The organism is Sphingobacterium sp., assembly GCF_032065005.1.
In the GTDB taxonomy this organism is placed as follows: domain Bacteria; phylum Bacteroidota; class Bacteroidia; order Sphingobacteriales; family Sphingobacteriaceae; genus Sphingobacterium.
Genome location: NZ_DAMBMM010000002.1, coordinates 1 through 57,671, shown reverse-complemented (window position 1 = coordinate 57,671; position 57,671 = coordinate 1). Strand labels below are relative to the sequence as shown.

56 protein-coding genes are annotated in these 57,671 nt (G+C 41.6%); 23 read left to right on the top strand and 33 right to left on the bottom strand.

Features of this window, described 5'->3' with window-relative positions; translation table 11 throughout:
- Nucleotides 1-32: 32 nt before the first annotated feature.
- From RT138_RS03030 to RT138_RS03020, 3 genes are all read right to left on the bottom strand, one after another.
- Nucleotides 33-680, bottom strand: a complete 648-nt coding sequence (locus RT138_RS03030; protein ID WP_313189472.1) for a carbonic anhydrase — start codon at nucleotides 678-680, stop codon at nucleotides 33-35.
- A 72-nt stretch (nucleotides 681-752) separates the two neighbouring features.
- Nucleotides 753-2,333: a SulP family inorganic anion transporter gene (locus RT138_RS03025; RefSeq protein WP_313189471.1), complete on the bottom strand. Its 1,581-nt coding sequence runs from the start codon at nucleotides 2,331-2,333 to the stop codon at nucleotides 753-755.
- A gap of 109 nt (nucleotides 2,334-2,442) precedes the next feature.
- A complete protein-coding gene (locus RT138_RS03020) occupies nucleotides 2,443-2,787 on the bottom strand; it encodes a hypothetical protein (protein WP_237219504.1) in 345 nt (114 codons plus the stop codon).
- Nucleotides 2,788-2,994: 207 nt separating this feature from the next.
- On the opposite strand from RT138_RS03020, the gene RT138_RS03015 reads away from it, so the two are divergent.
- The 3 genes from RT138_RS03015 to RT138_RS03005 all read left to right on the top strand — a co-directional run bounded on the left by RT138_RS03015 (nucleotide 2,995) and on the right by RT138_RS03005 (nucleotide 6,287).
- Nucleotides 2,995-4,542: a helicase HerA-like domain-containing protein gene (locus RT138_RS03015; RefSeq protein ID WP_313189470.1), complete on the top strand. Its 1,548-nt coding sequence runs from the start codon at nucleotides 2,995-2,997 to the stop codon at nucleotides 4,540-4,542.
- 56 nt (nucleotides 4,543-4,598) lie between these two features.
- Complete coding sequence (locus RT138_RS03010; protein ID WP_313189469.1) at nucleotides 4,599-5,510, top strand: sugar phosphate nucleotidyltransferase; 912 nt, start codon at nucleotides 4,599-4,601, stop codon at nucleotides 5,508-5,510.
- Between the two features lie 90 nt (nucleotides 5,511-5,600).
- Nucleotides 5,601-6,287: a TIGR02117 family protein gene (locus tag RT138_RS03005; protein ID WP_313189468.1), complete on the top strand. Its 687-nt coding sequence runs from the start codon at nucleotides 5,601-5,603 to the stop codon at nucleotides 6,285-6,287.
- A 52-nt stretch (nucleotides 6,288-6,339) separates the two neighbouring features.
- Here RT138_RS03005 and RT138_RS03000 read toward each other — a convergent pair whose 3' ends face one another.
- Nucleotides 6,340-6,897: a thioredoxin family protein gene (locus tag RT138_RS03000; RefSeq protein ID WP_313189467.1), complete on the bottom strand. Its 558-nt coding sequence runs from the start codon at nucleotides 6,895-6,897 to the stop codon at nucleotides 6,340-6,342.
- Between the two features lie 192 nt (nucleotides 6,898-7,089).
- Here RT138_RS03000 and dnaK point away from each other — a divergent pair, with 192 nt between their 5' ends.
- Both dnaK and RT138_RS02990 read left to right on the top strand, forming a co-directional pair.
- Nucleotides 7,090-9,009, top strand: coding sequence for a molecular chaperone DnaK (dnaK, locus tag RT138_RS02995; protein WP_313189466.1), 1,920 nt, complete (start codon nucleotides 7,090-7,092; stop codon nucleotides 9,007-9,009).
- 175 nt (nucleotides 9,010-9,184) lie between these two features.
- Complete coding sequence (locus RT138_RS02990) at nucleotides 9,185-9,541, top strand: MmcQ/YjbR family DNA-binding protein (protein WP_254529058.1); 357 nt, start codon at nucleotides 9,185-9,187, stop codon at nucleotides 9,539-9,541.
- An 8-nt stretch (nucleotides 9,542-9,549) separates the two neighbouring features.
- Here RT138_RS02990 and RT138_RS02985 read toward each other — a convergent pair whose 3' ends face one another.
- Genes RT138_RS02985 through RT138_RS02975 form a run of 3 tightly spaced genes read right to left on the bottom strand, consistent with a single transcriptional unit; the run spans nucleotide 9,550 to nucleotide 11,574 of the window.
- On the bottom strand, nucleotides 9,550-10,233 hold the full coding sequence (locus tag RT138_RS02985) for a LytTR family DNA-binding domain-containing protein (RefSeq protein WP_313189465.1): 684 nt from the start codon (nucleotides 10,231-10,233) through the stop codon (nucleotides 9,550-9,552).
- Nucleotides 10,226-11,296 carry a sensor histidine kinase gene (locus tag RT138_RS02980; RefSeq protein WP_313189464.1) on the bottom strand — a complete coding sequence of 357 codons (1,071 nt, stop codon included), beginning with the start codon at nucleotides 11,294-11,296 and terminating at the stop codon, nucleotides 10,226-10,228. The genes RT138_RS02985 and RT138_RS02980 overlap by 8 nt, the downstream gene beginning before the upstream one ends.
- A gap of 35 nt (nucleotides 11,297-11,331) precedes the next feature.
- Nucleotides 11,332-11,574, bottom strand: coding sequence for a hypothetical protein (locus RT138_RS02975; RefSeq protein WP_313189463.1), 243 nt, complete (start codon nucleotides 11,572-11,574; stop codon nucleotides 11,332-11,334).
- A gap of 240 nt (nucleotides 11,575-11,814) precedes the next feature.
- Here RT138_RS02975 and RT138_RS02970 point away from each other — a divergent pair, with 240 nt between their 5' ends.
- Nucleotides 11,815-12,945, top strand: coding sequence for a PCMD domain-containing protein (locus tag RT138_RS02970; RefSeq protein WP_313189462.1), 1,131 nt, complete (start codon nucleotides 11,815-11,817; stop codon nucleotides 12,943-12,945).
- Nucleotides 12,945-13,712: a porin family protein gene (locus tag RT138_RS02965; protein WP_313189461.1), complete on the top strand. Its 768-nt coding sequence runs from the start codon at nucleotides 12,945-12,947 to the stop codon at nucleotides 13,710-13,712. The genes RT138_RS02970 and RT138_RS02965 overlap by 1 nt, the downstream gene beginning before the upstream one ends.
- Nucleotides 13,713-13,826: 114 nt before the next feature.
- Here the strand turns inward: RT138_RS02965 and RT138_RS02960 are convergent, their stop codons facing one another.
- Nucleotides 13,827-14,789, bottom strand: a complete 963-nt coding sequence (locus RT138_RS02960) for a 2-oxoglutarate and iron-dependent oxygenase domain-containing protein (protein ID WP_313189460.1) — start codon at nucleotides 14,787-14,789, stop codon at nucleotides 13,827-13,829.
- Between the two features lie 268 nt (nucleotides 14,790-15,057).
- Here RT138_RS02960 and RT138_RS02955 point away from each other — a divergent pair, with 268 nt between their 5' ends.
- The 10 genes from RT138_RS02955 to RT138_RS02910 all read left to right on the top strand — a co-directional run bounded on the left by RT138_RS02955 (nucleotide 15,058) and on the right by RT138_RS02910 (nucleotide 26,543).
- Nucleotides 15,058-15,504, top strand: a complete 447-nt coding sequence (locus tag RT138_RS02955; protein ID WP_185213959.1) for a MarR family winged helix-turn-helix transcriptional regulator — start codon at nucleotides 15,058-15,060, stop codon at nucleotides 15,502-15,504.
- Between the two features lie 22 nt (nucleotides 15,505-15,526).
- Nucleotides 15,527-17,953: a 3-hydroxyacyl-CoA dehydrogenase NAD-binding domain-containing protein gene (locus RT138_RS02950; RefSeq protein ID WP_313189459.1), complete on the top strand. Its 2,427-nt coding sequence runs from the start codon at nucleotides 15,527-15,529 to the stop codon at nucleotides 17,951-17,953.
- A gap of 56 nt (nucleotides 17,954-18,009) precedes the next feature.
- Nucleotides 18,010-18,366, top strand: coding sequence for a four helix bundle protein (locus tag RT138_RS02945; RefSeq protein ID WP_313189458.1), 357 nt, complete (start codon nucleotides 18,010-18,012; stop codon nucleotides 18,364-18,366).
- A gap of 101 nt (nucleotides 18,367-18,467) precedes the next feature.
- The gene (locus RT138_RS02940; RefSeq protein ID WP_313189457.1) at nucleotides 18,468-19,640 is read left to right on the top strand and encodes an acetyl-CoA C-acyltransferase; all 1,173 of its coding nucleotides are present in this window, start codon (nucleotides 18,468-18,470) and stop codon (nucleotides 19,638-19,640) included.
- A 71-nt stretch (nucleotides 19,641-19,711) separates the two neighbouring features.
- A complete protein-coding gene (locus tag RT138_RS02935) occupies nucleotides 19,712-21,505 on the top strand; it encodes an acyl-CoA dehydrogenase family protein (protein ID WP_254529066.1) in 1,794 nt (597 codons plus the stop codon).
- Between the two features lie 115 nt (nucleotides 21,506-21,620).
- Entirely contained in the window at nucleotides 21,621-23,054 is a 1,434-nt protein-coding gene (locus tag RT138_RS02930; RefSeq protein WP_313189456.1) for an NAD(P)/FAD-dependent oxidoreductase, read from the top strand.
- Between the two features lie 2 nt (nucleotides 23,055-23,056).
- A complete protein-coding gene (locus tag RT138_RS02925; protein ID WP_313189455.1) occupies nucleotides 23,057-23,977 on the top strand; it encodes a TIGR01777 family oxidoreductase in 921 nt (306 codons plus the stop codon).
- 7 nt (nucleotides 23,978-23,984) lie between these two features.
- Nucleotides 23,985-25,238 (top strand): putative sulfate exporter family transporter, encoded by a 1,254-nt coding sequence (locus RT138_RS02920; protein WP_313189454.1) that lies wholly within the window; start codon nucleotides 23,985-23,987, stop codon nucleotides 25,236-25,238.
- A 136-nt stretch (nucleotides 25,239-25,374) separates the two neighbouring features.
- Complete coding sequence (locus RT138_RS02915; RefSeq protein ID WP_185217320.1) at nucleotides 25,375-25,911, top strand: RNA polymerase sigma factor; 537 nt, start codon at nucleotides 25,375-25,377, stop codon at nucleotides 25,909-25,911.
- Nucleotides 25,912-25,961: 50 nt separating this feature from the next.
- Complete coding sequence (locus tag RT138_RS02910; protein ID WP_313189453.1) at nucleotides 25,962-26,543, top strand: hypothetical protein; 582 nt, start codon at nucleotides 25,962-25,964, stop codon at nucleotides 26,541-26,543.
- Between the two features lie 57 nt (nucleotides 26,544-26,600).
- Here RT138_RS02910 and RT138_RS02905 read toward each other — a convergent pair whose 3' ends face one another.
- The 9 genes from RT138_RS02905 to RT138_RS02865 all read right to left on the bottom strand — a co-directional run bounded on the left by RT138_RS02905 (nucleotide 26,601) and on the right by RT138_RS02865 (nucleotide 34,357).
- Nucleotides 26,601-27,167 (bottom strand): nitroreductase, encoded by a 567-nt coding sequence (locus RT138_RS02905; protein ID WP_185213969.1) that lies wholly within the window; start codon nucleotides 27,165-27,167, stop codon nucleotides 26,601-26,603.
- 30 nt (nucleotides 27,168-27,197) lie between these two features.
- The gene (gene pepT, locus RT138_RS02900) at nucleotides 27,198-28,451 is read right to left on the bottom strand and encodes a peptidase T (protein ID WP_313189452.1); all 1,254 of its coding nucleotides are present in this window, start codon (nucleotides 28,449-28,451) and stop codon (nucleotides 27,198-27,200) included.
- A gap of 229 nt (nucleotides 28,452-28,680) precedes the next feature.
- Entirely contained in the window at nucleotides 28,681-28,839 is a 159-nt protein-coding gene (locus RT138_RS02895; RefSeq protein ID WP_313189451.1) for a hypothetical protein, read from the bottom strand.
- A 198-nt stretch (nucleotides 28,840-29,037) separates the two neighbouring features.
- Entirely contained in the window at nucleotides 29,038-29,826 is a 789-nt protein-coding gene (locus tag RT138_RS02890) for a DUF4197 domain-containing protein (RefSeq protein ID WP_313189450.1), read from the bottom strand.
- A 193-nt stretch (nucleotides 29,827-30,019) separates the two neighbouring features.
- Nucleotides 30,020-30,856: an endonuclease/exonuclease/phosphatase family protein gene (locus RT138_RS02885; RefSeq protein WP_313189449.1), complete on the bottom strand. Its 837-nt coding sequence runs from the start codon at nucleotides 30,854-30,856 to the stop codon at nucleotides 30,020-30,022.
- Nucleotide 30,857: 1 nt separating this feature from the next.
- On the bottom strand, nucleotides 30,858-31,619 hold the full coding sequence (locus RT138_RS02880; protein ID WP_313189448.1) for a glycerophosphodiester phosphodiesterase family protein: 762 nt from the start codon (nucleotides 31,617-31,619) through the stop codon (nucleotides 30,858-30,860).
- Between the two features lie 16 nt (nucleotides 31,620-31,635).
- The gene (locus RT138_RS02875) at nucleotides 31,636-32,481 is read right to left on the bottom strand and encodes a phosphodiester glycosidase family protein (RefSeq protein WP_313189447.1); all 846 of its coding nucleotides are present in this window, start codon (nucleotides 32,479-32,481) and stop codon (nucleotides 31,636-31,638) included.
- A 63-nt stretch (nucleotides 32,482-32,544) separates the two neighbouring features.
- Nucleotides 32,545-33,213 (bottom strand): HD domain-containing protein, encoded by a 669-nt coding sequence (locus RT138_RS02870; protein WP_313189446.1) that lies wholly within the window; start codon nucleotides 33,211-33,213, stop codon nucleotides 32,545-32,547.
- Nucleotides 33,194-34,357, bottom strand: a complete 1,164-nt coding sequence (locus RT138_RS02865; protein ID WP_185213976.1) for a class I SAM-dependent RNA methyltransferase — start codon at nucleotides 34,355-34,357, stop codon at nucleotides 33,194-33,196. The genes RT138_RS02870 and RT138_RS02865 overlap by 20 nt, the downstream gene beginning before the upstream one ends.
- A gap of 65 nt (nucleotides 34,358-34,422) precedes the next feature.
- Here RT138_RS02865 and RT138_RS02860 point away from each other — a divergent pair, with 65 nt between their 5' ends.
- Entirely contained in the window at nucleotides 34,423-34,797 is a 375-nt protein-coding gene (locus RT138_RS02860; protein ID WP_093101488.1) for a DUF3127 domain-containing protein, read from the top strand.
- 227 nt (nucleotides 34,798-35,024) lie between these two features.
- Here RT138_RS02860 and RT138_RS02855 read toward each other — a convergent pair whose 3' ends face one another.
- From RT138_RS02855 to yiaA, 4 genes are all read right to left on the bottom strand, one after another.
- On the bottom strand, nucleotides 35,025-35,510 hold the full coding sequence (locus RT138_RS02855) for a GDYXXLXY domain-containing protein (RefSeq protein ID WP_313189445.1): 486 nt from the start codon (nucleotides 35,508-35,510) through the stop codon (nucleotides 35,025-35,027).
- Nucleotides 35,497-36,567: a DUF4401 domain-containing protein gene (locus RT138_RS02850; RefSeq protein WP_313189444.1), complete on the bottom strand. Its 1,071-nt coding sequence runs from the start codon at nucleotides 36,565-36,567 to the stop codon at nucleotides 35,497-35,499. The genes RT138_RS02855 and RT138_RS02850 overlap by 14 nt, the downstream gene beginning before the upstream one ends.
- On the bottom strand, nucleotides 36,557-37,507 hold the full coding sequence (locus tag RT138_RS02845; RefSeq protein ID WP_313189443.1) for a DUF2157 domain-containing protein: 951 nt from the start codon (nucleotides 37,505-37,507) through the stop codon (nucleotides 36,557-36,559). The genes RT138_RS02850 and RT138_RS02845 overlap by 11 nt, the downstream gene beginning before the upstream one ends.
- 89 nt (nucleotides 37,508-37,596) lie before the next feature.
- Nucleotides 37,597-38,064, bottom strand: a complete 468-nt coding sequence (yiaA, locus tag RT138_RS02840; RefSeq protein WP_185213980.1) for an inner membrane protein YiaA — start codon at nucleotides 38,062-38,064, stop codon at nucleotides 37,597-37,599.
- A 130-nt stretch (nucleotides 38,065-38,194) separates the two neighbouring features.
- Here yiaA and RT138_RS02835 point away from each other — a divergent pair, with 130 nt between their 5' ends.
- The 3 genes from RT138_RS02835 (at nucleotide 38,195) to RT138_RS02825 (ending at nucleotide 41,705) form a co-directional block, all read left to right on the top strand.
- Nucleotides 38,195-39,712 carry a hypothetical protein gene (locus tag RT138_RS02835; RefSeq protein ID WP_313189442.1) on the top strand — a complete coding sequence of 506 codons (1,518 nt, stop codon included), beginning with the start codon at nucleotides 38,195-38,197 and terminating at the stop codon, nucleotides 39,710-39,712.
- 99 nt (nucleotides 39,713-39,811) lie between these two features.
- Nucleotides 39,812-40,597: a hypothetical protein gene (locus tag RT138_RS02830; RefSeq protein ID WP_185217309.1), complete on the top strand. Its 786-nt coding sequence runs from the start codon at nucleotides 39,812-39,814 to the stop codon at nucleotides 40,595-40,597.
- Nucleotide 40,598: 1 nt separating this feature from the next.
- The gene (locus RT138_RS02825; protein ID WP_313189441.1) at nucleotides 40,599-41,705 is read left to right on the top strand and encodes a toxic anion resistance protein; all 1,107 of its coding nucleotides are present in this window, start codon (nucleotides 40,599-40,601) and stop codon (nucleotides 41,703-41,705) included.
- A 52-nt stretch (nucleotides 41,706-41,757) separates the two neighbouring features.
- On the opposite strand, the gene RT138_RS02820 is transcribed toward RT138_RS02825, so the two are convergent.
- The 3 genes from RT138_RS02820 to RT138_RS02810 all read right to left on the bottom strand — a co-directional run bounded on the left by RT138_RS02820 (nucleotide 41,758) and on the right by RT138_RS02810 (nucleotide 44,338).
- Nucleotides 41,758-42,192: a fumarate hydratase gene (locus RT138_RS02820; protein ID WP_313189440.1), complete on the bottom strand. Its 435-nt coding sequence runs from the start codon at nucleotides 42,190-42,192 to the stop codon at nucleotides 41,758-41,760.
- 103 nt (nucleotides 42,193-42,295) lie between these two features.
- Nucleotides 42,296-43,693: a class II fumarate hydratase gene (gene fumC / locus RT138_RS02815; RefSeq protein ID WP_185213984.1), complete on the bottom strand. Its 1,398-nt coding sequence runs from the start codon at nucleotides 43,691-43,693 to the stop codon at nucleotides 42,296-42,298.
- Between the two features lie 78 nt (nucleotides 43,694-43,771).
- Nucleotides 43,772-44,338, bottom strand: a complete 567-nt coding sequence (locus RT138_RS02810; RefSeq protein WP_313189439.1) for a hypothetical protein — start codon at nucleotides 44,336-44,338, stop codon at nucleotides 43,772-43,774.
- A gap of 137 nt (nucleotides 44,339-44,475) precedes the next feature.
- Here RT138_RS02810 and RT138_RS02805 point away from each other — a divergent pair, with 137 nt between their 5' ends.
- Nucleotides 44,476-46,080, top strand: coding sequence for a S41 family peptidase (locus RT138_RS02805; RefSeq protein WP_313189438.1), 1,605 nt, complete (start codon nucleotides 44,476-44,478; stop codon nucleotides 46,078-46,080).
- Here RT138_RS02805 and RT138_RS02800 read toward each other — a convergent pair.
- The 7 genes from RT138_RS02800 to RT138_RS02770 form a co-directional block, all read right to left on the bottom strand.
- Nucleotides 46,077-47,177: an endonuclease/exonuclease/phosphatase family protein gene (locus RT138_RS02800; protein WP_185213987.1), complete on the bottom strand. Its 1,101-nt coding sequence runs from the start codon at nucleotides 47,175-47,177 to the stop codon at nucleotides 46,077-46,079. The genes RT138_RS02805 and RT138_RS02800 overlap by 4 nt on opposite strands.
- Entirely contained in the window at nucleotides 47,177-48,052 is an 876-nt protein-coding gene (locus tag RT138_RS02795) for a rhomboid family intramembrane serine protease (RefSeq protein ID WP_313189437.1), read from the bottom strand. The genes RT138_RS02800 and RT138_RS02795 overlap by 1 nt, the downstream gene beginning before the upstream one ends.
- A 16-nt stretch (nucleotides 48,053-48,068) precedes the next feature.
- Nucleotides 48,069-48,785 carry a rhomboid family intramembrane serine protease gene (locus tag RT138_RS02790; protein ID WP_313189436.1) on the bottom strand — a complete coding sequence of 239 codons (717 nt, stop codon included), beginning with the start codon at nucleotides 48,783-48,785 and terminating at the stop codon, nucleotides 48,069-48,071.
- 15 nt (nucleotides 48,786-48,800) lie between these two features.
- Nucleotides 48,801-50,666 (bottom strand): DNA mismatch repair endonuclease MutL, encoded by a 1,866-nt coding sequence (mutL, locus tag RT138_RS02785; protein WP_185217305.1) that lies wholly within the window; start codon nucleotides 50,664-50,666, stop codon nucleotides 48,801-48,803.
- Nucleotides 50,667-50,762: 96 nt separating this feature from the next.
- Nucleotides 50,763-51,077 (bottom strand): hypothetical protein, encoded by a 315-nt coding sequence (locus RT138_RS02780; protein WP_313189435.1) that lies wholly within the window; start codon nucleotides 51,075-51,077, stop codon nucleotides 50,763-50,765.
- A 396-nt stretch (nucleotides 51,078-51,473) separates the two neighbouring features.
- Entirely contained in the window at nucleotides 51,474-52,766 is a 1,293-nt protein-coding gene (gene lat, locus RT138_RS02775; protein WP_313189434.1) for an L-lysine 6-transaminase, read from the bottom strand.
- 20 nt (nucleotides 52,767-52,786) lie between these two features.
- Entirely contained in the window at nucleotides 52,787-54,316 is a 1,530-nt protein-coding gene (locus RT138_RS02770; RefSeq protein ID WP_313189433.1) for an aldehyde dehydrogenase family protein, read from the bottom strand.
- 281 nt (nucleotides 54,317-54,597) lie between these two features.
- On the opposite strand from RT138_RS02770, the gene RT138_RS02765 reads away from it, so the two are divergent.
- Complete coding sequence (locus RT138_RS02765) at nucleotides 54,598-55,749, top strand: acyl-CoA dehydrogenase family protein (RefSeq protein ID WP_313189432.1); 1,152 nt, start codon at nucleotides 54,598-54,600, stop codon at nucleotides 55,747-55,749.
- Here RT138_RS02765 and RT138_RS02760 read toward each other — a convergent pair whose 3' ends face one another.
- Both RT138_RS02760 and RT138_RS02755 read right to left on the bottom strand, forming a co-directional pair.
- Nucleotides 55,750-57,027: a hypothetical protein gene (locus tag RT138_RS02760; RefSeq protein WP_313189431.1), complete on the bottom strand. Its 1,278-nt coding sequence runs from the start codon at nucleotides 57,025-57,027 to the stop codon at nucleotides 55,750-55,752.
- A gap of 275 nt (nucleotides 57,028-57,302) precedes the next feature.
- A partial coding sequence (locus RT138_RS02755) for a hypothetical protein (RefSeq protein ID WP_313189430.1) occupies nucleotides 57,303-57,671 on the bottom strand: 369 nt, incomplete at its 5' end.

Below are 57,671 nucleotides of genomic sequence, written 5' to 3'. Positions count from 1 at the left end.
TTCTAATCTATGGTAATAGTCCTAGGGGCATTTTATACATATGCGAAAACAGTTCCCATACCCTCATTATTGGTAAAGGTCGTGTTCAGGTCAATCAATTGACCGGTTCCGATATTGATCACCATGCCATGGATGGCTAAGTCAGCACCATTCTTCCATGCATTTTGCACGATAGAGGTAGAGGTCAAGTTGAATACTTGTTCCTTTACGTTCAATTCTACCAGTTTGTTTGCTTTTTCTTCCTGATCTTCAATAGAATCAATCTCTGCAGCGTGCAAACGGTAAACATCTTTGATATGGCACAACCAGTTGTCGATAATACCGTATTGTTGAGAACTCAATGAAGCGGCAACACCACCACAGCCATAATGGCCAGCAACGATGATATGTTTTACTTTTAATACATTGACCGCATAGTCTAATACAGCTAACATGCTCATGTCTGAATGGACACACATATTGGCGATATTACGGTGTACAAATACTTCACCGGGCTTCTTTCCCGTCAATTCATTCGCAGGAACACGACTATCAGCGCATCCAATCCATAAGATTTCTGGACTTTGGCCTTTAGAAAGTTGTTGAAATCTGCCTGATGAATCCTTCGCTACGAAGTCCATCCAGTCTTTGTTTCCTTCTAAAATCTGAGTAAATCCTGTTTCTAATTCTTTTTGTCCCATTATTATGTGATTTTATTTATTTGTAAGGTCTAATGAAAGACCTTACAAGTTTCTGCAATTATTTTAAATTATTTAAACTACTTTTTTAAGTTTTTGTTTTTTGGCGATGCCGTTTCTTTTATACGTAACATCGTTCAACTCAATTTCCAGGCCTTTGCTAATGGCATTTTGCTCGAAATCCTTAATGACATCAATGACATCCTTGTCAATAAACTTACTTTTCTGACCATCAATGATGATTGATTTTACACTCTTAGGAAGATTGTAAAGTTTTTGTTGAATCGGTGCTTTGTTCAAGAAAGTTACCTCTTCTGCCAAAGTGATGACAGCGGTTTCGTTTTCTGAATGATCGGTAGATTTGATGTTCAGGTGGTATGCATTGTGCATGTTTGCACGTAGGATATAGAAAGTCGCCACCAAGATACCAATTCCTACACCGGTCAATAGATCGGTAAACACAACAGCAACAACCGTAACTACGAAAGGAATAAATTGATCCAAACCTTTTATCAACATTTGCTTGAACAAGGCTGGTTTTGCCAGTTTATAACCTGTATGCAATAGAATTGCTGCCAAACCTGCCAAAGGAATCAAGTTGATCATACTAGGGATGGCCAATAAAGCTAGCAATAACCAAACACCATGCAAGATTGACGATTGTCTGGTCTTACCACCTGCATTCGCATTTGCTGATGAACGTACGATTACTGAAGTCATCGGTAGACCACCCAAGAAACCACTTGTAATATTACCAATACCTTGAGCGATCAGCTCGCGGTTCGTTGGTGAATTACGTTTCAATGGGTCCAGTTTATCTACGGCCTCAATACTCAACAAGGTTTCCAAACTTGCGATGATCGCAATGGTAAAGGCTACAATCCAAACTTCTTTATTGAAGATCTGGGTGAAATCCGGGAAAATGAAAAGTCCTTGGAATTCAGCAAATGAAGATACCACTGGGATATTCACAAAATGTCCTTGGCTCAATGCGAAGGAGGTACCTTGGAAGGCAAAACCTAAGCCTACACCTAATAAAACGACGATAAGCGGTGCAGGGACTTTGTTCAACTTCTTGATATTAGGCCAAAAGATCAATACGGCCAATGAAAGGAAACAAATAATGGTGGCTCCCCAATTGACATTTGAGATCACTGTGTTTGTAAAGGCAGTAATTCCGCCACCATTTTCAAAATCGAATGCATTAGTTTCCGATAATCCAAATGCTAAAGGGATCTGTTTCAATATAATGGTGATACCGATTGCGGCCAACATGCCCAAGATGACAGAAGATGGAAAGTAGTTTCCTATCATTCCTGCCTTAATGATCCCGAGGATCAATTGGATGGCACCTGCAATAAGTACGGCCAAAATAAAGGTTTCATAAGCGCCCAATTTTTCAATGGCACCTAATACAATAACAGTTAATCCTGCTGCTGGACCACTCACAGACAAGGGTGATCCTGAAATCGATGCTACAACAATACCACCGATGATACCGGTCAATATACCGGCAAATAGAGGCGCTCCAGACGCCATTGCAATTCCCAGACATAATGGCAAAGCCACTAAAAATACTACAATACTAGCTGGGAAGTCATATTTTAAGTCCCTTTTTGATAATTTCAAAAAAGCGGACGTACGTGTACCAAACATAAACCTACGTTTTAAATTTTTAATTCAATAAATGATAATTTGATTCAGTATACCTATTAAGACGTCGATCTAATGAGGTCAGAACAGGGTATACCCTTAGGATATTGAATTAACAATTAGGAGGTGGGGTGGGTACGGAGGCATGGTAGGCACAGATACTCTTCTCGTTTTTCAGGTAGTGTTTAATACCAGCGCTATTTTCTACGGTTGGGTTGAAAAGCATGAAGTCGATATCACCAGGTCTAAAGATCTTGATGCCTGTTTCGTGCAGGTCTTCATTGTTGCTGTTAGTTCCTTTTGCGGTGTTTTCAATCTCAAGCTGCATGACTACTTGTAAGACAGTACCTTTATCCAGTACATCCACAAACATAGGGGTAATAGAAATCAGCATCTTCGTGAAGAAGATAAAGAAGCAAAGTTTTGCTGCCAATATTCTATATGCCTTTGTAAACATGTGGGTCTTAATAATCATTTCTGCAACAAAAATAAAATTAAATTTTAAAATAGTTTCTTTTTTGAAATTTTATTATGAAAAAATTACAAAAGTCACCTCTTTAATCTGAATTCTTAATATTGTGTTAACATAATTTTGTTTAAAATCTTAATTTGAATAATTATATCTTTATTTATTAATTCAATTAGCATATTAAGGCTATAACTTATGAAAGAACAATTTATTGAAAAGATAACCGCCTCTTATAATCCCAAGGGGCCATTTATACAATTAGGTTCTGGTATCCTTGATGGGGAGATTGTAACAGCAGCTAAGGTAAACCTCGCTTTAAAGATGATGAACCGACATGGTCTGATTGCAGGAGCGACCGGAACAGGTAAGACCCGGACCCTGCAGTTGACTGCAGAACAACTATCGGATGCCGGTGTGCCGGTTTTCATGTTGGATGTAAAAGGGGATTTATCGGGATTAGCGGAACCTGGAAAAACCAATGATGCCCTGATAGAACGTGGAAATGCAGTTGGAATTCCTTTTGAACCCGCAAGTTTCCCTATAGAATTGTTCTCTCTTTCCGGAAAATTAGGAGCACCAATGCGCGTTACGGTCGAGGATTTTGGTCCGGTGCTACTGGCCCGTATCTTGGACCTAAACGATACCCAGGCCGGTGTATTGAGTGCAATTTTTAAATATGCAGATGATACGCAGTTGCCTATCGTCGATTTTCCGGATCTCAAAAAGTTGCTGAGTTACCTATCTGATGGGCCCGGCGCTGAGGAAATCAAGAATGATTATGGTAAGATCTCGACAGCAAGTGCCAATACGATCTTAAGGAAAATTGTCGCCATCGAACAACAGGGCCTTGCCCATATCTTTGGTGAAAAAGAATTTGATATACAGGACCTGTTTGGAAAAGTGGATGGAAAAGGGGTGATCACCTTGTTGAACATTTCCGATATCCAAGACCAACCCTTATTATTTTCCACATTTTTATTGAGCCTTTTGGCCCAATTATTCAAGAAATTGCCCGAAGTTGGCGATTTAGATAAACCTAAATTGGTGTTTTTCTTTGATGAGGCACACTTATTGTTTAATGGAGCATCGAAGGCTTTCCTGACGCAGATCGAGCAAATCGTTCGATTGATCCGTTCAAAAGGAGTAGGGGTATTTTTCTGTACACAGGCGGCAACGGATATTCCTGAATCTGTATTAGGACAATTGGGAAATAGGGTCCAACATGCTTTGAGAGCATTTACCCCGAACGATGCCGACAACCTCAGGAAAACAGTGAAGACCTATCCTACATCGGAGTTTTACGAAATCGATAAGGTTTTGACATCCTTAGGAACTGGTCAGGCCTTAGTGACGGTCTTGAATGATAAGGGTATTCCCACAGAAGTGGTAGCCACGCATTTAGTGCCTGCAAGAGCCGTAATGGGGCCATGTAGCCCTCAGTTGTATGAGGAATTGGTTCAGAATTCGGATTACCGTTCGAAATATCAGGAACGAGTGGAAAGACAGACTGCATCGGAAATCATTGAGGAGCGCATGAAGTCTTTTGAAGCAAAGAAAGAGGCCGAAGCGGCACAGAAAGAGGTAGAGAAAGCAGCAGGAAAAACGAGGTCCTCTGGATCTAGGAGACAGACGCCTTTGGAGGCGGCGCAGACGCAGGCGAGCCGGACTTTGGCGAGAGAGGGCGCGAAATTATTAGGGAAGATTGCCAATGGCATTCTTAACTCTATCTTCAAAAAGAGATAATATATAAAACATTATATTTGCAAACGAAAATCGAGTACTAAACAAAAAATTACATTATGGGAAAACCAACTTTGGTGGTTCTAGCAGCGGGAATGGCTAGCCGTTATGGTTCATTAAAACAAGTGGATGGATTTGGTCCACATGGGGAAACAATTATTGATTATTCCATTTTTGATGCGATCCGTGCCGGTTTTGGAAAAGTAGTTTTCATTATCCGTGAAGAATTTGAAGCAGTAATGCGTGAGAAATTTGACGCCAAGCTTGCAGGTAAGATCGAGGTAGCTTATGCTTTCCAAGATTTTAACTTGAGAAAATTCGGAATCGATAAAGATATTGAACGTGCTAAACCTTGGGGTACAGCTCATGCTGTGATGAGTGCGAAGGATGAAGTTGATGGACCTTTCTGTGTAATCAATGCTGATGATTTTTATGGTTTTGATGCCTTTAAGAAAATGGCTGATTTCCTAAGCAATGAAGCGGATGATAAGCACATGTCTTTGATGGGATTTGCATTGGGCAATACCATGTCCGACTATGGCTATGTTTCTCGTGGTGTATGTGAGGTGACTCCTGAAGGTCATATGGCTTCCGTTACGGAAAGAACAAACATCTATTATGATAAAACTGAAGGCGACAAGAAAATCGTCTTTGAAGAGAACGGTGTAAAAAATGAATTACCAGCAGATGCACGCGTATCGATGAACTTCTGGGGCTTTACTCCTAAAATCTTTGAAGTAGCGATGGAGATGTTCCCTAAGTTTGTTGAAGAAAATGGTGATAATCCTAAATCAGAATTCTTTATCCCTTCTGTTCCTGATTACATGGTAAAAAAAGGACAGGCTGACTTTAAAGTGATCCCAACTTCTTCGAAATGGTTTGGTGTTACCTATATGGAAGATAAACCAATCGTACAGGAAAGTATCTCAAAATTGGTAGCTGATGGTGAATACCCCCAGAAATTATTTTAATACCAAGATTTAAAAATATATCGAATGGCAGGCTTAGTCCTGCCATTTGTTTTTCCACAATATTGATATCTTTATTTCTTTAATCGATCTATGATGAAGAAAGTTATGATGGTCCTTCTCTATGTGTTTATTGGATTAATCGTGTTTGCAGGTCTATACTTTGCTGCAGATTCTGTCCTGTCTAGGATTTCTGCCGATAAGCATGATAAAGAAGGCATGCCTAAAAATATCACGGTTTATGTGCTGTCCAATGATGTACATACCGATATCGTGCTTCCCATTCGGAATGAATTACAGGACTGGACGGAGGTTTTTCCCATTGAAAACAATAAGGGAAAGGATTTGAATCAGCAATATGTTTCTATTGGTTGGGGTGATAAGGGCTTTTACCTGAATACCCCTGAGTGGAAGGACCTGACCTTAAAGACTGCTTTGGTTGCTGGGTTGGGTATTGGTGAAACTGCCCTGCATGTCACTTATTATAAGCAGATGGAAGAAAATGACCTTTGTTATAAGGTTCAGATCGATAGCAATCAATATAATGTCCTGAAAAGCTATATCCTGAATTCCTTAGATATGGATAAGGAAGGTAAACCAATATTGATTGAGACGAATGCGCAATATGGTCCTGATGATGCATTCTATGAGGCGAAGGGTGCTTACAGTTTGTTTTATTCCTGTAATACTTGGTCTAACGCCGCTTTGAAAAAGGCTAATATGCCATCTGGAGTTTGGACGGTTTTTGATAAGGGGATTTTAAGGCATTATAGGGATTAAGGTTATTTTGGAATATATCTGAATAAAAAAAAGCTGCAATCGCAGCTTTTTTTTATTCAGATAATAATTTTGTCAATTCTTTTTGGATTTCGGCTCCTTTATCTTCGTTATACCACCTTTGGATGTTTTCTTTGATTTCCTCCATTGGTTTTCCTTCCGCTCTTTCAGTTTCGAAGATTTGCTGTAGTGCATCTGGACGTGGTCCCCATACCACTTTATCATGTCCTACATCGTTACGGATGATCAATTTCGGGATTGATTTTCCGCCATTGGTCAAGTAATCGTCGATTAAAAAAGGTTCAGTGTCGCGAAGTTGAATATCAAGATCGATAAAAGGATTGTCCTTTACGATTTTATAGATCTGAGCAACGGAGTGCCCTGCATCCCCACACCAAGGTTCTGTGATTAAGATCCAGTGTTGCGGATCTTTGATGTTTTCAATGCATACTTTCATTTCTGCTGATGGTTCAAATTTTTTCAACCATCTGTTCATTCTGGACCAATTGAGTTTAGCGTAACTTAAATAGTCAGGGTTTGATGAGTATGCTTCGTGTTTTTCGGTATTGTTTAAGATATCCTCGAAGTAACTCTGGTATTCGTCAAAAGTCATGTTGGATTAATTTTTCCAAAAATACATATTATTCCAATATTTGAGAAAAAATGACAGAATGTCACGCTCAAATGACAATTCCTTGCAGATTTTTCCGACTTTGGAATGACAAAGTCAGATAAAACTGTTTGGCATAAGCGTTGTTAATAGAGAATAAGTAATCATTAAACATTAAAGAAAACACAACAAGATATGTCAAAAATTATAGGAATCGACTTAGGAACTACCAACTCATGTGTAGCCGTTATGGAAGGTAATGAGCCGGTAGTTATTGCAAATAACGAAGGAAAGCGTACTACACCTTCTGTTGTTGCATTCGTAGCAGGCGGGGAACGCAAGGTTGGAGATCCAGCAAAACGTCAAGCCATCACTAATCCACAGAACACGATCTACTCGATCAAGCGTTTTATGGGGGTTACATACAATGAGGCTAAAGGCGAAATCGACAAAGTTCCTTATAAAGTAGTAAAAGGCGACAATGATACTCCACGTGTGGAGATTGGCGACCGTAAATATACTCCTCAAGAAATCTCAGCAATGATCCTTCAGAAAATGAAGAAGACAGCAGAGGATTACTTAGGACAAGAAGTAACTCGTGCCGTAATTACAGTACCTGCTTATTTTAATGACGCACAACGTCAGGCAACGAAAGAAGCTGGTGAAATCGCAGGCTTGAAAGTAGAACGTATCATCAACGAACCTACTGCTGCAGCGTTAGCATATGGTCTTGAGAAAGCAGACAAAGACATGAAAATCGTTGTTTTTGACTGTGGTGGTGGTACGCATGACGTTTCAGTATTGGAATTAGGTGACGGTGTGTTTGAAGTAAAATCTACTGATGGTGATACGCACTTAGGTGGTGATGACTTTGATAACGCTATAATTAACTGGTTAGCTGATGAGTTTGCTGACGAAAACGGTGGATTGGACTTGAGAAAAGACCCAATGGCATTACAACGTTTGAAAGATGCTGCTGAGAAAGCGAAAATCGAGTTGTCTAGCACAACTTCTACAGAGATCAACTTGCCATATATCACTGCAGATGGATCTGGTCCTAAGCACTTAGTTCGTTCTTTATCACGTGCTAAATTCGAAAGCTTAGTAGGTCCACTTATCGAACGTACTATCGAACCTTGCCGTACAGCATTGAAAAATGCAGGATTCAGTACCTCAGATATTGACGAAGTAATCCTAGTAGGTGGTTCAACTCGTATCCCAGCAATCCAAGACGCTGTTAAGAAATTCTTCGGAAAAGAGCCTTCAAAAGGTGTTAACCCTGATGAGGTAGTAGCATTAGGTGCTGCAATCCAAGGTGGTGTATTGACAGGTGAAGTAAAAGACGTGTTGTTATTAGACGTAACTCCACTTTCTTTAGGTATTGAAACCATGGGTGGTGTAATGACCAAATTAATTGAGGCCAACACAACTATCCCCACTCGTAAATCGGAAGTTTTCTCTACCGCTTCAGACAATCAACCATCTGTTGAGATCCATGTATTACAAGGTGAGAGACCAATGGCTGCTCAGAACCGTACTTTAGGACGTTTCCAATTGACAGACATTCCTCCTGCACCTCGTGGAATCCCTCAAATTGAAGTAGTATTTGATATCGATGCTAACGGTATTATCAAAGTGTCAGCAATCGACAAAGCTACTGGTAAAGAGCAAAACATCCGTATCGAAGCTTCTTCAGGTCTATCTGACGAAGAGGTTAAGAAAATGAAACAAGAAGCTGAAGCCAATGCAGAAGCTGATAAAAAAGTAAAAGAGGAAGTAGATAAATTGAACTCTGCTGATGCCTTGATCTTCTCAACTGAAAAACAATTGAAAGAATATGGCGATAAAATCTCTGCAGATAAAAAAGGACCTATCGAATCTGGTCTAGAGAAGTTGAAGAAAGCTCATGCTGACAAAAACTTCGCAGATATCGAGACTGCATCTACTGAATTGAATGCTGCATGGAGTGCTGCATCTGAAGAAATGTACGCTGCATCGCAACAAGGAGCTGGTCAACAACAAGCTCAAGGTGATGCTGGTCAAGCAAACAATGGCGGAAACCAAGGTGGTGGCGCTGATGACGTGCAAGACGTAGATTTCGAAGAGGTTAAATAAAACATTAAGTTTACCCCCTTATATTAAAAAGGAGTTGCCTGGAAATGGGCAACTCCTTTTTTAGTATATAGTAATGAGTATTTAGTATTTAGACTATGGGGCTGTTTAAATATGGATATAAATCATTATTTTGTTTATCTAAATACTAAATACTAAATACTAAATACTACAACTCATGAACATCGAAGAACTTCGGGATTATTGCATCGCAAAAAAGGAAAGTACAGAGGAGACACCATTTGGTCCAGATACATTAGTGTTTAAGGTGTTGGGGAAAGTCTTTCTTCTGGTCGGCTTAGATCAGGTGGACCAACTTTCTTTTAATGTGAAATGTGATCCTGAGTACGCCGTTGAATTAAGGGAGAAATATGAACATACTGTCTTGCCTGGTTACCATATGAACAAAAAGCATTGGAATACGGTGCATGCAAACAGACAGTTGAACGATCAAAAACTCTTCGAGTTAATAGACCATAGTTATGAGCTGATTGTCCAAGGCTTACCGAAGAAGGAACGGGAGAAACTATCTTGATGAGGCAGTTAAAGTTTAAACTTTTCCTTTACTTCTTCCAAATAGCTTCCGCCAATGGGAATTTCCATGTCCTCTATCCAGATGGAATGCCTGTCTAGCTTATTGATTTTGTTCGTGTTGATTATATAGGAACGATGGACCTGCAAAAATGAATCATCTGCCCACTCCGATAGAAATTCTTTGATGGTCATCCTTGCCAGTACCTCACGGCCTTCCAGAATGAACCGAATATAATTGCCAACTGCTTGAAGGGCCAAGACCTCTTTTAAATCAATCTTTATCATTTGATACCCATCCTTTACAAATAAGCTTGGGTTATTGTCGATTACCCCCTTCAGTTCCAATAATTCCTTTGCCCTAGCGACTGCTTTTTCAAAGCGGTCAAAAGTGTAGGGTTTTAAGAGATAATCCAATGCCTCCAGTTCAAACCCTGATAGGGCATATTCAGAATAGGCGGTAGAGAAAATCACGAGTGGTTTTTCTTCCAGGCCCTTGAATAGGTCAATTCCATTGATGTCTGGCATGCGCACATCTAAGAACAGCAATTGAACCTCATTATGTTGCAGATATTCCTTTGCCTCAAGACCATTCAGGAACTGTTTCTCCAGATGTAGGTAAGGAATCTGCTCGGCATATCTCCTGATGATATCCAGCGCTATCGGTTCATCATCTATGGCAATGGCTTTAATCATTTTCGTTCATTTTGGATGCTATTTCCGAATGAGGGACTTCATCGAGGTCAATGGTCAGAAATACAAAATATTCCTGTTGGTTTTGTTCCATAACCAGCATATAGCGGTCAGGGTAGGTCAGGTCCAGCCTAGACCTTACATTTTCCAATCCGATTCCTGATTTCGTCCTTTCCAGGTCGGTTCCGGTGCTTTTGTGAATGCTGTTGTAAACGGAAAATTTCAGCTGTCCATCGACCACATCTGCATTCACCTTGATCCAAGAAGGTTTGCTCATGCTGATGCCATGTTTGAAAGCATTTTCAACAAAGGGAATCAGCAGCATCGGTGCAATGTACAAGCTGTCCAAGCTATCTATGATTTCATGTTCAATCTTGACGTTAGGAACATTCTCGGTCCTTAGGCTCTGGATTGCGATGTATTCTTTCAGGTAACTTAAATCTCGGGAAAGAGGGATTTGATCCTGTTGGTTTTCAAAGATCAGGAAACGCATCATTTGGCTCAGTCGTTGAACCGAATCTGCAGTGCGGCTTGCATTCTCTTGAAGGGCAATTCCATAGATGCTGTTCATGACATTGAACAGAAAGTGGGGATTTACCTGAGATTGCATCAGTTTGTATTCCGCTGCGGTCTTGCCCAAGTCTTTTCTCAAGAAGTCGATGGTCTTTTTGTCGGCTCGGTACCTGAAAAAGTAAAAGTAAGTCGCTAGGGTCACAACCGAGGCAAATAAAGCACCTATAAACAGGATTTTGTTGCTATAGCGACCATGTATCACTTGGACTAGGAACAAGAAAGGAATAAAAATAAGGATAGCACTCAATATGCTGATCAAGACATACTCCACATTCGTGATCTTCTTTTTGACCAAAAGCTCCAATAAGGAAAAGTTGTTTAATGCATAGAGCAGGTAGCCAAAAGGTGCGTAAAGGAATAAAATGGCCAAATGTCGGTGTATGGACATGGAGATCACAAAGAAAATCAATGACATGCCGATAATAAAGAGGAATTCGGTGATGAATCTCCTGAAGGTCATTTTATGGTTTGATCTAGTGCTGCTTAAATTCATAATCGAGTTATAAAATTATAAAAAAGAAAATAGGTTTAGCCTAAAGCGGTTTTTTCTTGAGGATTATTGAAAGGAAGAATCGGAAAACTTAACATAGCCGGATGCTGATCCATCAAGGTTTTCTGAAAGGGATCGATGAGATGAATGGTTCCATGTGGATACTCCTCCTGCAAGTTGAAGTATGATTCAATGGAATGTAGGAGTTGATCTTGCAACTGGTTCTGGTAGTTCATTTCGAATACGCTGGTCAAGAATCGGATTAGATAATAAAACATCATAACTTTCAATTTTCTGCCTTTGTTTATTCCTGACACAATAATATTGAAGAAAATAATGATGCTTAAATTTTTGTGATGAACCTCTGGAATCAAATGATGAATCTTGTCATTAATGTAAAAAAGCTGAATCAAAGAGAATATGATTGGCAGAAATAGTCGAAACGGCTCAAATAATTCTATCTTTGCCATTCATTTGGATATCTACCCACTTGATTAACTATTTCAAGTAAGTTTAAAAACATGCCGCAATCAAAATTAATTTGGGCCCTTTTGGGGGTCGTGTTCTTTATTTCTAGCTGTATTAAAGACGAGGCGAAAAACATGGAAGCTGATATTACTCAGGTTTCCATCGCCGATAGTTTGATTAATGTCAAACCTATCATCAACAACAGAAACGTTGTTATCTATGTCAAACCTGGGAAAGTGGATTTGAAAGAATTCGCCCTTGATTTTGACTTAACACCTGGAGCAACTTCGGTTCCTGCCTCAGGATCTGTCCAAGATTTTTCTGCCCCTGTATTTTATGAGGTCACTTCTGAAGATGGACAGTACACAAAACAATATTCCGTGACTTTATTGGAGTCTTCCGTGCCTGAAATGTTTGATTTCGAACTATTCAAACATGATGAGAAGAAAAACTGGATCTATTTCTTTGAGGAGGTAGAGGGTGTTCAGCAAGAGCTATGGGCCTCCGGTAACTCGGGCTTTGCCCTGACAGCCGGTTCTAATCCTACCGAAAAAGCTTATCCAACCCAAGCTACCGATGATCCAAAATTGGTGAAATCAGGAAAATATGCAGCTTACCTGGAAACTAAATCCACAGGTTTCTTAGGCTCTTTGGTGAAGAAGCCTATTGCAGCTGGTAATCTGTTCATTGGCTCCATGTTTACCAAAAGTATCATAGACATACAGACCCGTTTCGGTCTTCCATTCAACAAGATTCCTGTTTCCATGACCGGTTATTATAAATATGAACCCGGTAAGAAGGTAATCGACATGAATGGTAAAGAGGTGAATGTTACTGATGAATGTGACATCTATGCTGTATTGTTTGATCGCGTTGCTTTGATGCAAGCTACCGCAAACGATAAAGAGGATGCAGGAAGAACCTGGCTGAACGACAAAGATGTGCTGACTAGCCCGCATATCATAGCCCTTGCTCAATTGAAGGAAACTTCTGCAACAAAAGGAGATGGCCTAGTGAAGTTTGATCTGCCATTTGTATTCAAGAAAGAATATAGCCAGTTAGATGCCGACGCGTACCGTTATAGCATTGCCGTAGTGCTTTCTTCCAGCAAGAATGGAGCAATATTCCAAGGTGCTGTTGGAAGTAAGTTAATTGTAGATGAAGTGAAAATCAACGTAAGATAATGAGATTAAGTAAAATCGAGATAAAATACGCTCTATTGAGTGTATTGGGTTTATTTTTTGCCTTGAACCTAAACGCACAGGCTTTAGAACTAGGGAAATTTAGAGTAGATGCTGAAGTAGGGACTAAGATTGGTGGAGCTTCTCCATTGGGATTGCCCGTAGAAATTCGCAAGATCAATGGTTTTAAACCTGCTTTGCCTTTCTTCGTAGGAGTTAAAGTTGCCTATGGCATCGATGACAAATGGGGCGTTCGCTCAGGACTGATATTTGAAGGTAAGGGGATGAAGACTGAAGCCACGGTAAAAGGCTACAAAACAACTTTTAATGCCGATGAAGACCCATCACAAAATGTTAGGGGTTACTATTACGGTGATATCACCACCAATGTGGAGAATCTATACTTTACCATTCCTGTCATGGCGACCTATCAATTAAATCCAAGCTGGAGCCTTCAAGCCGGACCTTATGTTTCCATGGCTGTACAACGCAAATTCTACGGTATGGCAACAGATGGCTATATCCGTGATGAAGAACCAACAGGAGAAAAAGTAGGGATCGTAAATGCCGCTTATGATTTCAAAAGCCAGATAAGAAAAGTAGATGTTGGAATGAGCGTAGCAGGAAAATATGACTTCGCAAAACGCTACTATGCTACGGCCCAATTTGATTACGGCTTCAATAGCATCATGAAAACAGGCTTTGAAAGCATCAGTTTCAATATGCACAATATCTTTATGAATGTTGGCGTAGGGGTGAGGGTTTTTTAGAAGAGACCAATAGATTTGAGATATGAGATTTGAGATATTAGAAATGTGTCCATCCCTAAATAGGGTTGACCGTTTTCTATCTCAATACTCATATCTCAATACTCACATCTTTCCTTACATTTTAAGCCCAATCTCTCTCAATCGTTCATCCAAATATTCGCCGGCGGTGTAATCTTCGTAAGCTTTTGGATGTTCTGCATCGATACATGAATCCAATGAAGCCAAGCTCATGCTTGATTTTGGATGCAAGAAGAAAGGAACAGAATATCTTGATGTCTTCATCAACTCTCTAGGAGGGTTTACGACACGGTGGGTAGTCGATTTTAATTTGTTGTTGGTCAATCGTTGCAACATATCACCCACATTCACCACGATGTCCTCACCTTTAGCCTTGATGGCAAACCATTCTCCATCTTTGGTCAACACCTCTAATCCATCTGCGCTGGCACCGATCAATAAGGTAATCAGGTTGATATCCTCATGAGCTCCCGCACGCACTGCGTCCGCTGGAATAGCATCAGGGTTTTCGATAGGGAAGTAATGGATGGCACGTAAGATAGAGTTACCATTGATCACGAATTTTTCAAAGTAATCTTCAGGTAGTTCCAAATAAGTTGCAATGGCTTTTAGCAAATTACGGCCAGCATCTTCCAGTTTTTTATAGATTTCTGCCGTTACAGCATTGAATCTTGGTAATTCGCTTACCTCTGGGTTATCCGGGAAATCCACTTTCGAATATTCCTCACCTACGATGGTCTGCCCTCTTTGCCAAAATTCCTTCAAGTCTGGCGTTTTAGAGTCTTTCGCTTTCTCCTTCCCTTTGGAAGTGTATCCACGCTGTCCGGCCAGTTCAGGAAATTCATATTTGTCCTTGATTTCTGAAGGTTGGTCAAAGAATTCCTTAACCACTTTATATAGCTCATCGATCAGTTCGTGTGAAAGGCCATGGTTGGCGATGGTGACGAATCCCGTTTCGTTGAATGCCTTGCCAATATCCGCCACAAATTGTTCGCGTTGTTCAGCACTGCCCTCTGTATAGTGCGTCAAGTCTAATCTTGGAATATTTACTAATGCCATGTCTGTTTTGTTTGATGCAAAGTTAATGTAATAATAATATTGAAGAGTAAAAAGTGTTTATAACCTATTTTGTAATATTTGTAATACCTTGAGTTACAGTTTTTAAAAGTTATCAACATTTCTCATTTTTAGTTCCAGATTACCTATTGTTAATTATTATAATCTATTTGTGTCAAGTATTTATTAAAAAATCACAAAACAGTTTGATTTATCAATTGTAAAATTTAAATTTGTTATGCTTGCATAATAAATGTTAGAAAACCCGAATATGAGCCAAGACAATACCATCGACTATTTTTTAAAGACGGCATGGCAAACAGTTGCCAACAAGTACAATGTAATCGCCTCTCAGCATGGTTTTACTCAAGCTGCTGGATATATTTTGATCAATATCCATAAGGAAGGTACGCCAGTGTCTCAGATCGCAAATTCTACCGGTGTCAAGACCACCTCCTTATCTCGCGTACTAAACAATTTGGAGTCCCTGGGCTTTATCTATAGAGAGACCAGTGATACCGACAAACGTTCTGTAAAGGTATACCTCACAGAGCTAGGACAAGAGAAGAGGAAGGTAGCCAAGGACGTAGTTCGGGAGTTCAACGAGCATTTAAACACATCTTTCTCCGAAAAGGAAAAAGCGACCCTTGTCAAGTTTTTAAAGAAAATAAATGAAGTAGCCACAAACTACTCGCCAGTAATACAAATTGAACCATAGGAAATTAGAAAATATACGTGATATGAATAGAAATATTAAAAAAGTAGCTGTATTGGGATCCGGAGTAATGGGTTCTCGAATTGCTTGCCACTTTGCTAATATAGGTTTAGAGGTATTGCTTTTGGACATTGTTCCTAAAGAGCTGTTGCCAGCAGAAGAAGCAAAAGGCTTAACATTGGAAAGCCCAGCTGTCCGTAATCGTATTGTGAACCAATCTTTGGATACGGCAATCAAGTCAAACCCTGCACCTTTATATAGCAAATCCTTTGCTACGCGTATTTCAACAGGAAACTTTGATGATGATATGAGCAAGATCGCTCAGGCCGATTGGGTAATCGAGGTAGTTGTTGAGCGTTTGGATATCAAAAAATCAGTTTTTGATAAAGTAGAGCAGTTCCGCAAACCAGGGACATTGATTACTACCAATACTTCTGGTATTCCGATCCATCTGATGGAAGAAGGCCGTTCTCAAGACTTCAAAGAGAACTTCTGTGGTACCCACTTCTTCAATCCGCCACGCTATCTGCCTTTATTGGAGATTATCCCAACAAAGGATACCAAAAAAGAAGTTGTAGACTTCCTGGTAGCTTACGGAGATAAAATGCTCGGTAAAACGGTAGTGTTATGTAAAGATACTCCAGCCTTTATCGGCAATAGAATTGGCGTTTACTCCATGTTGGCCGTAACACACCTTATCGAAAAATTAGGACTTACCGTTGAGGAAGTCGATAAATATACCGGACCCGCTATGGGGCACCCTAAATCGGCAACTTTCCGTACCGCGGATGTTGTTGGCTTGGATACTCTGGTGAATGTAGCCAAAGGGCTGGAACAGAATGCACCTAACGATGAAGCCAAAGGAGTTTTTATACTCCCTGAGTTTATCAGCAAAATGGTGGAAAATAAATGGTTGGGCGAAAAGACCAAAAAAGGTTTCTATGAAAAGGTAAAAGATGACAAAGGTAATTCTGAAATCCTTTCCCTTAACTTGAAGGACCTGACCTATGGTCCGCAACAAAAAGTAAAGTCATCAACGCTGGAAGCAACTAAACCCGTTGAGGATATCCGTAAGCGCATGAAAGTTTACGAGCAGGGTACAGACAAGGCCGCAGAGCTTTTCAGAGCTATGCATTATCCTTTGTTTGAATATGTTTCTAACCGCGTGCCTGAAATCACGGATGATTTCTTCCGTATCGATGATGCCATGCGTGCAGGATTCGGTTGGGAGATCGGTCCGTTTGAGGTATGGGAGGCATTAGGCGTAAAAGAAACACTTGAAAAGATCAAAAAAGAAGAAAAACGTCTTCCTGGACAATCTGGCGAAGTTGCCCAATGGGTAAAAGATATGCTGGATGCAGGATTTGATAGTTTCTATAAAGTAGAAAATGGAGTCCGTCATTATTATGACATCACTTCTAAATCCTACAAACCAATCCCTGGAACAGAAGAGTTGATCGTATTAGACCACATCCGTGAGGCTAAGACCATTTGGAAAAACTCCGGTGTTTCCATCATCGACCTAGGCGATGGAATCATCAACTGTGAATTCCATACCAAAATGAACACTATCGGTGGTGATGTCATTCAAGGCTTGAACAAAGCAATTGATCTTGCCGAAAAAGAATACCGTGGATTGGTCATTTCCAATGATGGCAAGAACTTCTCTGCAGGTGCCAATATCGGTATGATCTTTATGATGGCGGTTGAGCAGGATTACGATGAGTTGAACATGGCCGTTAAGATGTTCCAAGATACTTCAATGCGTCTGAGATACTCCGCAATTCCAGTAGTTGCAGCGCCATTTCAATTAGCATTGGGTGGTGGATGTGAATTCTCCATGCATGCCGACTTTGTTCAGCTACATGCCGAAACGTACATGGGCTTGGTTGAGTTTGGTGTAGGCGTGATCCCAGGTGGCGGTGGTTCCAAGGAATTTGCCCTAAGAGCATCTGATGATTACCGTCCGGATCAAATCGATCAGAACTTCATGAAAGATCGCTTCTTGACCATTGGCCAAGCAAAAGTATCTACCTCAGCAGTGGAAGCCTTTGAATTAGGCTATCTACAAGAAGGTAAATATGCCATCACGATGAACCGTGCCCGCCTGTTAGCCGATGCCAAAGCCAAAGCATTGGAATTAGCAAACGCAGGCTATGTACAACCAGCACACCGTAAGAACATCAAAGTACTAGGAAACCAAGGTCTCGGAATCGTATATGTAGGTGCATCCTCAATGGAAGCAGGACACTACATCTCCGAACACGACAAACTGATTTCCGAAAAACTAGGCTGGGTGATGTGTGGCGGAGATCTATCCGCACCAACCGAAGTCGACGAGCAATACCTTCTAGACATGGAACGCAAAGCCTTCTTAGAGCTCTGCGCAACCCGCAAAACCCTAGAAAGAATCCAAGCGATGTTGACGACGGGGAAGCCATTGCGTAATTAGTAGTTCAGGATTTGAGATATGAGATATGAGATTTGAGATAGAAAGCGGAAATAAAGATGCATAAACTGGAGGAACTTAAAGTGTGGCACAGAGCCATAGAATTATCAACTGAGATTTACAAAATAGTCTCAAAATTTCCTTCAGATGAAAAGTATGGTTTATCTTCTCAAATTAAAAGATCCGCTGTTTCAATAGCATCGAATATAGCAGAAGGCGCTGGGAGGAATTCCCATAAGGAATTTTACCATTTCCTTGGAGTAGCAGCAGGTTCGTCTTTTGAATTATTAACGCAGGTACTGATAGCGTCTAAATTAGGGATGGTATCTAAAGAAGATGCAGAAAGAATATATATCTCATTGATTCAAATCCAAAAAATGATTTACGGTTTCCAAAAGAAGCTTAAACAAGGATAACTAGGAGAGCCTAAAAGGCTCCATATTTAAAATAAACGTGAGGTTTTAGGTTTTCCAATATCTCAAATCTCAAATCTCACATCTAATATCTATTTAAAAAAATGGAAGCATACATTGTAGCAGGATTTCGTACGGCAGTTGGGAAAGCTCCTAGAGGGGGATTTCGATTTATGCGTGCGGATGATTTGGCGGCGGATGTGATTAAGCATTTAATGGCATCGGTTCCAAATGTAAATAAAGAAGATATTGACGATGTAATCGTTGGAAATGCAATGCCGGAGGCGGAGCAAGGTCTTAATATTGGACGTTTTATCTCCTTGATGGGCTTGGATACCGATAAGGTTCCTGGATTGACGGTCAACCGGTATTGCGCCTCTGGATTGGAAACCATTGCTACCGCAGTGGCGAAGATCAAGACCGGAATGGCGGATATGATCATTGCCGGTGGAGTAGAGGTAATGTCGGGAATGCCATTTGGTGGCTGGAAGATCGTACCGAACGCCGTGGTCGCTAAAGAGCATCCGGATTGGTACTGGGGAATGGGACTTACGGCGGAAGCGGTTGCCAAGGATTATAAGGTCTCAAGGGAAGATCAAGATAAGTTTGCCCTGAAATCAAATGAAAAAGCTGTTGCCGCGATCAAAGCCGGTAAGTTTAAAGATGAAATCGTTCCGATCAAGGTGAAAGACAACTTTGTGAAGGACGGCAAAATCACGACCAAAGAATATGTGGTTGATACAGATGAAGGTCCACGCGCTGATACCTCTTTGGAGGCTTTGGCTAAGTTAAGACCGGTGTTTGACGCCAAGGGGTCCGTGACTGCGGGTAATTCTTCACAGACTTCGGATGGTGCCGCCTTTGTATTGGTGGTTTCTGAAAAGAAAATGAAGGAATTGAACCTGACGCCGATCGCTAAACTGGTATCCTTTGCTGTTGCTGGTGTACCACCGCGTATCATGGGTATTGGGCCCATCTATGCGATTCCAAAGGCATTGAAACAGGCTGGTTTGAAACAAGAGGATATTGACCTTTTTGAATTGAACGAAGCATTCGCTTCTCAATCGCTGGCCGTAATCCGTGAACTGGGATTGGATGAAGAAAAGGTGAATGTAAATGGTGGAGCGATTGCATTGGGTCACCCACTGGGATGTACCGGAGCTAAATTGACCGTTCAGGTGCTGCATGAACTGAAACGCAGAGGCAAGAAATATGGTATGGTTACCATGTGTGTGGGAACTGGACAAGGAGCTGCAGGTATTTTTGAACTACTGTAGACAAAATAAACTAACAAAATATAAAACAGAAGAAGGTGCTTGTTCACTTATTCTAAATCAAAAAGAATATCATGAGCGAAGAAGTAAAAAATAAAGCAATCAAAGGTGGTGAGTTTGTCATTCGTGAAACTCCGTACACTGATATTTTCATTCCTGAAGAGTTTGATGAGGAAGCGAAAATGATCCGTCAAACCTGTATTGATTTCTTGGATACAGAGGTTCTCAATAAATTGGAAAGGATCGATGCCCAAGAAGAAGGATTGATGCAGAGCCTAATGGACAAATCTGGAGAACTGGGTATGTTGGGTGTATCGATTCCTGAGCAATACGGTGGTTTCGGTAAGAATTTCAATACGTCTATGTTAGTGGCTGATGCTGTTGGAGGAGGTTTTTCCTTTGCCGTGGCATTATCTGCCCATACAGGGATCGGAACCTTGCCAATCCTGTATTACGGGAATGATGCGCAGAAAGATAAATATATCCCTAAACTGGCAACAGGAGAGTGGAAAGCTGCTTATTGTTTGACAGAACCTAACTCAGGTTCCGATGCAAACTCTGGCCGTACCTCAGCGAAGTTGAATGCTGAAGGAACCCATTACCTGATCAATGGACAGAAGATGTGGATCACCAATGGTGGATTTGCAGATGTATTCATCGTTTTTGCCAAGATTGATGATGATAAAAACTTAACGGCATTTATCGTAGAAAAGGATTTCGGTGGTATCACCATGAACCCTGAAGAGCATAAACTGGGTATCAAAGGGTCTTCAACCCGTCAGATCTTCTTCAATGACTGTCCTGTTCCAGTAGAGAACATGCTTTCTGATAGAGAGAACGGATTCAAGATTGCGGTGAATATCCTAAACATTGGTCGAATCAAGCTTGGTGCAGCCACCATCGGTTCTTCACGTGCCGTATTGACCACTGCGATCAATTATGCCAATGAACGTGTACAGTTCAACTTGCCAATCTCAAAATTCGGTGCCATCCGTTATAAATTGGCAGAAATGGCTACCCGTCTATTCGCGAATGAATCGGCTGCATACCGTGCCGGACAGAACATCGATGATGCCTATGAAGCATTGATCGCATCCGGAATGGACGAAGCGAAAGCTAAATTAAAATCTGTTGAGCTGTTTGCCATTGAATGTGCGATCATTAAGGTATGGTGTTCAGAGATGTTGGATTATGTGGTGGACGAAGGTGTTCAGATCTATGGAGGTATGGGTTATTCCGCTGAAGCTCCAATGGAAAGAGCTTACCGCGACTCCCGTATCAACAGAATCTTTGAAGGTACCAACGAAGTCAACAGACTTTTGGTCGTAGATATGTTGTTAAAGCGCGCGATGAAAGGCGAATTAGACCTAATGGGACCTGCTCAAGCCGTAGCAGGAGAACTGATGTCTATTCCTGACTTTGGTCCTGAGGATGAAACTCCTTTTGCTGCAGAAAAGAAAATCGTTGCCAACTTGAAGAAAGCGGGATTAATGATTGCTGGTGCTGCGGTCCAAAAACTGATGATGTCCCTATCCAAAGAACAAGAAATCCTGATGAATATTGCTGATATTATCGGCTATGTATATGTTGCAGAATCGGTATTGTTGCGTGCAGAAAAACTGCAGCATACTCAACCGGGAGAACATGCAGACTATGCAGCTGATATGGCTAAAGTATATCTATATGGAGCGATTGACAAAGTCAATGCTGCCGGTAAAGAAGCGTTAAATTCCTTTGCAGAAGGGGATGAGCTGAACATGATGTTGGTGGGGCTTCGTCGCTTTACAAAAGCACAACCTTTCAATGTCAAGGAAGCTCGCCAGAGAATTGCGAAGAAATTGATTGAAGAAAATAAATACTGTTTCTAAGTATTAAGGTTGATTATGAATAAAAGCCCCGGCAATGGGGCTTTTTCTTTTTTATGGCCCCTCATTTTAGCAATTCACATTGCTTTATCTTAACTTTAAGATTCATACCGATGATTTGAAAAGTTACGATGCCATCATAATAGGATCCGGACCCAATGGACTTGCTGCCGCCATCACCCTACAAAGACAGGGGTTAAGCACTTTGCTTGTAGAAGGTGCCGATACAGTAGGAGGCGGGATGCGAACCAAAGAACTTACCCTTCCAGGTTTTAAGCACGATGTCTGTTCGGCAATCCATCCCATGGCCCTTGGATCTCCTTTTATGCGCTCACTGCCGCTAGAGGATTTTGGCTTAGCTTTCAAGATCGCAGATTTTCAAGTGTCTCAACCCTTAGACTCAGGACGAGCCGTCCTGTTACATCAGGACATGCAGCTGATGCAGCAGGAGCTGGGGCAGGATTATAAAGCTTATCAGGCCCTGTTATCACCATTTGTCAAAAATTGGGACTCCCTCTCCAAAGATCTTCTCGGACCTTTAAGGTTTCCTAACAACCCCTTGTTGATGGCCAGGTTCGGTCTATCAGGATTGCGCAGTGCACATGCCATTGCCGATCGTTTCCAAACTGTTGAGGCTAAAGCCTTATGGTCCGGATTGGTAGCCCATGGGATTCTACCCTTCAATAAATTGAGTACAGCAGCGATTGGGATGGTGTTAGGGACGTTGGGACATCAAGTTGGCTGGCCAATTCCAGTCGGTGGATCCCAAGCGATTGCTGATGCCATGTTGGCTTATTACGAATCACTGGCTGGAGAACTGCAACTCAATTTTTGGTTCGAAGATGTAAATGATCTTCCAAAACATAAGGTTCTTATCCTTGACCTTACACCACAGCAGATTTTAAAGATTAAAGGCTTAGACCTTCAGGATGGCTATAGGAAGCAATTGGAAGCCTATCGTTATGGTATGGGGGTCTTTAAAATGGATTGGGCATTATCAGAGCCTACTCCCTTTACCGATGGTAGAAGCCAATTTGCTGCTACCGTACATATAGGGAATACCTTTGCTGAAATAGCAAAAAACGAACTGGATACCTATAATGGCAAATTAGTGGACAGGCCATTTGTCTTATTCGCGCAGCCAAGCAAATTTGATCCGACCCGATCTCCAGAAGGAAAACATACGGCTTGGGCATACTGCCACGTTCCCCATGGTTCATTTGCAGACCGCAGCGAAGCCATCGAGAATCAGATTGAAAGGTTTGCTCCTGGATTTAAGGATACCGTGCTGGCTAGGTCATCTATGAATACCGGACAGCTGGAACAATACAATCCTAATTACATCGGTGGAGATATCAATGCTGGTCAGATGGATATTATGCAGCTGTTCACAAGGCCAACCAAATCCTTGACACCTTATCGCACTTCCAATCCCAATGTTTATATCGGTTCTTCTTCAACGCCGCCTGCAGGTGGTGTTCACGGGATGTGTGGGTACCATGCTGCTCGAATTGCATTGAAGGACCATTACCACATCAAAATAAAAAATTAATTATGGCAAAGATCGTATTGGCGGGAGGCACCGGAAATTTAGGCAATTTATTGATCAGTATGTTTAGGGAAAAGGACCATGAAATCATCGTGCTGAGTCGGCAGCGTATGGTCAAGCACCATCCAAAGCTGGACTTTGTATATTGGGATGCCGAAAACCTTGATTCCTGGCAGAAAGAACTGGAAGGTGCCGATGTCCTCATCAACCTATGTGGACTTTCCATCAATAGAAGATTTACCGAGAAAAACAAAGCGTTGCTCCGCAGTTCGAGGTTGGGTCCAACCAAGTTGTTAGGTGAAGCGATATCGCAATTGGAAAATCCGGTAAAACTCTGGATCAACTTTTCCGGTGTTTCCATTTTCAATGGCGGTACTACCCTAAAAGATGAAACTTCAAAGGAATATTCCAATGATTTCCTAGGAACCTTGGCGCAGGATTGGGAAAAAACCTTCTTAGCTGCCCATACGCCAAATACAGAAAAACTGATCTTGCGAATGAGTCCGATCCTGACCAAGAAGTCAGGTATGTTTGCCGAGCTATATCCATTGGCAAAGATGGGCTTGGGCGGAAAGGTAGGAGATGGAAAGCAAATGATTGCTTGGATCCATGAGGCCGATTTTGTGGGATTGATCGATTGGATCATCAAATCAGACCATCGAGCCGACATTTACCATGCCTGCAGTCCAAATCCGGTCAGTAATGCCGAATTTATGCAAAAATTAAGGCAAGCATCGGGAGTTTCGTTTGGTTTGCCCCTGCCAACCTTCATGGCCAAGATGGGCGCATTCGTAAAAGGAGTGGACTCTTCACTTCTGTTGGAAAGCGTTCCGGTAACAACTTTATTAACTTTAAAAAATGGCTTTCAGTTTAATTTTCCCTATCTTCAGCCCGCATTTGATCAATTAATTAAATCATCAACTTAAACATTTTATGTCTGCCAAAACATTTGAACTCTCTGAGGATTGGGTAGTTGTTATCTTGGGATTCGGAATTATTGGGCTTGCCCTGCTTGGTTTCGTAGTACCTGTTCCATCTTTCGGCTGGTCAAACTCTACTGAACTCACTTCAAAAGTACTTTCCGGATCCAATTTAGGCGCAATGGGCCTGCAATTCATCTTAGTCTACGTAACGGCTATTTTAGGAGCCCTTTTGCTCAAGAAAAGCCTCAAGGCATTGCTGATTGTATTTCCGATTATCTATATCCTGACCCTTTTTGCCTTGGTATTGGCTGGAAATTCAGGGGTAAAGAGTTTCAATCTAGAGGCAGTGATATTCAGTTTGGCGATCGGCTTGATCATCAGCAACTTCTTTAAGTTGCCCGATTGGTTCAAAGCAGCCCTGAATACCGAGATGTATGTCAAGATCGGATTGGTCCTTTTGGGTACCACGGTCATATTTGGCGATATCTTAAAAGCGGGTTCATTAGGCCTTATACAGGCTCTGGTCGTGGTCGTGTCCGTATGGTACTTTGCATTCTGGATCTGTAAGAAATTCAAGATCGATAAAGAAATGTCCCTGATGCTTTCCAGTGCAGTGTCCATCTGTGGGGTATCTGCTGCGATCGCAACTTCGGGGGCAATCGAAGGTGACAATAAAAAACTATCTTATATCATCTCATTGGTGTTGGTGACTGCCGTGCCGATGATGATCTTTATGCCTTATCTAGCAGAACTTATGGGGCTATCCCAAGAGGTTACTGGTGCTTGGTTAGGTGGTAGTATCGATACGAGTGGAGCAGTTGCCGCTTCTGGAACTCTAGTAGGTGAGGAAGCCCTAAAGATCAGTACCATCGTGAAATTCTCGCAGAATGTACTGTTGGGTATTGCGGCATTCTTCATCAGTATCTACTGGACTTATTCCAAATCTGTAGATGATAAAACCAAAAGGGAAAAACCAACCTTAAAATTGATCTGGGAGAGGTTCCCGAAATTTGTGGTTGGCTTTGTATTTGTTTCCCTGATGTTCTCCTTTGTGGTATCACCCGAAACCACGGCATCCATCAAGGACAGTTTAAAGAGTGTTCAAGGGCTTTGGTTTGCCATTGCTTTTACCTCTATCGGTCTGGAAACAAACTTTAAGGATCTGTTTAAACAGGACAATAAGAAACCTCTGTATGCTTTCCTGATTGCACAGACCTTCAATATCATTGTAACCTTGGTCTTAGCCATCGCCTTGTTTGGTTAATCTTTGAAATACACAATATACAAGCCTCAATCATCGTGATTTGAGGCTTTTTTATTTCTGTTTATCCATGGGAATATTTAAAATAATTTGTGCAAATTCAGGTCTGAAATCATCATATACATGAAGAGAAAATAGCATGGACGAGAAACAGTTGTTGCAATACTATAAAGAAACAGGCAGTTTGGATGCGCTAGGCAAGCTTTATGCTCCATACATGTCCTTGTTATATGGTGTTTGCTATAAGTATCTTCAGGATGCCGAGCAAAGCCAAGACGCGGTCATGCAGATTTTCGATGAGCTAATAAATAAGTTGCGCGTGTATGAGGTGGATAATTTCAAGAGTTGGGTTTATGTATATGCGCGCAATTTTTGCTTAATGCAGCTAAGGAAAAACAAGCAGATAACAAAGGTTGATATCGAGGAAAACCTCTATGAATCGGAGAAGATGCTCAACGATGATGATGAAAAGAAATGGGGGGAGCAAGACTTTGAAAAATTGGAATCCTGTATCGCGGGCCTGAACCAAGAACAGGAGCTTTGCATCCGAATGTTTTATCTGGAACAGAAATGTTATAAAGATATCGCCGAACAGACGGGACATGATATAGCCAAAGTAAAGAGCTATATACAGAACGGTAGGCGGAATCTTAAAATTTGTATGGAGAAAAAGTAATGGAAAATAATTATCAATTAACACGGATTCACAATTACGTCATGGGACTCATGAGTAAGGAAGAGATGTACGAGATGGAACGTGAAGCCTTAAATGATCCTTTTTTACAGGATGCTATCGATGGATATAAACTCCAACAAGGGGTGGATTCCCATCAGTTGAGCATTTTGCAGCAACGATTGGCCAAGAAAATCGAAGCCAAAGCTGAGGATAAAAAGAGGAGATTCTATAACTGGCAAAGGTTGACGGTTGGGATGGCTGCTGCGGTATTATTCCTGGTGGCGTCCTCACTGATCCTTTTCAAGTATATCACCCATCAGAAAACAGAACGGAATAATGAGGTTATTTTGATGGAACATGAGATGCATGTGCAGTCTATGCTAATGGAAAATGCTGATGCTGTACCGATTGGAGGCTGGGAAAAGTTCAATGAAGAACTGAATTCCGAATTAAGGAACATTCATGACAGGGGAAATCTGCAGGTAACTTTTGATGTAACCGATGGGAAACCTCAAAATATCCGAGTGACCTCCTCGAGCAATAAAAATTTAGATGCGATTATCTCAACGTTTATTGAACAAAAAGTAAGATGGACTGGTGAAAATGGGGGCGTGGCAATAGCGGTTGAATAGTATAGTAATGGGTATAAGTAAAAGGTCAAGGATACTTTCCTTGACCTTTTTTAGTGCTTATTCTTCCCAACGGATCTTATCCTCGATCGGACTTCTAACCGGCTCTCTCGGTTCTGATTCATGGTGTCCCATGTAGAAAAATCCGATACAACGTTGATTTTCCTTCAGGTTCAAGAATGGACCGATATGATTGATCAATCCAGGAGTAGCCCAATAACCACCGATACCGATGGATGCTGCTGCCAACCACATATTCTCAACTGCACAAGCTGTAGCAGCTAATTCTTCCCACTCAGGAAGATCTCCTGAATAATCGACGATAATAGCTAAAGCAGCCTTAGATTGGGTCGCTTTTTTGGCCATATTCTGTTCCGTTGCCTCTGTATATTTTTCAGCTGGCGTTACCGACTTGTAGATTCTCGCTAACTCATCACCCAAACGGATCAAACCTTCGTTGCGGAAGACCACAAATCTCCAAGGTTGTGTACGTTTATGCGTAGGAGCTGCATTCGCCGCTTCCAAAATAGTCAATAATTCCTCGCGGGTAACCTCTTGATCTGTATAGTTCGCCTGGAATACCGCTCTTCTGTACTCTATGTTCTTTAATACTTCGTTCTGTAGCATATGGTCTAAATTTCTAGTTTTATTGTTTTATTATGAAAGCTCTTCCCAAAGGGCAGCGATATGTAAGATGGTCAATACGGCCTTTTGCATGTCCTGGATGGATACCCATTCCTGCTTGCCATGAAAGGCATGACCACCAGCAAAGATATTTGGACAAGGCAGTCCCATAAAGGATAACCTAGACCCATCAGTACCACCACGGATACTTCTTTTTTCTACCTTCATTCCTGCGCGTTCAATCCCCATCATGGCGATCTCTACCACTTTGGTATCCTTATCCAATACCTCTTTCATGTTGCGGTATTGCTCGCTAACTTGGAAGGAGTAGCTTGCTCCTGGATATTTGGCCAAAACTTCCTTGACAATTGCTTCCAATTCAGCTTCGTGTTCCGCTAATTTTTTGGTGTCGTGGTCACGGATGATAAAGTTCAAGGTCGCTTCCTCTACCGTACCTTCCATATTGGTCGGATGTACGAACCCTTGCTTAGCATGGGTTGTTTCTGGAGACAAGCGGTCCTTAGGAAGGCTATCTACAATGTCCGCAGCAACCTTGATTGCATTGATCATTTTTCCTTTTGCATACCCAGGGTGAATGGAAATCCCATCAATCTTGATCTTCACGCCATCAGCTGAGAAGGTTTCATCTTCCAAGGTTCCTGCTCTTTCTCCATCCATGGTGTATGCATATTCAGCACCTAATTTCTTCAAATCAACATGGTCTACACCACGTCCGATTTCTTCATCAGGGGTAAATAAAATCTTAATATCGCCATGCTTAATTTCAGGGTTGCTCATCAAGATCCGGGCAGCATCCATAATTTCTGCCACTCCAGCTTTATCATCTGCACCTAACAGGGTTTTTCCACTGGCAGTTACGATATCATTTCCGATTTGCTCCTTCAGATCAGGGTGATCGGCCATACGGATCACGATTTTTTCATCATCGGGAAGAACAAGGTCTTGACCTTGATAATTCTGGTGAACCAAAGGCTTAACATTGGTTCCGGAAGAATCTGGAGAAGTGTCTACATGTGAACAGAAACAGATTACCGGCACCTTTTTGTCGGTATTCGAAGGGATGGTGGCATAAACATAGCCTAAATTATCCAAATGGGCATCTTCAATGCCCATAGCTTTTAGTTCTTCGACCAATATCCTGCTTAAGTCTTTCTGTTTTTCTGTAGAAGGTACTGTATTTGATTGTGCGTCAGATTGGGTGTCAACCTGAACATATTTGATAAAATTTTCAGCAACCTGAAAATCATGAATCTGATTAATTTCCATTTAACAAAACTACAAATTTATTACCCTCTTAACTAAAATCACTGCCATTAAATCGTAATATATGGCTGTATTTATGCGAGTTTACTTTTTTAAAATTTTAAATTTTGTTTAGAGATCTTTTTGACCTTATTCGAGACACATTCGGAATTTTCGCAATATGCCTCGAATAAGGGTAAAAGGATTCTCGAAGGGAAGTTCCTGAAAAATTTTAAAGATATCCTTTCCCGTGTCAACCTGACCCAGGAAGGTTCTCGGAACCATACAGACAATGATCGTATTGGCGTAGAGTTCCTTTACCATCGCTTAACCCCAGACTGTCAAGCTGAAGCACGAAGGTTCTCGGAACCGTACAGACAATGATCGTATTGGCGTGGAGTTCCTTTACCATCGCTTAACCCCAGACTGTCAACCTGACGCAGGAAGGTTCTCGGAACCGTACAAATAATTGTATTGGCGTACAGGTCCTGTACCGAAGGTACAGGATGACAGCACCTTTTTAGAGAAGAATCTAAATTTTGTTTTTTCTTCACTACGAAATGGGGCCAAAAAGAGTCTAAAATCTCAAATCTCCCATCTCAAATCTCCCTTACTGCTTATCCACCCATCCAAACACCTTATCCAAGATTCCAGAGTTTCTGGCTCCGCCAATGTTTTTACGGATTTTAAGCTCCTGGTCGGCAACCTTGACGAACAGGCCATCGATGGCTCTTTGGGTTACATAGGCAGTCAGGTCCGTTTCGATTTTGTTGCCTAATGGTAGGTTATTGTAAGCGCTTGTCAATTGATTCCAGTAGGTTGAAACATTGTTCTTACCCATTGCAGATTGAATGATTGGGCTAAACTTGGTTGTCAATTCAGAGGAAGTTGTTCTTTTGAAATAATTGGTGGCAGCATCCTGTTGTCCGCTCAAAAGGATATTGAAAGCATCGTTGACTGTCATTTTAGACAAAGAGTTTACAAATACCGTTGAAGCTTCTTTCACTGCTGATTCTGCTGCATGGTTCATGCTGGCGATAAACTGATCACATAATTTATTCATCCCTACCGCACGCAATGCAGATTCAACTTTCCTTGCTTCCTCCGGCATCAAGATCTTAACTGCGGCATCCCCTAGGAAACCATTTTTTACAGATAGCGTCTGTATACTTTGTTGCAGACCATTGTTCAAGGCTTGTTTGATACCTGTAGTGGCTTCTGCTTGGGTAATCGTTCCAGATGAAGTTTGACCGCTTCCAGAACTGCCCGTATTGGGGTTTGTAGAACCTGTACCTTGTGGTGGAAGGGTAATTCCTGCTTGGTTCAAGGTTTCACAGCCACTGATAAAAAGGCTGGCACTAAATAGGCCAAGTAGGGTTATGCTTTTGAAATGTTTCATGATTCAAAAATAGCTAATTCATAAATAGAATGTTATAACAATTATGAGATGAATATATTGTAGCAAACCGAAATATGATGTAATTGTATTGATAGTTCCAGCTTTTTGGTTTTACAGCCTTTAAAAAGGAAAGAATTGAAAACAAAAAGGGCTCCTCGTTTTAGTGAGGAGCCCTTTTCTTGCTCATTATTTTTTATTTCCAGTTCAACTCTGCAATAACTGGGAAGTGATCTGAAGGGAATTTACCCATATAGGTATCGGTCAAGATACCATATTTACGCACCGTAAATGGCTTTGTAAGAAAAATATGGTCAATTCTTGCTTTTTCTTGGATGTTTTTGCCCCATGCGTTGAAGGATGAATTTGGTTCGTATTTGATCTTAGCCAAATCGTACACATCTTGAACTACACCGCTTTTTGCAAGGGTGAAATACGCTTCATTGGTCTCATCGATATTGAAATCCCCAGTTAAGATCAATGGTAGGTCTTTTGCAAACTCCTTCGCTTTGGCAAGGATCAATTTAGCACTTTCTCTACGCGCTTCTATTCCAACGTGGTCAAAATGTGTATTCATAAAGATGAATTTCTTGCCATTTGATTTGTCCTTGAAAATACCCCAAGTACAGATTCTAGGCAAGGCAGCATCCCATCCTTTGTTTGGTTTTTCCGTATCGGTAGGGGATAACCAGAATGTTCCACTTTTACTCACTTCGAAACGTTTTGTATCATAGAAAATGGAGGAATGTTCGCCTTTATCAGCACCGTCATCACGACCTACACCGATGTATTTGAAGTCAGGCAATTTAGCCGACATATCATTCAACTGTTCTTTAAATGCTTCCTGAACCCCGAAGATTTCAAATTCATGGAATTTGATCAGGTCGGTCAGGTGCGTATAACGGTCTTTCCACAGGTTGCCCACATCACTGTCAGTTTTCATCCTGATATTGAAAGTAGCAACATTCATTTTCTGTGCATAGGAGAGTCCCATGCATAACACTAGGCTTAGGCTGATTAATAGTTTTTTCATCTTATTTGTTCAATAAAGTTTTTAATAGTTCAGGTTCGTCTGTCGTGATAAAATCAATCTTTTGATCAATAAAGAACTTCATGTCTTCTTCTTTATTTACGGTCCAAGCATTGGTTTTCAATTTCAATGCCTTGAATTCCTTGATCAAGTTCGGGTTCTTCTGGAAAACGCTGAAGTGGTAATCTACCCCTGTTAATTTAGCTGCTTTTACCTCTGCAGGAGATTTGTCGCCATTTAAATAGTGAACCTTGATCTTTTTGTCAAGTTCCCTGAATTTTAGACATGCATCCCAATCAAAGGCAATGAATTCCACCATTTTTTCGGCTTTAAGTTTTTTGACCAAGGCCAATGAAAGTTCCACGTTTTTTATGGTTCTTTCTTTACTAAGCTTACTTGTTTTCAATTCATAGATCAACTTGGTTCCCTTTTGTTTCAATCCTGCTTTTAAGTATTCTTCCACCGTAGGGATAGACTCTCCATTATCGTGTTTTTTTGCCAATAACTCTTGGTAGGTAAGTTCTTCGATTTCTAGGCCATGGAAATCATGGTCATGGTTTACGACCAATACATCATCTTTTGTTAGGTGCACATCAAACTCACTTCCCCAAGCTCCTTGAGAAATTGCTTCATCAAGGGATGCGATTGAATTTTGGGGAACCTTGCTGTTTTTCCAAGCACCGCGGTGAGCGATAATGGAAGTCTGTGCAAATAATCCTACATGGATGATCATGGTCATAGCTACTAAAAATACCTGTTTTTTCATTTTATTTGGTTCTATTTTATTTTAAATATATAATGTTCGCAACAGGACGCTGACCTTCATGGTCAAATTTCTTGTTGTCTGAAGGGTAATTCACAATAGAATTATTACCAATTCCCATGATGTAAAGGGTGCTGCTGCCGCCTCCATCTAGGTTCATTGCATCCTTTGCTCCGATCCATTTCAATACTTGGCTCAATTCCTTTAGGTTCATTCCATTGGCCATATTGCTTCTACCGTCAACAACCATTAAGATCAATTTATGTTTTGTGCTGATACCAATAGCGGTCCTTGGATGTCGGTTGTCATTGAAAGCATTCTTGGCAAGTTCAACATATTGCGCATCCTGTAGCAATAGGGGTCCTGCAACCATGATGGAAGCTGCTTTAGAGTTTTCTGTATTTTCTTGGTTGTTCGCTTGTATGCTCAGTTTCTTTTTGGCTATGCTAAAGACAGCATTTGCCCTAGCATTAGGTTTCTCCTTTGATTCGCTTAGGATTTGGTTATTGACCTTGAGATAATCGACAGAGCCTCCATTTTTCATGTCAAAAAAAGATGCGTTGATGGCTACTAAGGCTTGATTTTGTTCAGCAAAGCTGGAGGTAGGGATTAATTTTGAAGGTTCTGCGGCAATATGAATGTTCTTGTGGTATTTGCGCAGATCGATTTCTACCCAATTGATCTCTTGTACGGCATTGAATAGGTTTTCGAAATGTCCTTGGTACCAAGTGACACCTTTTTTTATTTCTGTCTTATTCCAGTTTGCATGGGTAATCTGAACGGAGTCCTGTTGTTGTGCGAAGACTAGGTTAGGAATTAAGAATAGGCAGAATACAGAAATATGAATTAGCTGTCTGAATATCATTCGGGACATGTTTTTATGAAACATGTCCCGAATTTACCCAATTAATATTAAGATATTATTAATTTATCGATCTCCGTTCCATTCGCTATAAAATTGTTGCAGAAATGACTCCATGTGTTGGTGCCTGCCCAGAGCGATTTTCTTTGCAGTATCGGTGTTCATTTTATCTTTTAGCAACAACAGCTTTTCATAGAAATGGTTGATGGTTGGAGCCGTTGTGTTTTTATAGGCTTCCTTGCTTTGGTTTTCCAGAGCTGGGATTTCAGGGTTATAGATTTCCCTGTTCTTATAGCCGCCATAGTTGAATGCGCGCGCAATGCCAATGGCACCGATGGCATCGAGACGGTCAGCATCTTGTACGATTTCCAGCTCTTTTGAGTGGAAGCTGACTTCACTCAAGGAAGCTTTATAGGACATGTTCAGGATAATGTTCTGCACATGTTCAATCGTTGACTCGTCTACTTCAATGGATTTTAGGAATTCTCCGGCTACCCGAGGGCCAATGCTTTCATCACCATTATGGAACTTGCTATCTGCGATATCATGCAATAAGGCTGTCAATTCACAGACAAAGGCATCTGCCTCCTCTTCTTTCAGGATCAGTTTGGTATTGTTCCAGACGCGTAGGATATGCCACCAATCGTGGCCAGATTCAGCATCTTTCAGTTTTTCTTCAACAAATACCGCTGTTTTCTGGATGAGTTGCTCTTGCTTATCTGTCTTTTGAGCCATCGTACAATTCGTATTGCAATAATCTACAGTCTAGTTTACCATTGAAAAACTCAAATCTTCTAGAAGCTTTCAGTCCAATTTTCTTGGCCAGGTCTGGGTTTCCGGTGAAGATATAGCCACGGTAACCTTTGCAGCTCTGTTTCATGAAATCGCCGATTCGAGAATAGGTGATTTCCAGTTTGCTATGTACACCCAGTCGCTCGCCATATTCAGGATTGAACATGATGACACCATCGCCCTCTGGAATTGTAGTTTCCGCAAAGTCGCAGGTTTCAAATTCGATCAAATGTTCTACCCCAGCGGTGCGGGCATTGAGTCTGGCAATTTCAACAGCATCTTCAGAAATATCAGATGCAATGATATGTGGAAGGTTGGTTTTGTCAGTGATATCCTTTAATATACGGCGTTCTTCGAAGAATACCTCTTCATTGTATCCAATGAAATGCATAAAGGAGTAGTTCATACGTTGTAAACCGGGTTTGCGGTTTTGGCACATTAAGGCAGCTTCTATCGCTAGGGTACCGGAACCACACATTGGGTTTACGAATGGGGTTTTGCCATCCCATTGGGTGGCCATGATGGTAGCTGTAGCCAAGGCCTCAAGCATAGGAGCCTTACCGGGATGTTTTCTATAGCCGTGCTTAGCTAAGGTTTCGCCAGAGGTATCCAAGAAGATTTCTGCGCGGTCTTCCATCCAATGCAGGTGGATGACAGCACGGTTTAGGTCCGGTCCTGAGTTAGGACGCATGCCTTTTTTATCCTTGATACGGTCTACGATGGCATCCTTAACCTTTACGTTCGCAAATAGAGGAGTGGTAATGGTTTCATTGTGAACATGGGATGTTACCGAGAAATATCCATCAATTGGAATTAAATCTTCCCAAGGAATGCTCACTAATTGTTTATAAAGTTCGTCTGCATTTTTAGCTCTAAATGATTTCAATTCATAGAGAACCTGACTTGCAATACGTAAGTTTAAGTTTAACTTGATGCATTCATTTACAGAAGCTTGTAGCTCTACACCAGTATTGAATGCACGTTTGATATCAAATCCCAATTCACGGATTTCCTGTTCCAAATAAGGGGACAACCTACGGTTGCAAGTTACGATAACCTTATTCTGTTTGTTGAAAACTTCTGCCATATTTGTGCAAAGTTACTTATTCTCTTAGCAAAAAATGTTTAATTTTACGGTTTAATAAATAAGTTATGGAAATAAGAGGAAAAGTACATGAGATAGGGGCGACGCAACAAGTAACAGAGTCTTTCAAGAAGAGAGATTTGATCGTTGCCTATGCTGAAAACCCACAGTTTGTAGAGTACATTCGTTTCGAGTCGACACAGGACCGCGTCAATATATTTGATAATCTAGCCGTTGGTGATGAAGTAGAAGTATCTTTCAACCTACGTGGTCGTCCTTGGACGAATAAGGATGGAGTGACAACTTATTTTAACTCCCTAGTTGCATGGAGAGTAACGAAAGTAGCGAATACCGCTCAAGCTGCTCCAGCACCAGGTTACGCAGACATGCCACCGGTAGATATTTCAGCAAACTCATCAGATGATGACGATTTGCCGTTCTAAGGGTCACAAATAAAACAAAGAAGGGGTTTCATCATGAAACCCCTTCTTTGTTTTATTTAGAATATAAGATATGGGATATTAGATTTGAGATATTAACCGGGATATTGTGTATATCGATTATTGAGAAATTCCCTTTTTCTTAAATATCTCACATCTTACACCTTTTAACCATTTGTATTGACCGTGAAATTTCTCATATCTCACATCTCACATCTCACATCCTCCACTTATAACTCCTTCCTATTCTCATCATATAGTCCAACGAGCAGGCTGTTTCCGTTTTCGTCGATCTTTAAGCCTCCGTATTTGGCTTTTTCGTAGCGTTGGCCAGTTCCTTCCTCGAAGAAGTAGGATTCTGCGCCAATATTGAGCAGCCAAGATTTAGGTCTGCTGTATTCGATTAGGTATTCCCCTGGGTTGAGGGGTTCCCTGTTGGGCTGGCAGCGGATGCTTTTTCCGACCTGGTTATTGTCAACTTTTAAGACAACATAGCCGCGCTTAGGGATGCTGTCTATGACAAAGTTATCCTGTATCTCATAGGCCAGTCGCATGTAATCGCCCTGCATAAGGGACCTTGGGTCAACCGGAGCCAATTCCAAAAGGACCAGCTTTCCATTTTTGAGGATGTCTTCTTTTTGTCGGATGCTGTAATTGAAATAGATCAATAGAGCGATCAGATTAATGACTATGATGATAATGCTAAGCTTTTTCATGTGAATTTGATTTTTTGAAGATCATGAGATACAGCAACAGAAAGAATAGTCCAGAGACGAACATGGCAATGGATTTCTGCAACAAGCTGATGTTCAGATCGTAGTAAAACATTCCGATGAAATATATAAAAGCAAGGATACCTAGGGCAAATCCGGTCTTGTAATTGACCTTGAAGCTAACCAGCAGGAGCAATAAGGATCCTGATATGGCGGGATTCATCGCTGTGAATCCTAAACAGATCAGCACCAACAAGAATATAAAGATCTTCTTGCCGGACTCTTGGCAGAGGAATCGATTGAGCAAGCAGTTGATGAGCCACAACATCAGGGCGATCAATACCCCTGAGGTCGCCCAATCTATAATCCATGCGTTTGGCATATAGCTTGACCGGCTACAATAATATAGGCAGATCAAGTAAGAAAATACCAAGCCTGTGCGGATAGCCAAATAGCGTTTTCCTTGAATTGCCTTGCGTTTCATCAGTTTCCCTTCGTTGAAGGTGAAATAAATGAAAAGGACCGCTACAAGGATCAAAAGGGCATTGTTGAACTCAGGAACCTCCTTGTAAGCAAAGTAGGCCAAAAAGGTGCCTGTAGAAATGAGGATGGCACAGAATGTCAAAATATAGCTTCGGCTAACGAGCAATGTGATGAGTGCAAGTGCTTGGTAGACGAACAAAGGCACATCGGTATAGCCATCGAATTTATTGTAGCCTATCCCAAATAGGATGAAACTGAGCAAATAGATGCAGACCGATAGTGTGTCGAGGATGACGCGATCGTATTTTTTGTTGATCCATAGGGATGCTATAAAGAATATGCCGGAAAGGATCAACATAGGGATGTGATTGGAGGAGAAATGCGCCAATTCCAAAAACAGTAAAAATGCGCCTGTAGCTAGGATGCCTCCAATAACGGAAAGTACCTTGATGGTGATGGATTGGCTATGCCTGTCCTTTACCAAGTCTCTATCCATTGCCACTTGATCTACGTTCAGTTCTCTTCCAATTGTTCCCTGAACTTTTAGAAGAGCTTCTCGGGTTTGATTATTTTCCATGATTCCTCCTTTGCATTTTTATTAGGTTCCAGATCACAAGGCTGATGGTGACAATGAGATATACTGAAATCAATAGATACATCTGCATGCCGTCGTTGATCTTCAACAGTACGGATGCGAAAATGATGATGATACTGAACGGTATTATACCCATATAGAATGGGTTGTTCTTTTTGTTGCCATACCAAAGGCCTAGGCCATAAAAAAGGGCAGTCGATCCAAGGATAACTGGCATATCTGCATAGCGGTCATCCCAAATCCAATATATATTGCTGTAGATGGACCATACTGCTGCAGCGAGGCCTAAGATATTACTGAAATAGGATGGGATTTCTCCTTTTTTCTGTTCGTTGATCCAGATGCAGACTAAGAGAAAGGCTGCGTTTAGGATAAATAGGCCTGATGTTAGGTAAATAAAGTCCCAATGCCTTGCCACTTGTTCGTAATAGAGGAATATGCTGAGGTTTATGAGGCCTAGATACATGAGCCAGAGTGGCGGGAATTTGGATATCCATACCCAGAGGCTGATGAAAATGGTCCATGCAAGGAAGAAGTCATAGGCATTGGCCCCCGTTTGGTAAACCTGCCCGAATACGGCAAACATCACTCCGACTAGGAGGGAAGCAGCAGTTAAGATGATATCCTTGATTAGCTTGTTTATTTTTAAGGTCAGGCTTAGGGCGGTCGTGACAATGACTAAGCCCTGTACGATTCCCAATTTGACGAATTTATCGAGGTCTTCCCAGTTGTAGGCGAAGAAAAAGACGATTCCTGCGGCCATAAAGCCGATCCCCAAAGCCAATAGGACGATTTGGATAAATCGTGCCCAAGCATCCTGATTTGGGTATATATGTTCTTCCAGAGACTGCTGGAGTTCGTTTTCCTTGATGTCGGAATGAACGGAGAGCAGTTCTAGATCTTTTCTTTCTAGATCTTTCATGCGAAATCCATTTTAAGCTTACGTGAAGATAATAATTAGCGTAAAAATCCCTGCAGGCCAATGCTGGACACTGCAGGGCAACCGCTAAGTTATATGTTTTCTTCTTTAAATAATTTAGCGTCACGGGTGTTTTTCTGAACAGCAATGGCTGAGAAAACACTCAGGATAAACGACATGGCGTAAAATCCCTTTTCACTTAAGAATAGATCGGCATTCCAAAGGCCAATGATCAATAAAATAATAGAGGCCAATGTGGCAAACCAACTGATGCCGTAATAAAGCTCGGTCACTGCAAGACCTTCTGCGCGGTCCCGAACGCTTTTTTGAACGGAGATGACGGCGAATAATCCGAAAAGCAGGATGACAAAGTAGTAGCCTTTTTCATTGAGCTCCATCGTAGCATTCCAAAGTCCGATGCAGTAGCCGAAGATGCCAGTTAACATGGCAATCCATGAGGCGCCTACAAAGGCTGCTGTTGGTTTGAAAGACTTTCTGTTTTCATCTGTGTGTTTTAATGGAGTTAACATCTCCTCAGTTTTGTTATTTAGCGGTTCCATTTTTTTTTGTTTTTATGATTAATCCTGACCCAAAGGTCGGGTTCAAACTTTGCCTGTGAAACCAAATAATTGTTGTTAACTGATGATATATAATGTAAATTTATGTTGTGATTTAATAAAATTTTTGCGCATGGATTCTCTTAATGAATTGATAAAATTGTTGAATAATCAGGATAAAAGTGATTTTAAGGGTTATTTGGCAAAGAAAAACAAAAGGAATGATGTGAAGAATATCAAATTGTTCAATTTGATAGAAACTGACGATATAAAATCAATAGACAGCCTTTATAAAAATTCTAAAAACAGGGATGCATACCATGCCTTGCGGAAAAGATTGCACGATAGCCTGCTTCTGTTCCTCTCACAAAGGACCTTTGAAAACAGTACCGATGAATCTTATGATATCCTGCGGAATTTTGTTGTGGCGAGGTATCTGCTTGAGAACAATCTGGAAAAGATCGGATTTAGGTCATTGGAGAAGGCTGAAAGATTGGCGGTTGCGCAGGAGCAGTTTAGCTTATTGAATGAAATCCTGTTGTTAAAGCTACAATATTCGCATCTGGATGCTACTGTTAATCTGGATGAGCTGACAGAAAAGTTTCGGATCAACCAAAACCATATGCAGCGGGAGGCAAAGTTGCGTTTGGCCTATGCTGCACTGCGAAAAGAATTGAATGAGATCCATTTGAAGGCCAAGGTGATCAATCTGACGGAGTTGATCGAGAAGACCATCAAGCAGTATCAGATCAATATGTTGGACCTGATGAATTATAAATCACTTTATCAGATTTTATTTATTGCCAATGAATATGCCGCTATCAACCAGAACTATAGTTTGGTGGAAAGGTACTTGGTGAAGAGCCATCGGTTCATTGAAAGCCAAAAGATGAACCAACCCGCCCAGGTTTTTTATCATTTACATATCCTATACTATCTGGCTAATTTTAGTTTAAGGAACAGGTCTTTTGAGGAAAGCCTGAAATACCTAAAGCAGTTGGATGAATTATCGGAACAGAATAAACAGTATAGGACATTGCTATGGAACAGAAAACATTTGCTCTATGCATTAAACTATTTTTTTTCTGGTAAGGCAGAGGAAGCGGTCATTGTTATTGATGATACACTAGACAATTTAGGGAAGCAAAGTGCGCAGGCTGACATCGATGACCTAATTTTAAGTAAAACGATGTTCTTGGGGCAATTGAATGACCTTAAGGCTATAAGGACCCTGTCAAAACTGACACATTCTGACGCTTGGTATGAAAAGAAGTTAGGGATGCTGTGGAGTATCCGTAAGAACTTGATGGAAATATTGTTGCATGCACAGTTTGAGAATATTGAATTGGCCATGTCACGCCTGAAGAGTTTCAGACGGAGGTATAAGCAATATCTGCTTCAGGTGAAAGAGACGCGGGTACTGGAATTTGTGGGATTGGTCGAGAAGTATTTGATGAAACCTGACCTGGTCTTTCAACAAAGTTTCCAGGAAACTGTTTATTCTATGCTGGACTTGGATGAAAACAAGGACATTTTTAATCTGAGTTTCATTTCTTGGTTAATTTCTCGTTGGGAAAAACGAAAACCATACGATATCACGTTAAGATTGATAGAAAACCTTGAGGGGAATTCACCGACAAAAATGACGTAATGGCAGGTGATTTACCGCCAATTACCTAATACTATGGCCGATTGCTATCATTGGAATAAGAATTGGTGTATTTTTACAAATAATATTTAAATTTAAAGAATGGGTTGGGCAACGAAAAAAAGTAGACCTTGGGAGATTAGACAGCTGGTATGGACATTTTTATCCATCCTGATGTTTCTTCCTTTGCCAATACACGTGCATCCTTTGGTGATGATGTCGCAGGCAAAGAAAGCTAAGGTGCGTTCTTGGATGTTTACCGCTTGGCTGCTGTTGGCAGTCGAGATTGGACTCCTTGTTTCCTTCGTTATGTTTTTTGGGACGCTTAGCCAAGCAATGTTATTGACATTGGGAGGTTCGGTATTGTCTTATGTAGTTGGAAATGGCCTGCTGCTGAATCAAGCTAAGCCTTACTTACAGAGACTTGAACTGTCCGAAGTCCGTGACCTGTATTGGATCTCTAGCATGGGTTCTCAAAAACGTCTTGAAATATCCGCGCCAACTATAGATACACCTCAATTTTTTGTTGAAAGACTATTGCACTGGCGAAAGGAGATAGATAATAATAATATCCATAAGGATATCGATAAGATATTGCGCTTGTTTCAATTGTTGGAGAAAAAGGACAAACGGGAAGCAGAGAAGTTTTTGGTTAGACACTCCACCATCGTAAATGTGCTGATGCAATACGATGAACTGGAAAACGCAAGATTGAACAATACAGTGACCTATGAGTCCAAGAAGAAGCTGGAAGAAGTGATTCGCCAAGCTGCGGTCGCTGTCGAAGAAGAAGTAACAAATCAATTTAAAATGGGAATGTTAGATGTGTCGGCGGAAACCGATGTATATATTCAGACCTTGAAAAGTAGAAACCTTTTAAAAGAATAATATGGCAAATTTAGATTTGACACATCTGGACGATGATCAAAACCAGAATAAGCCCTCAGAGGTGAAAGTGAATTTCTCAGAAGAGGAAAAACAATTGATTAAGCAATATAAAGACAAGATTAATTTGACCTCTACTACGGACATCATTCAGTTTGGAGTAGGTACGCAAAGTAATGTGAGCAACTTTTCGAACGAGATCTTGAAACAGGTCCGTACTAAAGATTTAGGAGGTGCTGAGGATATTTTGGTTAACCTACGTTCTGAAATCCGTGAGTTTGATGAAAGGGTTAATAAAAAGCCTATATTGCCATTCTTTGATAATCTCAAAAAGAAAATTGGGAGAATGCGTACTGAGTATGCTTCTGTGGAAAAGAACATCCATTCCATTGAACTGAAATTGGAAGGGCATTATAAAAACTTAGCGAAGGATGTCAATATCTTCGATAAGCTATTTGTTCAAAATCAACAGTATTTCAAGGATCTTTCTCTGCATATCCAAGCAGGGGAAGAAAAACTAAATGAAGTCCTAACTACGACTTTGCCTGCACTGAAAGCTGAAGCTGAAGCAACTGGCGATCAGCATAAGGTCCAAGAGTATAAAGACATGGAACAACATGTTGTGCGTTTTGAACGTAAGGTCCATGATCTGAAACTTACCCGTATGGTGGTGCTACAAACTGCTCCACAGATTAGGATGATTCAGAGCAACAATAGCTCTTTGATGGAAAAGATTCAATCAAGTATCGTAAATACTCTTCCTTTGTGGAAGAACCAAATGGTGCTTACACTAGGTATTGCCCATGCACAAAGTGCCTTAGAGGCGCAAAGAGCAGTTACTGATGCTACGAATGAATTGCTGAAGAGAAACTCTGAAATGTTGAAGGAAGCAACCATCAATGTTGCCAAAGAAACAGAAAGAGGAATCATTGATATGGATACCATTAAGAAAGCTAATACTGATATCATCACTACCATCGAGGAGGTGTTACGAATTCAGCGCGAAGGTCGTGAGAAACGTAAGGTGGCGGAGGGAGAATTATTGATTGCGGAAACTGAACTTAAGAACCATATCTTAAAGTCTTCAGATGATACTAGGTTGATCAATTAAGATTTAATAGATAAGAGAAAAAGCCAAGGGTTACCTTGGCTTTTTCTCTTATCTATAATTCCCAACGTTTCTTGGGAACACAGGTTATGTCGGCTGTTTTTCTCAATATGATAGGCCTGCTATCAAATTTATTTTCCAATACCAAACTATCATTGCTTTTGGACTTTATCAAGTACCTGGGAACATAAGGCCCCTGCTTGTAGCAGCCAGAAATCTTCTGTTTACCGTTTTCTTTGGTGTATACCCCTTCAACGATCATGCTGTCAGCACGGACCGAGTACACTGCTTTGGCGTATTCAGTCCATTTGCCGTCTTTATAGCAACTGTCAGGGATGCTCTTGACATCGTTCTTGACATGCATGATGGTATAGACCGAATCGCAAGTGAATCTAAACTCATGTATGGTGTAATTCAGCATCTCCTCTTGTCCAGGGATACTGTCCTGCACCCATACACCTTGCAGATAATCTTCACCTTCGCCTTGCATATCAGAATGTCTTTGGCAACTTGAGAAAATTAAAAGCATACCTATCACAATCGATAAGTATGCTTTTAATTGAGAATATGTTTTATTCTGTTTATTCACTATGTTATTTTAAGCTACCTACCATCTCTTCAGGTTTAACCCACTCGTCAAATTCCTCAGCAGTTACATAACCTAATTTGATAGCTGTTTCTTTCAAGGTAGAATTGTTTTTATGAGCTGTTTGAGCAATCTCAGCAGCTTTATAGTAACCGATCTTGGTGTTCAATGCAGTAACCAACATCAAGGAGTTGTCTACTAATTGTTTGATACGATCGTAGTTTGGTTCAATACCGATTGCACAGTGTTCTTCGAAAGACACACAGGCATCACCGATTAATCTAGCAGACTGTAAGAAGTTTGCAGCCATAACTGGTTTGAACACGTTCAATTCGTAATGTCCTTGAGTACCACCAATCGTAATAGCAACATCATTACCCATCACCTGAGCTGCCACCATCGTCAATGCTTCACATTGAGTAGGGTTTACTTTTCCTGGCATGATAGAAGATCCTGGTTCATTCTCTGGGATCAAGATCTCACCGATACCTGAACGAGGGCCAGAAGCCAACATACGGATATCATTTGCGATCTTATTCAATGAAACGGCCAATTGCTTCAATGCTCCGTGTGTTTCCACGATTGCATCATGAGCAGCTAATGCTTCAAATTTATTTTCAGCAGTCACAAATGGCAATCCTGTAAACTGAGCGATATATTTTGCTACCAATACATCATATCCTTTTGGCGTATTTAATCCGGTACCTACAGCTGTACCACCCAAAGCTAATTCAGATAGGTGAGCTAAGGTGTTTTTAACCGCTTTAATTCCGTAATTCAATTGCGCCACATAACCCGAAAGTTCTTGGCCTAATGTAAGAGGAGTCGCATCCATTAAGTGTGTACGACCGATTTTTACAACGTTCATGAACTCTTCAGATTTTTTCTTCAAGGTATCGCGTAATTTCTCAACACCTGGGATAGTCACCTCCACAACAGCTTTGTAAGCAGCGATGTGCATGCCTGTTGGGAATGTATCATTAGAAGATTGTGATTTATTTACATCGTCATTAGCTTTCAACACAGGATCACCCTCACCAATTTTTCCACCAGCTAATACCTGAGCACGGTTAGCAACAACTTCATTCACATTCATGTTGGATTGAGTTCCCGAACCTGTTTGCCAGATTACCAAAGGAAATTGATCATCAAGCTTACCGGCAAGGATTTCATCACATACTGCAGCGATTGCATCACGTTTTTCCTGCGGTAATACACCTAACTCACAGTTTGCATATGCAGCTGCTTTTTTCAAGTAAGCAAATCCTTCGATGATTTCGTGTGGCATAGAAGCTGCCGGTCCGATTTTAAAGTTGTTTCTAGAACGTTCAGTTTGTGCACCCCAGTATTTGTCCGCTGGAACCTGAACTTCACCCATGGTGTCTTTTTCTATTCTGAATGACATAATTACAATGTTTTGATAGGCAAATCTAAGGAAAAATAGAGAATTAAGCTAAAATAAGCCAGCCTATTACCCTATATTTTAGGATAACCGCTTCTGTATATGTTCCTCGATATGATGATATACCTGTTTAGGTTTTAAGGTCCGCCAAGGAAAGTTGTTGAGGTATTCTCCGAAATTGATATAGTAGTCGATATGGTTGTCCATAAACTCTTTGATCACGTGTTCCCTGAAGTCGATTCCTGCGATCCATCCATCTTCGATATCATTGAACCATTCCTCATAATAGGAATCATCCGAAGCATGGAAGTTGAGGATGTTTTCACCGATCAGGATAAACTTGTTGATGCCCTCTTCGATCAAGAGGTCGATCAATTCCCTTTTCAGGACCATGATATCGTTGTAGATGGCATCGTTCCATTCGCCGATAAACTCAATGATGCAGTATCCCTTATCATAATCAGCGAAAAGGATCTTCAGGTAAAGCGTCTGGGAACCAAAATAATCCCATTGCGGATGAAGTAGGTAATTATAGATTTTTTTATCGTATTCAAACTCGCTATAAACAGTCCCAAAAAATGGACTACGTTCATCTTCTGAGGCAATATAATAGTCTCGCCAGTTGTAATATGGTTCCAATTCGTGCATCTCTCTGTAAAATTATTGAAAATTGCGGAGATATTATGTTCCAAGGTCCTTTTTGGACTGTTAATTGTTATAAAATAATTATTATAAATTTCTTTTAAACAATTGGTTATTCATTAATTTTGCGGACCAGACCGTAAATGCAAAAAGGTAGAAAACGAAATATTTTTGTTGCAGCAACTTATGCTGCCACCCTGCTATTGGGATTGATACTTGGCCAGAATTATTCTGATCAGCAAGGATTCAATACCGGCGGATCCTTAGTGCCTATTGGTCTGTCTGATAATTCCTATAAGATCCAACAGGTCGTAGACCTGATTTCCAATCGTTATGTCGATAGCATCAATATGGATTCCGTCCAAAACGGAGCCATCAACCATATTATCTCTCACTTAGACCCGTATTCCACCTTTCTGACACCGAATGAATCCAAGAACCAGAGCGAAGTCCTGGAAGGAACCTTCGAGGGAATCGGTATGGAGTATTTCAGTCTGAATGACACCTTATTGGTCGTAGGCGTGATTACCAATGGGCCTGCGGACAAAGGAGGTTTCAAAGTAGGGGACCGGATCCTTAAAATTGGCAAACGTGATGTAGCCGGTACCTTGGTCAGCAAGGATGAGGTTGAAAAATTAATGCGCGGAAAGCGTGGTTCCGTTGTTTCCATGGTAATCGAGCGAGATTCCATAAAAATGCCTGGCCCACTGAAAGCCATCCGTGACCAGATCAATGTCAGCTCGTTGGATGTCGCTTATATGATAAAACCGACCATTGGCTTTATCCGTATCCGTAGGTTTTCCCTAAAGACGGCAGAAGAATTTAAAAACGCGGTTATTGATCTTAAAAAGCAAGGTGCAAAAAGCCTGATCCTTGACCTACGAGATAATGGAGGGGGATATTTCCATATTGCCATCAAAATGGCGAGTGAATTCTTCCCGGACCAGCGTTTGATGGTCTATACCGAAGGAGCCCATGAAGATCGACTGGATTATCTCTCAGAAGGAAAAGGAAGCTATAGCCAAGGAAAACTGGTGCTGTTGGTCAATGAACGGACGGCATCTGCCAGCGAAGTGGTATCTGGAGCGGTACAAGATTGGGACCGTGGAACCATTATAGGCAGAAGGACCTATGGTAAAGCTACGGTACAAGAGCTTTTCGACTTCTCCGATGGGTCGACCATTAACCTCAGCATTGCAAGATACTACACACCATTAGGCCGAAGCATTCAACGGAAATACAGCCCGAATTGGACAATCATGAACGATTATGTCAACATGTACAAAGGCTTATGGTCTTTGGATACCACTTATGCCCATGCCCAATCCTATCAAACCAAATTAGGCAAAAAGCTCTTCAGTGGTGGCGGTATTGTGCCAGATGTCATTATACCAGTCGATTCAAATGAGGTCAGTTTATTGTACAAGGACCTGGTGCAATCCAGCTTGATCGAACAGTTTGTCTACAGTCGGTTCACCAAGAAATTGCCAGCTTACTCCATTGAAAATTTCCTGCAAGGATATAACCTTCCAGATTCCGAATACAATAGCTTTATCAAGTTCCTGACAGACAGAGGCTGGAATATTTCGGCAAGCAAACAAAGGGACCTTCACGATTTGATTCAAAGTGATATTGAAGCCTTATTGGGTAGGTATTACTTTGGAAGGGAGGCCTATTACAAGGTCAAAAACCGATATGATGCCTTTGTGGAGTCTGCCCTGGGACAAATAGAAGGGAATACAACCTAGTTTATCCTGAGGTCTGCATAGATAGGGTAGTGATCAGATAACTTTTTCTTGACCACCTTGTAATTATTGACCGTAAAGTTGTTCTCACAAAAGATATAATCAATTTGCAGGATGGGCAATAACTCAAAATGGGTAACTCCCCATCCATTTCCCTTTTCCTGAAAAGCATTCTTCATATCCTTTCCGATCAAGTTGACTGAATAGGACATCGGCGTATCATTGAAATCTCCCATGACGATCTTAGGGAATTTGGTCTCTTGCATATGGTCATATAGGGACTCTGCCTGGTCGCTGCGCTGCTCAAAAGCCCATTTCAACTTCCTGCCTACCTGCTTGGTCTTGGTTTCTTCCGTACCATCGCCGGTCTTAGGATTCTGGATGAATTCTTTATCCTCATTTTGCAGGCCAAACGAACGCAGATGTACATTATAAACACGCACGGTATCCTTATTCTTGACGATATCGACATAAATTACACGGTTAATCCCATATTCATTTTTCTTGATCAGACCAGAGTTGATGATCGGGAATTTAGAAAAGATGACCTGCCCGTAGGCATTGTATTCATTCTGTTGGGAAGGGGCAAAGTAATAGCTGTCGAAATTGATCTTTGACTTGATCTTTTCACTGAACCTTTTGTTCCCTTTGATGGTGCTGCTGAACTCCTGCAAACATAATACATCGGGATTCACCTCCTTGATAACCTCCGTGAACTCATCTTTTGCCGGTTTATCTGTTTTCTCAACCGGTTCCAGCATATGCACATTGTAGGTCATTACCCGAAGGGAAGAGTCATTCTTTACCACGGGATCAGGAGAGTTGAACGTGACATGTTTGGTCATCAGGTTCCAGCCGATCAGGATGGCAATCAGGGAAAACAGGGAATACTTCGGTTTGCGAAGGATCCAGTAGAAAATAAACCCCAGGTTGATCAATAAGATGGGTAGATATCCCAAGCCAAGGAATGATATTGGCCAGAACGATTTAGGGTTGATGATGGAGGCAGAATAACATAAAAAGAGGGCGGCTATGGCAGCCAGGTTGGCCAGCATAACGGTCTTGCTAAAGAAACCTAAATTCTTTTTTTTAATCAACATTATTCTTGCTCTTCTCTACTTACCCTGAACAGTATTTCTTTTTCCCGTGAAGATAGACTTTCATAACCATTTTGAGAAATTTTATCTAAAATTTCATCTATTACTTCCTGATTGGGTAAATCGCCTTTATAGCTTTTATAGGTTGGAGTTTTTTTAACGGTATGCAGCACGCGAAGTTTCTTTTTTGGTTGGTACAAGAATAACTTACTGAAGTCCCTACCTGCCTGCAGCTGGTACATAAATGTGATTCCCCATAGAATGGCCAATGGAAATGCTGCGGCCGCCGCACGGTTCGCAAATACGTAGAACAGGAACTGCAAGGCCAAGAAAACGATCGCTATGGTCCGGAACTTAACGATGCCAAACAGGAATAGCCTGATTTCCATCTTCGGGGTCAGGACCAATAGGCTAGCTACAATGGCAGCAAGTCCCATGGAATTTGAAAATAGATATGGGATTGGTCCTTTTGCAAGGAAATCAATTTCAGACAGCGCTAGGAAGCTAATTCCAGAAATGGCAAAAGCACCCACAAAGACCGTCATTAACTGTCTTTTGTTCAGGAAATTCAAAAATGTACTTCCCATCCAATATAACCAGAGACAGTCAAATACAATATTGAACAGGCCAATGTAAACAAAGGGATAGGTCACTAAAGTCCATGGCTTTTGGATAAATGCCGCAAAGCTATTGGGTAAAGTCAGGTTACTGATCAACCAATCATACAGTGGAAACTTAATGACACCCAGGTCAACCAGTAAGTCTGCAATATGAATCAGGATAAATACAAATATCTGGGCGGAGATGATATAGGGGATAGGAGAACCTGTTTGGTAGGTTGTCCTAAAGAACATCTTTATGCCGTTTTCCTTTTTCATATCTTAGGATACAATCTTAATAATAATTTGTTCTTCTGATGCCCCAAATTTTTAGAAGGATAAATCCAAATAATGCACCACCGACGTGTGCTAAGTGTGCAATTGATCCGCCCGAATTTGAAAAACCTAAAAAGATCTCGATAACGATCAAGATAGGAATGAAGTATTTTGCTTTGATTGGGATAGGCAAGAAGATCAACATTATCTCTGCATTAGGGAATAGATAACCATAAGCCAATAATAATCCGTAGATCGCTCCAGAAGCACCAACCAATGGTGTTCCATAAATGGAAAGTAAGGTGCCCAATTGATCCTGGCTTATCGGTAGATTGGTCGAAACCATTCCGGTAGTGAAGTTAAAGTTCAGGAATTGTGAAGCCCTAACTGAACCTGCAATATTGTAAACTTCAATGGCCTGTATACCATATTGCAATACCAATGCGCCCAATCCGCAGATCAGATAGTAGTTCAAGAATTTTTTAGGACCTAATATTCGCTCAATCACCCCGCCAAACATCACCAAGGCAAACATATTGAAAAATATATGTGCAAAGCCTCCATGCATGAACATGTAGGTGATGACTTGCCAAATCTTAAAGAATGGGGAGTCCGGATAGAACACACCGAAGAAATTTGTGGCCTGGCTAAAAATCATCGATCCAATAAAACAGATGATATTGATGATCAATAGATTCTTGGTAACTGTTGGTAAATTGCCGAATAGGTTATTCATATAATAATTTCAAAATTAAATATTCCTGCCAAAGCGTTCTGCCAGCTCCTGCAAGGTGTATGTGATGATGACGGGCTTCCCAGAAAGCGAAATATTGGGAGATTCACAGGCAAACAGTTTGTCGATCAATTCTGCCATGCCTTCGTTCTCCAGTTTTGTGCCCGGTTTGATGGCGGCATTTTTAGCCAAGCTCTTTGCTAGCCTTTCCCTTTTGTTTAGGCGTAAATCACTCTGGTTTTTGAAATCCTCCAATAGTTTTTCAATAATCTGCCCTTCATTAATGTTTTCTAAATCCGCAGGGATTCCATCTACAATATACGTAGTTTTCCCGAATGGTCGCAACTGAAATCCCAATGCATGGATTTCCGGCAAAATCTCCTGAACTAAAGCAAAATCAGCCGAATTCAATTCAATGGTCTGCGGAAACAGACTTTGCTGACTCGAACCCTGATTATGCTGCAACTGCTGCTGGAACTGTTCAAACAGGATGCGCTCATGCGCTGCCTGCTGGTCGATCAGCATAAATCCTGAATGGATTTGTGATACTATATAACGATTGTGCAATTGAAAAAATTGCTTCTTTGGCTGGTCAGAAGGCTGAATTATTTCGGCCTCGGATTTCAGTTCGGTATCCTCCGGCAATAGACTTAATTGCTCTGTTTCTTCCGTTTCCGTAATTTCATATAGGCTGTCCCAATTCTGTGGGATGCTGGACTTTCTTTCAATCTGCTCTGGATAGGTATACCTTCGCGGTTGCTTCGGCATCCCATCATCAAAAGGATTGAAATTAGGGTTGAAATTGATGGTAGGCACCTGGATCTCATCCAATGGTTTTGGTGTGATCAGCTCATTAAAGCCAGTCTCCTGTTCGAAATCCAGGGATGGAGCGATATTATAACGCCCGATGCTACGCTTTACCGCAGACCGTAGAATGGCATAGATCGCCTTCTCATCTTCATACTTGATTTCCGTTTTGGTAGGGTGCACGTTAATGTCGATTTTCGAAGGATCGATATCAATGAACAGTACATAAAGCGGAAAAGTATCAGCGGGCAGGATCTCTTCATAGGCATTCAGCACCGCATGGTTCAGGTAAGGGTCCTTGATATAGCGGTTATTGACAAAAAAGAACTGCTCACCACGAGTTTTTTTGGCAAACTCCGGCTTCCCTATAAACCCTTTGATGTTCAGGATGCTGGTCGTTTCTTCTACAGGAACCAGTCGCTGATTATAGTTGTTGCCGAAAAGGTGCACGATCCTTTGTTTCAGGGTTTCCTTAGGTAAATGGAACATTTCATTGCCATCACTGTGGAAAGTGAAGAAAATATCAGGATGTGCTAGTGCAACACGTTGAAATTCGTCTATGATATGCCTTAATTCTACAGAATTGCTCTTCAGGAAGTTTCTTCTTGCAGGAATATTGTAGAATAGGTTTTTTACCGAGATGCTGGTCCCTGCTGGAGCCTGGTCCGGGAACTGTTGGATCACCTCCGAGCCTTCGATTTCTATCACTGTACCGAGCTCATCTTCAATGCGTCTGCTCTTAAGTTCCACGTGGGCGATGGCCGCAATCGATGCCATTGCCTCCCCACGGAAGCCCATGGTACGGATCGCGAAAAGATCTTCAGCTTTTCGGATTTTCGAAGTTGCATGACGTTCAAAACATAGACGCGCATCTGTTACACTCATCCCACAGCCATTGTCGATCACCTGGATCAATGACTTGCCCGCATCCTTAATAATAAGTTTTATATGATCTGCTCCCGCATCAATAGCATTCTCCAATAGTTCCTTGATCGCTGAGGCTGGTCGCTGAACAACTTCACCCGCTGCGATTTGGTTTGCTACTGAATCTGGAAGCAATTGAATAATATCCGACATAATCTACAAAGGTACAAAAATGACACCAATCGTTCGGGTTTTCAGACCTTCTCTTTCAGCTAATTTTTGTCAATTTTTGGAACTTTTTTGAGCAACTTAAAAATCGAATTCTAACCTATTGGAAATAAGGCCGGAAGGTGCATCTCTTGGCTGTTGCAGTCTAGGAAACAAGCTGTTTGGAGTGCTGAAAAAGTTTAAGGATACTAAAAAAGAAGGTTTAGTTTTTCCGATTGAAAAATATTTCAGCCCCGCTAGGTTTTTTTTGGCAGAAAATTCATCCTTTCCACTGTCAGCCTGAGGAACGAAGGGTCTCGGAACCATATAAACATTGAAAGTATTGGCGTACAGGTCATCCATCTTCGATGGAAGATGACAATGATGTTTTGGGCCATTTACGTACAGATTCTTCACTAACCGTTCATAATTGGAAATGGGTTGGGGAGGGATTCAGAGCGCAGCGAAGAATCTATTGTTGTATTTTTTTAGAATCGTTGTCATCGTGAGCACAGCGAACGAACTATTTTATTTATTCAAGACAAATTGCAGGAAAATATTTCACCCCTGTTAGGCGTTGGTCTGCTTATCGGCCATTAATTCTACAAAGATTTCACCCCCTCTGGGGGTTTCCCTTCAAAATCAATTACGGATATTTTATAGGTTTCCATACATATTATCCAAAAATGGAACCTTAAGAATGAAACCCCAGGATAGGCTGGATTATTTTTCTATCCTATTCCAACTGCAGACTTGCCAGGGACCAATCAACAAAAAAAATCCCGACCTTTCGATCGGGATAATCAATTATATTTAATCAACCACTTTATCAACGATGGCAATCGCTTTGTCTAAATCTTCTTTGTTCACCGTCAGGTGCGGTCTGAATCGAATGCTCTTTTCACCACAGCCTAAGATCAACATATTTTCAGCCATCGCGTCAGAAACAAACTTATCTCTTGACTCTGGAGTCGGAAGGTCGAAAGCAACCAACAATCCTTTTCCACGCACATTGCTGATGGAAGGATGTTTTTCAGCCAGTTCCATCAATTTTACCTGAAGATACTCACCTAAAGACTCCGCTTTATTGACCAAACCTTCTTTTTCAATGATCTCCAAGATCAATTTGAAACGGATCATGTCAACCAGGTTGCCTCCAAAAGTAGAGTTGATCCGGCTAGACTCTTGGAAAACATTCTTTTCCACACGGTCAAACTTCGCTTTGTTGGCCAAGATGCCACAGACCTGTGTTTTCTTCCCAAAGGAAATAACATCTGGAACAATACCATAATGTTGGTAACACCACATTTTCCCGGTCATGGCAATCCCTGTCTGCACCTCATCCAAAATCAAGATGATATCGTTCTTGTCACAGATCTCTCTCAGTTTCACAAAGAATTCCTTACGGAAATGGTTGTCCCCACCTTCAGCTTGGATAGGCTCCAAGATCAAGCAGGCAATATCGTTCGGGTTATTGGCGATAGCAGCTTCGATCTCCTGTATAGCTTGTTTTTCCAACTCAACGGTCGCAGCAACCGACTCCTCCGTTAATGGGAAGGTCAATTTCGGATTGCTGATCCTTGGCCAGTTGAATTTTGGGAAATACATGTATTTCCTAGGGTCCTTGGTGTTGGTCAACGAAAGCGTATAACCGGTCCTGCCATGGAAGGCCTGCTTGAAATGAATGACCTGACTCGCTTCTTGTTCGATGCCATTGGCCAGGTTCAGCCTGGTTTTCCAGTCGAAAGCAGCTTTTAAGGCGTTTTCAACAGCCAGTCCACCGCCATCGATAAAGAAACAGTAACTTAGTTCCTTTGGAATCCCTACGCGTTCAAAGACATCCATGAAATCCGCATACTCGTCAGGATAGATGTCCGACAGCGCTAATTTATTGATGGAAACTTTTTCCAACTGTTTTTCATTTGCCAGGATATAAGGATGGTTATAGCCTACAGGCGATGATGCGAACATGCTGAACATGTCCAGATATTCCTTGCCGTCGATGTCTACGATGTATGAACCATGAGACTTCTCAAGGTCCATGACAACAGGTAGTCCGTCTGCCAAGATATGTTTTGCTAATCTTTTATGTGTTTCTCTTATCATAATCGTTTATAATCTAGTTTTTATAGATCAAATTTAATTCCTTGTGCCAATGGTAGGCTAGTGGTATAATTGATGGTATTTGTTTGTCTTCGCATATATACTTTCCAAGCATCTGAGCCAGATTCACGGCCGCCACCTGTGTCTTTCTCTCCCCCGAAAGCTCCACCGATCTCAGCGCCCGATGTGCCAATGTTGACATTTGCAATACCGCAATCCGAGCCATTTTGGCTTAAGAACAGTTCGGCCTCGCGCAAGCTGTTGGTCATGATGGCCGATGAAAGGCCTTGCTTAACGCCATTTTGCAATGCAATGGCCGCATCCACTTCACCGCTGTATTTTATTAAATAAAGGATAGGGGCAAAGGTTTCATGTTGCACGATTTCATAATGGTTCTCTACCTCAGCAATTACCGGAGTTACATAACAACCGCTTTCATAACCTTTACCTTCCAGTACTTCACCCTTGGTCAATAACTTTCCGCCTTCCGCTTTTATTTTTTTCAAAGCATCCAGGTACATGTCCACCGCTGCGGTATCGATCAAAGGTCCCATATGGTTATTGCTGTCCAGTGGGTCGCCGATTTTGATCTGTTTATAGGCATCTACCAATGACTTCTTTACCTTATCATAGATGCTTTCATGGATGATCAGTCGACGGGTACTTGTACAACGTTGCCCGGCAGTGCCCACGGCTCCAAATACGGCTCCGATAATGGTCATTTTCAGATCAGCACTTGGGCTGACGATAATCGCATTGTTACCCCCTAGTTCCAATAGAGATTTGCCCAGGCGTTTGGCAACAACCGTGGCAACCTCTTTCCCCATACGGGTAGAGCCTGTAGCGGATACCAACGGAATGCGTTCGTCTTCTGAAATCCATTTTCCTACTTCGGCATCACCCACAACAATTGAGGAGATCCCTTCCGGTAACTTATTTGCTTTTAATATATCGGCTATGATATGCTGGCAGGCTACTGCGCACAATGGTGTTTTCTCACTTGACTTCCATACGACAACGTCTCCACAAACTAAGGCCAAGGCGGCATTCCATGACCAGACCGCTACCGGGAAATTGAAAGCGGTGATGATGCCCACGATCCCTAAGGGGTGGTATTGGTCGTACATGCGGTGACCTGGTCTTTCTGAATGGATGGTATTACCATATAATTGTCTGGATAGACCCACTGCAAAATCACAGATATCGATCATCTCTTGAACCTCACCCATTCCTTCTTGGTAGGATTTCCCCATTTCATAGGAAACCAGCTTACCTAGAACAGATTTCAGCTCGCGCAGTTTCTCTCCTAATTGACGGACAATTTCGCCGCGCTTAGGTGCAGGGATATCGCGCCAAACCAATTTCGCCTTCTCTGCCTCTTGTATTACTTTTTCGTATTCTTTCCTGGTCGTACTCTTTACCTTAGCAATCAATTTGCCATTGGTAGGTGAATAAGATTCAATCAACTCACCCTGAGCAAACCATTTGCTCCCTGTCGATGTACCTAGGTTTTCAGCCTCGATCCCAAGTGTTTTTAATTCTTTTGATGTCATAATATGGTTTATATTATTCGAAATTTCTATAAATATAGCGAATATATTTTGTTGTCAATTGAATTTGGTCGAATTTATTTTGTAAATTGGACGTAAGATAATGGGCCGTAGACTATGTTCTGCTGCGATTTGAAGATGTTATTCACAAATGTTTGTTTTAATGGTGATTTTGGTCATTTTTCAAACAGGTTTTTAGCGATAGATTCGAAAAGCATTAGTACTTTTTTGCACAGGCTTTATTTGGCCTGCCTATTAGTAATGTCTATAAATCTAAATTACCAATGGACTACTACCAAATTGAAGAGTTTTTGACCCCTGAGCAGATCCTTGTTCGGGACGCCATCCGTGAATTTGTAAAGTTCGAGATCCTACCGGTCATCGATCAATATACCCAGGAACATAAGGAAATTCCGGGCTTGATGAAAAAATTAGGTGCTATTGGTGCACTCGGTCCATTTATTCCCGAAGAGTATGGTGGGGTAGGACTGGACTATATGTCCTATGGATTGATTATGCAGGAACTGGAGTTTGGCGACTCGGCCATTCGGTCTGCCGCTTCGGTGCAATCCTCCTTAGTGATGTTCCCGATCTATAAGTTCGGTTCGGAAGAACAGAAACACAGGTTCTTGCCTCGTTTGGCGACGGGAGACCTCATAGGTGCATTTGGCCTTACCGAACCTAACCATGGCTCTGACCCTGGAAGTATGGAGACCAAGTTGGTAAAGGACGGAGATGGATACCGCTTGTCTGGTTCTAAAATGTGGATCACCAATGCGCCAATCTGTGATATCGCCGTGGTATGGGCGCGCGATGAGGATAAAAAGATCCGTGGGGTGATCGTTGAAAGGAACTTTGAAGGATTCAGTACACCTGAAACCTTGAATAAATGGTCCCTTCGGGCTTCAAAAACAGGTGAACTGGTCTTTGACCAGGTTTTTATTCCGCAAGAAAATGTCCTTCCCGAAGTCAGTTCCATGAAAGGCCCATTGTCCTGCCTGAATTCTGCGCGGTATGGCATTTCTTGGGGAGCCATCGGTGCTGCCGTGGACTGTTATCAGACGGCATTGCAATATGCCAAGGAGCGCAAGCAATTTGGGAAGCCCATTGCTTCTTTTCAACTGCAGCAAAAGAAATTGGCAGAGATGGTCACCGAAATTACCAAGGCACAACTGCTGTCCTGGCGGTTAGGGCAATTGAAGAATGAGGACCGCGCAACGCCTGCGCAGATTTCCATGGCCAAGCGCAACAATGTGAATATGGCCTTGCAGGTGGCCCGCGAAGCTAGGCAGATATTAGGCGCTATGGGTATCGTCGGCGATTATCCGATCATGCGCCATATGATGAACCTGGAATCGGTCATTACTTATGAGGGTACACACGATGTACATCTGTTGATTACCGGAAACGACATCACGGGCATCAATGCTTTTTAACTACCTATTATAAGGATAGTCCTGCACCCAGCGGAAAGTCCGGGTCTTCAGGTCAATGTTCTCCATATCTATCTTCTCCAAAAAGATAGATGTGGAATCCTTGCTGTCCGTTTCCATGAGGATCAATCCATCTTCCTTTAGTCGGTATTTCAGGTCCAGCGAAGGTTCATTGTATTTCCCCACGATTCTAAATTCCTTGCTGTCCTTTGTGGGGATAAGCTGATAGTCTATCAGGGTCATACTTTCATCACGAACCATTAAGGTGTTTTCATTATGGAATATTAAATAGTGCCAATGGTCAGGTATGTTTATTTTCTTTCGGTTCAGATGTTCTTTAAAAGGTATATAATATGCGCCATACAGTTCGCTTTTTTTAGCCTGGAGTTGAGCGATGTACTTTCTGGTTGAATGGGTCCTTGGAATCAGGGAGGCGATTGTCAATATAATGAATAGGTATTTTATGGAGAGAAAGGCAATTCTTTTCCAGCGTTTGCTGAAGGTGGGTTGTGGCGGTCTGCTGAGTTGTGCGGGTTTCTGTTTGATCAATAGCACATAGAACCTTTTGAAATTTGGCGCCAACAGAAAAAGACTGAACAAAACCAGGGCCGTGGAAACCATCTTGACGGGTACATCATAGAAATAATTTGTAGCCATTACGTTTATGCTGACCCCCAGCATGATCAGTGCGCCCAAGGTGGTCGTCTTTCGGAACAACAGCAAGATGCCTAACATTTCGGCAATACCTATAAATATATTGTAGGCGGGCGAAGCTCCATAAAAGGTCCATGCCAATCCCATCGGTGAAAACTTATAAAGGGGCTCGGTCAGGCTTATGAGATCGGGGGCGGGAAACTGCTGAGAGAAAACTTTGACAAATCCATACATGATCATGGTAATTGCAATGTAATACCTGATCAGCACCGTGAGCCAATAGTATAATCTTGGGTAGACCTTATTTTTCCGATCGATCAGTGTCCATATAATACATCCTATTATAGATACTACGCTGATCAGTAAAAGGAGTAGCCATTGCAAGGTGGTGTCTCCGCTTCCACTCCTATAGGGCATGTTGCCATCGAACTTCACAAAACCGGAGGCCAGGAATTTGAGGAGGTCAGTTAAGACTGGTGATAGAATGCGATCCAAAAAGAGTAGGAAAAAGAAGCTGTTGTTGTTTATCAATATGATAAACAGGGTTATTAATATAAAGCAAAACCTAAATAGGATGGGGTTTTTGGGGAATACTTCAATCGGCTGTTTCTGGTTAGTCTGCTCCATAAGGAATTTATTGGTTTCTTAAATATAGGAAATTATGAATGGCGGGACTTTGGCTGCTGTAATATTTAAGTGTTTTTAACGAATGGGGGTAGAGGGCTGCGGTCTATTTCGATTCAGGATTGAGGTGTTTTTTTGTGGCTCTCCTTCGGGACTCGTTCGGGGCATGTTCGGGAATGGTCCGGAAAAAGGAGGGAAACGGGCCGGAGCGTACCCGAGGACGCATAGGGGGTTTGGTCGCTTGCGTTGCGAATTTTCGGAATGTGGGTCGAATGAGGTCAGGTGGAAAGGGAAGATGGGGTCTTGAACCAAAATTCCCTTCCGCGGTAGGGGCGAATTGCATTCGCCCGCCCCATGTATTTGAACCAGGATTCCCTTCGGCTTCGCTCACCCCCCGGATGGGAGGATTTTTGAACCAGGATTAAGGGGATGCGAGGATGGGCCAAGATCTGGGCAGGGCCAGGATTGCCTCCGCCTCTGCCCAACGCCTGCATGATGGGAGGACAGTGCAGGACCATGGCGCATAAGGTGCGTCCCTTCCGGTCCCGGCCCCATCCTCCCTTCTCCATCATCCCGGTCAGGTCTATGGTCCTGGTCCATCCTCTCATCCTTTCCATCCTGGTTTGTTTCATGTTCTTGGTCCATCC

Excerpts from the sequence above, each read along its gene's own strand:
- RT138_RS02975 (WP_313189463.1), bottom strand. The coding sequence starts at position 11,574 with ATGATGTTTTATTATCTAATCCGATTCTTGACCAGCGTATTCGAAATG.
- RT138_RS02825 (WP_313189441.1), top strand. The coding sequence starts at position 40,599 with ATGGCAAATTTAGATTTGACACATCTGGACGATGATCAAAACCAGAAT.
- RT138_RS02960 (WP_313189460.1), bottom strand. The coding sequence starts at position 14,789 with ATGGCATTAGTAAATATTCCAAGATTAGACTTGACGCACTATACAGAG.
- RT138_RS02920 (WP_313189454.1), top strand. The coding sequence starts at position 23,985 with ATGTCTGCCAAAACATTTGAACTCTCTGAGGATTGGGTAGTTGTTATC.
- RT138_RS02805 (WP_313189438.1), top strand. The coding sequence starts at position 44,476 with ATGCAAAAAGGTAGAAAACGAAATATTTTTGTTGCAGCAACTTATGCT.
- RT138_RS02925 (WP_313189455.1), top strand. The coding sequence starts at position 23,057 with ATGGCAAAGATCGTATTGGCGGGAGGCACCGGAAATTTAGGCAATTTA.
- RT138_RS02845 (WP_313189443.1), bottom strand. The coding sequence starts at position 37,507 with ATGAAAGATCTAGAAAGAAAAGATCTAGAACTGCTCTCCGTTCATTCC.
- RT138_RS02935 (WP_254529066.1), top strand. The coding sequence starts at position 19,712 with ATGAGCGAAGAAGTAAAAAATAAAGCAATCAAAGGTGGTGAGTTTGTC.
- RT138_RS03020 (WP_237219504.1), bottom strand. The coding sequence starts at position 2,787 with ATGTTTACAAAGGCATATAGAATATTGGCAGCAAAACTTTGCTTCTTT.
- RT138_RS02945 (WP_313189458.1), top strand. The coding sequence starts at position 18,010 with ATGCATAAACTGGAGGAACTTAAAGTGTGGCACAGAGCCATAGAATTA.
- RT138_RS03000 (WP_313189467.1), bottom strand. The coding sequence starts at position 6,897 with ATGACTTTTGACGAATACCAGAGTTACTTCGAGGATATCTTAAACAAT.
- RT138_RS02835 (WP_313189442.1), top strand. The coding sequence starts at position 38,195 with ATGGATTCTCTTAATGAATTGATAAAATTGTTGAATAATCAGGATAAA.
- RT138_RS02880 (WP_313189448.1), bottom strand. The coding sequence starts at position 31,619 with ATGAAAAAACAGGTATTTTTAGTAGCTATGACCATGATCATCCATGTA.
- pepT (WP_313189452.1), bottom strand. The coding sequence starts at position 28,451 with ATGGAAATTAATCAGATTCATGATTTTCAGGTTGCTGAAAATTTTATC.
- RT138_RS02810 (WP_313189439.1), bottom strand. The coding sequence starts at position 44,338 with ATGCACGAATTGGAACCATATTACAACTGGCGAGACTATTATATTGCC.
- fumC (WP_185213984.1), bottom strand. The coding sequence starts at position 43,693 with ATGTCATTCAGAATAGAAAAAGACACCATGGGTGAAGTTCAGGTTCCA.
- RT138_RS02885 (WP_313189449.1), bottom strand. The coding sequence starts at position 30,856 with ATGAAAAAACTATTAATCAGCCTAAGCCTAGTGTTATGCATGGGACTC.
- RT138_RS02865 (WP_185213976.1), bottom strand. The coding sequence starts at position 34,357 with ATGGCAGAAGTTTTCAACAAACAGAATAAGGTTATCGTAACTTGCAAC.
- RT138_RS02940 (WP_313189457.1), top strand. The coding sequence starts at position 18,468 with ATGGAAGCATACATTGTAGCAGGATTTCGTACGGCAGTTGGGAAAGCT.
- RT138_RS02820 (WP_313189440.1), bottom strand. The coding sequence starts at position 42,192 with ATGCAAGGCGAAGGTGAAGATTATCTGCAAGGTGTATGGGTGCAGGAC.
- RT138_RS02890 (WP_313189450.1), bottom strand. The coding sequence starts at position 29,826 with ATGAAACATTTCAAAAGCATAACCCTACTTGGCCTATTTAGTGCCAGC.
- RT138_RS02770 (WP_313189433.1), bottom strand. The coding sequence starts at position 54,316 with ATGACATCAAAAGAATTAAAAACACTTGGGATCGAGGCTGAAAACCTA.
- RT138_RS02965 (WP_313189461.1), top strand. The coding sequence starts at position 12,945 with ATGAGATTAAGTAAAATCGAGATAAAATACGCTCTATTGAGTGTATTG.
- RT138_RS02855 (WP_313189445.1), bottom strand. The coding sequence starts at position 35,510 with ATGAAAAAGCTTAGCATTATCATCATAGTCATTAATCTGATCGCTCTA.
- RT138_RS02765 (WP_313189432.1), top strand. The coding sequence starts at position 54,598 with ATGGACTACTACCAAATTGAAGAGTTTTTGACCCCTGAGCAGATCCTT.
- yiaA (WP_185213980.1), bottom strand. The coding sequence starts at position 38,064 with ATGGAACCGCTAAATAACAAAACTGAGGAGATGTTAACTCCATTAAAA.
- RT138_RS02970 (WP_313189462.1), top strand. The coding sequence starts at position 11,815 with ATGCCGCAATCAAAATTAATTTGGGCCCTTTTGGGGGTCGTGTTCTTT.
- RT138_RS02910 (WP_313189453.1), top strand. The coding sequence starts at position 25,962 with ATGAGTAAGGAAGAGATGTACGAGATGGAACGTGAAGCCTTAAATGAT.
- RT138_RS02760 (WP_313189431.1), bottom strand. The coding sequence starts at position 57,027 with ATGGAGCAGACTAACCAGAAACAGCCGATTGAAGTATTCCCCAAAAAC.
- RT138_RS02850 (WP_313189444.1), bottom strand. The coding sequence starts at position 36,567 with ATGGAAAATAATCAAACCCGAGAAGCTCTTCTAAAAGTTCAGGGAACA.
- RT138_RS02985 (WP_313189465.1), bottom strand. The coding sequence starts at position 10,233 with ATGATTAAAGCCATTGCCATAGATGATGAACCGATAGCGCTGGATATC.
- mutL (WP_185217305.1), bottom strand. The coding sequence starts at position 50,666 with ATGTCGGATATTATTCAATTGCTTCCAGATTCAGTAGCAAACCAAATC.
- RT138_RS03005 (WP_313189468.1), top strand. The coding sequence starts at position 5,601 with ATGATGAAGAAAGTTATGATGGTCCTTCTCTATGTGTTTATTGGATTA.
- RT138_RS02895 (WP_313189451.1), bottom strand. The coding sequence starts at position 28,839 with ATGGTAAAGGAACTCCACGCCAATACGATCATTGTCTGTACGGTTCCG.
- RT138_RS02950 (WP_313189459.1), top strand. The coding sequence starts at position 15,527 with ATGAATAGAAATATTAAAAAAGTAGCTGTATTGGGATCCGGAGTAATG.
- RT138_RS02870 (WP_313189446.1), bottom strand. The coding sequence starts at position 33,213 with ATGGCTCAAAAGACAGATAAGCAAGAGCAACTCATCCAGAAAACAGCG.
- RT138_RS02790 (WP_313189436.1), bottom strand. The coding sequence starts at position 48,785 with ATGAATAACCTATTCGGCAATTTACCAACAGTTACCAAGAATCTATTG.
- RT138_RS02955 (WP_185213959.1), top strand. The coding sequence starts at position 15,058 with ATGAGCCAAGACAATACCATCGACTATTTTTTAAAGACGGCATGGCAA.
- RT138_RS02830 (WP_185217309.1), top strand. The coding sequence starts at position 39,812 with ATGGGTTGGGCAACGAAAAAAAGTAGACCTTGGGAGATTAGACAGCTG.
- RT138_RS03010 (WP_313189469.1), top strand. The coding sequence starts at position 4,599 with ATGGGAAAACCAACTTTGGTGGTTCTAGCAGCGGGAATGGCTAGCCGT.
- RT138_RS03030 (WP_313189472.1), bottom strand. The coding sequence starts at position 680 with ATGGGACAAAAAGAATTAGAAACAGGATTTACTCAGATTTTAGAAGGA.
- RT138_RS02860 (WP_093101488.1), top strand. The coding sequence starts at position 34,423 with ATGGAAATAAGAGGAAAAGTACATGAGATAGGGGCGACGCAACAAGTA.
- lat (WP_313189434.1), bottom strand. The coding sequence starts at position 52,766 with ATGATAAGAGAAACACATAAAAGATTAGCAAAACATATCTTGGCAGAC.
- RT138_RS02990 (WP_254529058.1), top strand. The coding sequence starts at position 9,185 with ATGAACATCGAAGAACTTCGGGATTATTGCATCGCAAAAAAGGAAAGT.
- RT138_RS02905 (WP_185213969.1), bottom strand. The coding sequence starts at position 27,167 with ATGCTACAGAACGAAGTATTAAAGAACATAGAGTACAGAAGAGCGGTA.
- RT138_RS03025 (WP_313189471.1), bottom strand. The coding sequence starts at position 2,333 with ATGTTTGGTACACGTACGTCCGCTTTTTTGAAATTATCAAAAAGGGAC.
- RT138_RS02915 (WP_185217320.1), top strand. The coding sequence starts at position 25,375 with ATGGACGAGAAACAGTTGTTGCAATACTATAAAGAAACAGGCAGTTTG.
- dnaK (WP_313189466.1), top strand. The coding sequence starts at position 7,090 with ATGTCAAAAATTATAGGAATCGACTTAGGAACTACCAACTCATGTGTA.
- RT138_RS02875 (WP_313189447.1), bottom strand. The coding sequence starts at position 32,481 with ATGATATTCAGACAGCTAATTCATATTTCTGTATTCTGCCTATTCTTA.
- RT138_RS02800 (WP_185213987.1), bottom strand. The coding sequence starts at position 47,177 with ATGTTGATTAAAAAAAAGAATTTAGGTTTCTTTAGCAAGACCGTTATG.
- RT138_RS03015 (WP_313189470.1), top strand. The coding sequence starts at position 2,995 with ATGAAAGAACAATTTATTGAAAAGATAACCGCCTCTTATAATCCCAAG.
- RT138_RS02980 (WP_313189464.1), bottom strand. The coding sequence starts at position 11,296 with ATGAATTTAAGCAGCACTAGATCAAACCATAAAATGACCTTCAGGAGA.
- RT138_RS02795 (WP_313189437.1), bottom strand. The coding sequence starts at position 48,052 with ATGAAAAAGGAAAACGGCATAAAGATGTTCTTTAGGACAACCTACCAA.